Below are 56,562 nucleotides of genomic sequence, written 5' to 3'. Positions count from 1 at the left end.
GATCGCGGCCACCGCGCTCCAGGACTGGCCGCTGGCACGCCGGGCCTGGCAGGCGTACGGGCTGAAGGTGCCGGGCAACGGGCAGCACAGTGCGGCGGCCACCAGCGAGCCGCTCGGCATGGAGCTGGGCAGCGCGGCGGTACGGCTGTCGCCCGAGGGCGAGTCCGAGGTCGTCTGGGGCCGCAGGCTGGACCCGGCACGGATGGAAGTGCTGTCGATTCCGCTGCCCTCCTCCGGGCGGCGCTGGGGCGAGGTCGTCCTGCACGACGGGGTGCCGCACGGCGAGCGGGTCACCGCCGCCGGGCCCTCGTATCCCGTCTTCGACGAGATCGAGCTGTGGGCGCCCTCTCCGGTACCCACCTGGGTCGTGCTCCTGGAGGCCGCCACCGAGGCGGACCGTGACGCGCTGGAGCAGCTGGCGTCCGACGCCGGGTTCGCCGCCGAGGACTGGTCGTCATCCGTACGGCTGCTCTGCCGGGCCTGCTCGGAGAGCCGGATGGAGAGCGACGAGGGCGACGGCGAGCACCTCGATCCGCACGACCACAGTGAGCCGGGTCACCCGGGTCCGCTGGGCCACCGCACGGCCGGTGATCTCTGGGTGCCGGAGCGTGAATGCGGTCTCGCGGCGCCCGCGGGGCTGGTGCGCGGGCTGCTGGACGGCTGGGTCGCGGACAGCCCGGACAGCCGCGAGTGGCGGGATCTCGAAGAAGTCTGCTGACCAGTGCCCGTAGGCTGTACGGGCACCGAATTCCGGTGCCGGTTTTCCCGAAGTTCACGGGTTTCAGGTTTGCAGGAAGGCTTACGGCGGACATGGCGCAGCAGGAGACGGACGAGCAGATCAGCGTCGACGACGAGGGATTCCTCGTCGACACCGAGGACTGCGAGGCGCGTGAGGCGGCGTACCGCGAGCGCGGTACCTCGCGGCCGATCACGGTCGTGGGCAACCCGGTGCTCCACAAGGAGTGCAAGGACGTCACCGCGTTCGACGCCGAGCTGGGCCGGCTGATCGACGACATGTTCGCCAGCCAGCGGACGGCGGAGGGTGTGGGCCTGGCCGCCAACCAGATCGGCGTGGACCTCAAGGTCTTCGTCTACGACTGCATGGACGACGACGGTGCGCGGCACGTCGGCGCCATCTGCAACCCGGTGCTCGAGGAGCTGCCGCCGGAGGAGCGCGTTCTCGACGACTCCAACGAGGGCTGCCTCTCCGTGCCGACGGCGTACGCCGGGCTGGCCCGCCCCGACTACGCGGTGGTGCGCGGGCAGGACGCGAAGGGCAACCCGGTCAGGGTGCGGGGCAACGGCTACTTCGCGCGCTGCCTCCAGCACGAGACGGACCACCTGTACGGCTACCTGTACATCGACCGGCTCTCGAAGCGGGACCGCAAGGACGCGCTTCGACAGATGGCCGAGGGCACGCCGCGCTACGAGGTCGTCCCCAACGACTGATTCCCCGCGCTCCGTGGACGGGGCCCTGTCACCGCTACGGCCGGTGACAGGGCCCCGTTCCCGTTCCGGAGGCGGTCAACCGCTGTTTCTCCAGGCGTAGTTGACGCGCGTCGACTCGTCCGACAGTCTCACCCCCAACACCTCACCGTGGTAGGGAGCTCCCCATGCTCAGACGTACCGCACATGCCTTGCTCAGCCTTGTCATGGCCATGGCTTTCGCGATCGGCGGAGCCGTACTGGCCGCCGGCCCCGCACAGGCCGACGGCTGCTACACCTGGACCAGGACCCTCTCGCCCGGCGCCACCGGCAACGATGTCACCCAGCTCCAGATCCGCGTGGCCGGATACCCCGGATACAACGCCGTTCTCGCCATCGACGGCTCGTACGGCCCGGCCACCACCGCGGCGGTCAAGCGCTTCCAGTCCGCCTACGGCCTCGCCGCGGACGGCGTCGCCGGCGCCGCCACCCAGTCCAAGCTCTACGCGCTCCAGGACGACGACTGCACCCCGATCCACTTCACGTACCCCGAGCTCAACACCTGCAACAGCACCTGGGCGGGGGGAGCGGTCGCCGCGGGCACCGCCAAGGCCAACGCCCTGAGCTCGATGTGGAAGCTGGAGGCGCTCCGGCACGCGCTCGGTGACGTGTCCATCCGCGTCACCAGCGGCTTCCGGTCCGCCTCCTGCAACTCCGCGGTCGGCGGGGCCTCGAACAGTCGCCATCTGTACGGTGACGCCGTCGACCTCGGATCGGGACCGCACGCCCTGTGCACGCTCGCCCAGCAGGCCCGCTACCACGGCTTCAACGGGATTCTCGGCCCGGGCTACGCCGGTCACGGTGACCACGTCCACGTCAACCAGGGGCCCAGTCACTTCTGGTCGGCGTCGAGCTGCGGAATCTGAGCCGCGTATCGACCGATCGCACAGGAGCCCCGCCCGGGAGGAATCCGGGCGGGGCGTCGTGCGTCCGAGGGGTCAGGCCACCTCGGGCATCGCGGCCGGGCCGCGGAAGGCCCGGCGGTAGGCGTGCGGAGTGGTGTCGAGCGAGCGTACGAACTGGTGGCGGAGCGCCGCCGCGGTGCCGAAGCCGGTCCGGCCCGCGATCGTGTCCATGGTCTCGTCGGAGGTCTCCAGCAAGTGCTGGGCCAGCAGCACCCGTTGACGCAGCAGCCAGCGGTACGGAGTGGTCCCCGTCTCCTGCTGGAAGCGGCGGGCGAAGGTACGCGGCGACATATGGGCCAGACCGGCGAGCTGCTCGACGGTCAGCTCCTGGTCGAGATGGCGCTCCATCCAGGCGAGCGTGTCGCCGACCGTGTCGCACGCGGCCCGGGGCAGCGGGCGCTCGATGTACTGCGCCTGCCCGCCGTCGCGGTGCGGCGGCACGACCATGCGGCGGGCGACGGCGTTGGCGACCTCCTGCCCGTGCGCCTGCCGGACCAGGTGGAGCGAGGCGTCGATGCCCGCGGCCGTGCCCGCCGAGCTGATGACGGGGCCGTCGTCCACGTACAGCACATCGGGCTCGACAATGGCCAGGGGGAATTGGCGGGCCAGCTCGGCCGCATGGCGCCAGTGGGTGGTGCAGCGGCGCCCGTCCAGCAGCCCGGCCGCGCCGAGCACGTACGCGCCGGAGCAGACGCTCAGCACCCGGGCGCCGCGGTCCACGCCCCGGCGCAGGGCGTCCAGGGCCTCCTCGGGATACGTCCGGTTCGCGAAGTGGCTGCCCGCGGGGACGGCGATGAGGTCGGCCTCGTCGAGCCGGTCGAGACCGTACGGGGTGCTGATGGTGAATCCGGCGTGGGTCCGCAGGACCGGTCCCTCGGCCGAGACCACCGCGAAGTCGTGGACGGGCAGGCCTTCTTCGCTGCGGTCGAGCCCGAAGACCTCGCACAGCACGCCGAGTTCGAAGGGGTGCACCTCGTCGAGCAGCAGAACGGCGACGTTGTTCAGCTTTGACATGACGACAGTGTGGCAGTAATTCGATGCTGTGTGACAGTCCTGCCACTGCCGGATTCTGTCCGGACGGACGACAGTAGAGGCATGAACACATTCGTGAACTACGCAGGCATAGCCGCTCTTTTCGCCCTCGTCCTGCTGCCCGCGCTGGTCGGCCTCGCCCGTGAACGGCGCATCGACCGCGCACTGCGAGCAGCCGAACGGAGTCAGGGAGCCGAACCCCCGCACGCCGAAGGCGCCGCACGGCCGGTCACGGCCACGCGGCGCCCCTCCATCGGCTCGTGGGCCAGGGTCTAGGGTCTTTCGTTTGGATCAGACCCCGCGAGCCCGGCCTGATCCAAACGAGAGGCCCTAAAAGTCGTCGTCGAACCCGACCGAGCCCTCCACGGCCACCTGGTACGCGGACGGCCGGCGCTCGAAGAAGTTCGTCAGTTCCTGGACGCCCTGGAGCTCCATGAACGAGAACGGGTTCTCGGAGCCGTACAGCGGGGCGAAGCCGAGGCGGGTGAGCCGCTGGTCGGCCACACACTCCAGGTACTGGCGCATCGACTCGGTGTTCATCCCGGGCAGGCCCTCGCCGCACAGGTCGCGGCCGAACTGCAGCTCCGCCTCGACGGCCTCCTTCAGCATGTCGGTGACCTGCTGCTGGAGCTCGTCGTCGAAGAGTTCCGGCTCCTCCTTGCGGACGGTGTCCACGACCTCGAACGCGAAGTTCATGTGCATGGTCTCGTCGCGGAAGACCCAGTTGGTCCCGGTGGCGAGGCCGTGCAGCAGCCCGCGGGAGCGGAACCAGTACACGTACGCGAAGGCGCCGTAGAAGAACAGCCCCTCGATGCACGCCGCGAAGCAGATCAGATTCAGCAGGAAGCGGCGGCGGTCGGCCTTCGTCTCCAGCCGGTCGAGCTTCTCGACCTCGTTGATCCACTTGAAGCAGAACTGCGCCTTCTCCCGGATCGAGGGAATCTCCTCGACCGCGTCGAACGCCGCCGAGCGGTCGTCCGGGTCGGGCAGATAGGTGTCGAGCAGCGTCAGATAGAACTGGACGTGCACGGCCTCCTCGAAGAGCTGCCGGGACAGATACAGCCGCGCCTCGGGCGAGTTGATGTGCTTGTACAGCGTCAGTACGAGGTTGTTGGAGACGATCGAGTCACCCGTCGCGAAGAACGCGACGAGCCGGCCGATCATGTGCTGCTCGCCGGGCGACAGCTTGGCGAGATCGGCCACGTCGGAGTGGAGGTCGACCTCCTCCACCGTCCAGGTGTTCTTGATCGCGTCGCGGTAGCGCTCGTAGAAGTCCGGGTAGCGCATGGGCCGCAGGGTCAGTTCGAAGCCCGGGTCGAGCAGGTTCTTGGTCTCGTTGGAGCTCATTACTGGCAGGCCTCGCAGGACTCGGGGTTTTCGAGGGAGCAGGCGATCGCGTCCGCGTCGGGGGCGGCCGCCTGTACGGGGACCGGGGCGGCGGACGCCGCGCGGGCGATCCGGGTCGCCGGGCGCGAGCGCAGGTAGTACGTCGTCTTCAGCCCCTGCTTCCAGGCGTACGCGTACATCGAGGAGAGCTTGCCGATCGTCGGCGTCTCCAGGAACAGGTTCAGCGACTGGCTCTGGTCGAGGAACGGCGTACGGGCCGCCGCCATGTCGATCAGTCCGCGCTGCGGGATCTCCCACGCCGTGCGGTACAGCGCCCGCACGTCCTCGGGAATCCAGGCGAAGCCCTGCACGGAACCGCTCGCCTCGCGCAGCGCCTCCCGGGTCCGCGCGTCCCACACGCCGAGCTTCTTCAGCTCGTCGACCAGGTAGGCGTTGACCTGGAGGAATTCACCGCTGAGGGTCTCGCGCTTGAAGAGATTGGAGACCTGCGGCTCGATGCACTCGTACACCCCGGCGATCGAGGCGATCGTGGCCGTCGGCGCGATGGCGAGCAGGAGCGAGTTACGCATACCGGTCTTCGCGATCCGGGCGCGCAGGACGTCCCAGCGCTCCGGCCAGTTCAGCTCGGTGGCGTAGTGGTCGGGGTGCAGCACACCGCGGGCGGTGCGCGTCTGCGACCAGGCGGGGAGGGGCCCGGAGCGCTCGGCGAGATCGCAGGACGCCTCGTACGCGGCGAGCATGATCCGCTCGGAGATCTTCGTGGACAGCGCCCGCGCCTCGGGGGAGTCGAACGGCAGCCGCAGCTGGAAGAAGACGTCCTGGAGGCCCATCGCGCCCAGACCGACGGGACGCCACCTGGCGTTGGACCGGCCGGCCTGCTCGGTCGGGTAGAAGTTGATGTCGACGACCCGGTCGAGGAAGGTCACCGCGGTACGGACCGTGGAGTCCAGGCGCTCCCAGTCGATGTCCCCGTCGGCCACGAACGCGCCGAGGTTGACCGAACCGAGGTTGCAGACGGCCGTCTCGCCGTCGTCCGTGACCTCGAGGATCTCGGTGCACAGATTCGACGAGTGGACCACGCGGCCCGGCTCGGCGGTCTGGTTGGCCGTGCGGTTGGAGGCGTCCTTGAACGTCATCCAGCCCTGACCGGTCTGCGCGAGCGTACGCATCATCCGGCCGTACAGGTCCCGGGCCGGCATCGTCTTGCGGGCCAGCCCCGCCGCCTCCGCGGCGCGGTACGCCGCGTCGAAGTCGTCGCCCCACAGGTCCACCAGCTCGGGCACGTCGGCCGGCGAGAACAGCGACCACTGGCCGTCCGCGTCGACCCGGCGCATGAACTCGTCCGGAATCCAGTGCGCCAGGTTGAGGTTGTGCGTACGCCGCTGGTCCTCGCCCGTGTTGTCGCGCAGCTCCAGGAACTCCTCGATGTCGGCGTGCCAGGTCTCCAGGTAGACGGCGGCGGCGCCCTTGCGGCGGCCACCCTGGTTGACCGCGGCGACCGAGGCGTCCAGCGTCTTGAGGAACGGCACGATGCCGTTGGAGTGCCCGTTGGTGCCGCGGATCAGTGAACCGCGGGCGCGGATACGGGAGTACGAGAGGCCGATGCCGCCCGCGTGCTTGGAGAGCCGGGCCACCTGGTGGTAGCGGTCGTAGATCGAGTCGAGCTCGTCGAGCGGCGAGTCCAGCAGATAGCAGGAGGACATCTGCGGGTGCCGCGTGCCCGAGTTGAAGAGCGTGGGGGAGGAGGGGAGATAGTCGAGCCGGCTCATCAGGCCGTACAGCGCGGCGACCTCGTCCAGCGCCTCCACGGAGTCGTCCTCGGCGAGACCGGCCGCGACGCGCAGCATGAAGTGCTGCGGGGTCTCGATCACCTCACGGGTCAGCGGGTGGCGCAGCAGGTAGCGGCTGTAGAGGGTCCGCAGTCCGAAGTAGCCGAACCGGTCGTCGGCGCCGCCCACGAGCGAGGCGCCGACCAGGGCGTCGAGCCGGGAGGCGTGGACGCGGACGAACTGGGCGGTGCGGTCCGCGATCAGACCCTCGCGGTGTCCGACGGCGACCGAGGCGGAGAAGGAGACCGCGCCCTGGCCGGCCGCCTCGTCCGCGATCGTGCGGGTGAGGAGGCGGGCGGCGAGCCGGGAGTAGGCGGGGTCCTCGGAGATCAGGCCCGCGGCGGCCTCGGTGGCCAGCGAGCGCAGCTCGGCCTCGTCCGACCGGGCGTTGCGGCCGCGCAGTGCGGCGGCGGCGACGCGTCCGGGGTCGGTGTCGGGCAGATCCGCCGTGAGGTCGGTGAGGGTCCGCAGAAGTACGGTCCCGGGTGCGTCCGTGGACGTGGCGGTTCCGGTGTTCCCGGCGGACTCTGCTGCTGAAACCGGATCGGCTGGCGCGATGGTCACCGCGTTGCTCTCCCTCGCTCGGCTCGGGGCCGGCGGGGAGCGGGGGCAGCCGGGCAGCGTGGGGCCCGGAGGCGGCAGCACTGCGTGCGGCGTCCACCGGCCCATCCGCGAGGCCCGGACGTCTCTGCGCCCGGTTCGGTCGAGCCGGGCGCGCTGTCGACAGGTCTTCGGACTTCGAATGCGCAAAAGCACACCGATCACACCGTTGCGGGACAGTTCCGGATTCGCACCGGATTCCCCTGCGGCGACAGCGAGCATGAGCATACATGTGGGGGCTGCCCGTCGAGGCAGCCCCCACATCTTGTGTCGTGCTGTCGATGTGGTGTCGGGTGCTGTCACAGTGCCAGCCGGTAGGTCAGCAGCAGTCCGAACCCCGGCACGGGCTCCCAGTCGCGCTCCGGAGTCCGTACGAAGCCGAGGCGCCGGTAGATCCTTTGGGCGCCCAGCATGACGTCCTGCGTCGACAGGACGAGGCCGGTGACGCCGTCCGTGCCGCGCGCCCGCTCGATGCACGCCCGCACCAGGGCCTCGCCCGCTCCGCGCCCGCGAGCCTCGCCCGCGACGGCCAGCATCCGGAATTCCGCCTCGCCCGCCCCGGCGATGTCCGCCCAGGGGTTCCCGGGCGGGGTGTAGGTGACCACCGACTACGGCGCCGTCACCGGTGACCGCGACCAGCACCTAGGGCCTCTCGTTTGGGTCATGCCGGGCTCGCGGCCTGATCCAAGCGAAAGGCCCTATGCCTCCGCGGCCCGCCGGTCCACGTCCTGGAGCTTGGCCAGGTACGGGTCTTCGGTACCGAGGACCAGCAGGCCGTCGCCGAGATACGCCTGGGCCGTGATCGCGCCCAGGGTCGCGTGCTCCTCGGGGCTGATGAGCCTGATGGAAATGTCCATGCGGGGGAGTGTGTACCAGCACCGGCCGGTGAAGGTACCGGATTGCGACGGGCCGCCGCGCCTCCGTTGGCGGAGTCGCGACGGCCCGTACACAGCGTTCGGTCCGGGGGTCAGTGACCGCCCGGCGCACCCACCGTGGCGGCAGGCAGTTCCGTCTTGACGCCCGGGTCGCCCGCGTCCGCCGTGTAGTCGGACGGGGAGGTCTCGTCGATCCCGGCCGGCGCCTTCAGCGCGTTGAGGACGAACGTCAGCACGACCACGACCACCACGTTGAGGATGAACGCGGTGAGACCGATGTAGCCGATCTCGCCGATGCCGGGGATCTCCTTCGAGGAGCCGCCGAAGTGCTTCTGGGTCGGGCTGGCCACGCCGTACGCGGCGACCGTCCCGTACACCATGCCGACCGCCCAGCCCGCGATCAGGGCCCAGCGGTGGAACCACCGGGTGAACAGACCGCCGACCAGCGCGGGCATGGTCTGGAGTATCCAGATCCCGCCGAGCAGCTGGAAGTTGATCGCGACCGTCTTGTCCATGGTGAGGACGAAGGCGAGCGCGCCGACCTTCACCAGGAGCGAGACCAGCTTGGAGACCTTGGTCTCCTGCGCCGGGGTCGCGTCGGGCTTCAGGAAGTCCTTGTAGATGTTGCGTGTGAAGAGATTCGCCGCGGCGATCGACATGATGGCCGCCGGAACCAGCGCGCCGATGCCGATCGCGGCGAAGGCGACGCCGGCGAACCAGTCGGGGAACATGTTCTCGAACAGCTGAGGGATCGCCAGCTGCCCGTTGTCCACCTTGACTCCGGCCGCGATCGCCATGAAGCCGAGCAGCGCCAGCAGGCCCAGCATCAGCGAGTAGAGCGGCAGGATCGTGGTGTTGCGGCGGATCACGTCACGGCTGCGGCTGGAGAGCGTCGCCGTGATCGAGTGCGGATACATGAAGAGCGCGAGCGCCGAACCCAGCGCCAGGGTGGCGTAACCCCACTGGCCCATCTCGCCCGGGACGAGCGCGCCACGAGGTTTGCCGGTGGCCTCGTTGGTCTGCGAGAACGCCTCGCTCGCCTTGGCGAAGATGTCGTCGAAGCCGCCCAGCTTGATCGGGATGTAGATGATCGCCACGGCGATGACCAGGTAGATCAGCCCGTCCTTGACGAACGCGATCAGCGCGGGCGCCCGCAGGCCCGAGGAGTAGGTGTACGCGGCGAGCACCGCGAACGCGATCAGCAGCGGCAGGTCCCTGATGAACCAGTGCGTGGTCTCGCCACCGCCGACGCCCATCACGTCCAGCACCGCCTGGATGCCGACGAGCTGGAGCGCGATGTACGGCATCGTGGCGAGGATGCCGGTGACGGCGACCGCCAGCGAGAGCCCCTTCGAGCCGAAGCGGCCCCGGACGAAGTCCGAGGTGGTGACGTACCCGTGCTTGTGCGACACCGACCACAGACGCGGCAGGAAGGTGAAGATCAGCGGGTAGACGAGGATCGTGTAGGGGACGGCGAAGAAGCCGGCCGCGCCCGCCGCGTAGATCGCCGCGGGTACGGCGACGAACGTGTACGCCGTGTAGAGGTCGCCGCCCAGCAGGAACCAGGTGACCCAGGTGCCGAACGACCGTCCGCCCAGGCCCCATTCGTCCAGGCTGTTCTCGTTCTCGGCCTTCCGCCAGCGGGCGGCCATGAAGCCGACGACCGTGACGGCCACGAAGAAGAAGATGAATACGGCGAGTGCTACGCCGTTCACGCCGTCCTTCATGCTGACGCACCTTCCTTGCGGGCGCGCTGGTCACGCTGCCACAGCGTGTACGCGACCATCGTCAGCGCGGTCGAGATGAAGACCCAGAGCATCTGGTACCAGTAGAAGAACGGGATACCGATAAAGGTCGGATCGACCTTCGCGTACGAGCTCACCCAGAGCATCGCCACGAACGGTGCGACGAGACAGAGGGCGATAACCACCCGCACGGGTGTGATCGTTGGTCGTTTTTTGGCGGTGTCTTCGGGCATGTGGTGCTCCGTCCCCTCACTGGTCACCTGGTGTAACGCGCACGAAATCTAGGCGAGGGGTCCGTCCAGCGTCACCCCCTGTCCGCATTGCGGTAGTGCAACGGTGATGTCTCGGTGACACTCACGGCGGACGGCGGGGTCTGGTTCACGCCAATTTCGAGTCGTGCGGGGTGAGGCGGGGTGAGGCGGGGTGAGGCGGGGTGAGGCGGGGTGAGGCGGGGCGAGGCGAGGCAGCGAACGGCCCCCGTGGGGATGGAGATTCCACGGGGGCCGTTCGTGTGCGGTCCGACAGGTGATGCGGCAGGACTCAGTCGGTCGGCCGCTTCAGGCGGGCCACGAACTTGTAGCGGTCGCCGCGGTACACCGAGCGCACCCACTCCACCGGTTCACCGTCTCCGTCGATCGAGTGCCGGGACAGCATCAGCATCGGCAGGCCGACGTCCGTACCCAGCAGTCCGGCCTCGCGCGGGGTGGCGAGCGAGGTCTCGATCGTCTCCTCGGCCTCGGCCAGCCTCACGTCGTACACCTCGGCCAGCGCGGTGTAGAGCGAGGTGTACTTCACCAGTGAACGGCGCAGCGCGGGAAAGCGTTTGGCCGAAAGGTGGGTGGTCTCGATCGCCATCGGCTCACCGCTGGCGAGGCGCAGCCGCTCGATCCGCAGCACCCGGCCGCCCGTGGTGATGTCGAGCAGGCCGGCGAGCGCGTCGTCGGCCGTGATGTACCCGATGTCCAGCAGCTGGGACGTGGGTTCCAGCCCCTGGGCGCGCATGTCCTCGGTGTACGAGGTCAGCTGGAGCGCCTGGGAGACCTTCGGCTTGGCGACGAAGGTTCCCTTGCCCTGAATGCGCTCCAACCGGCCCTCGACGACCAGCTCCTGGAGCGCCTGACGCACCGTGGTGCGCGAGGTGTCGAACTCGGCGGCCAGGGTCCGTTCGGGCGGCACCGGGGTGCCGGGCGGCAGGGTCTCGGTCATGTCGAGCAGATGGCGCTTGAGCCGGTAGTACTTCGGTACGCGTGCCGTACGCGTACCGACACCGGTCTCGTTCTCCGTACTGCCCCCGTCGGCATCCATGGCCCGCCTTCCCGACTGCTGCGTTGCTGCCGTCACCGGCTCCTCCGTCTATCGCGGCTCACATGGTGGCACGGTCCGGTCACGGGTCGTCGCCCTCTCCTAGGTGTCGGTCCGATAACGGACGCGAGTGCACTTCTTATACACCCTTGACACCCCTAAAGGTCTAGGCCAAGCTCCCGGTACTGGTCTAAACCATTAAAGACCAAGTCCCAGCCCCACAGGCAGTACTCGTCGTACGTTTCCGCGGTGGGCGGGGGGTTGCTGGTATCCCTGAGGAGGGTGTGGCATGAAGCGCAAGCTCATAGCGGCGGTCGGCGTCGCGGCGATGATGTCCGGTATTGCGGCGTGTGGTGGGGACAGCGGCAACGCTTCGAAGGACCCGAAGGACCGCTCCGAGGAACTGACCGTCTGGCTGATGGTCGACGCGCAGAGCACCTGGCCGGAACTGGTCAAGGACGTCAACGCGCAGTTCAAGAAGAAGTACCCGAAGGTCAAGGTCAACGTCCAGTACCAGCAGTGGGCGGACAAGGCCAAGAAGCTCGACACCGCCCTCGGCGGCGACAAGTTCCCGGATGTCGTCGAGCTCGGCAACACCGAGACGATGCAGTACATCCTGAACGGCGCACTCGCCGAGATCGACCCCAAGAAGTACGACAACTCGGATACCTGGATCAAGGGTCTGAAGGACACCTGCACCTTCGAGGGCAAGCAGTTCTGCGTGCCCTACTACGCCGGTGCTCGTGTGGCGATCTACAACAAGGACATGCTCAAGGCCGGCACGGGCAGCGACGCGCTCCCGCAGACCGAGACCGAGATGCTCGCCGCCCTCGACAAGGTCTCGGCCGAGTACACCAAGAAGGACAAGCGCTTCTCTTCCCTCTACCTGCCGGGCCGTTACTGGTACGCGGCCATGTCCTACGTCGCGGCGTACGGCGGCTCCATCGCCGAGTACGACGAGGGTGCGAAGGAGTGGAAGGGCAACCTTTCCTCCGCCGAGTCCCAGAAGGGCATCGAGCACTTCATCAACCTGGTGAAGAAGTACAACAAGGCCGACATCACCAAGGACGAGCAGGACCACGCCAACGTCATGGCCAACGAGAAGGCGGCCCTGATCTACGGCAACGGCTGGGAGTCCGGCTCCGTCATCGACGGCGCCAACAACGGCAACCCGAAGCTCAAGGACAAGATCGCCACGGCCGGCATGCCGGGCCCGGAGGGCAAGGCGTTGCCCTCCTTCATCGGCGGTTCGGACCTCGCGGTCACCGCGAAGTCCAAGGTCACGGACCTCGGCCAGGAGTGGGTCTCGCTCTTCACCAGCGAGAAGTCGCAGGAGGTGCTCGTCTCCAAGAACATCCTCCCGAACAACGAGAAGCAGCTCGAGCCGCTGAAGTCGAACCCGGAGACGGCCGCCATCGCCAACGCGGTGCCGGACGCCTGGTTCACGCCGATCGCGCCGGGCTGGACGTCCATCGAGAAGGACGAGGTCCTGGAGAACATGCTCCTGTCGATCCTCAAGGGCACCTCGGTGGCCGACGCGGCCAAGAAGGCCGACGACGAGATCAACGCGCTGATCAACAAGTAACACCCCGGGGCCTTCGGCTCTCCAGGCGGGGGCCCGGCACGCACCGGGCCCCCGCTTCCTTTCGTAGACGTATGCCGTGATCTCCGGGTGCAGCCCCCGGAATCCCGATGGAAGGTCAGCCACGTGACTGCCGCCGACACCAAGGCCGCCGGGCCGCCTCCGGTACCCGTACCACGTGGTCCGGAAGCGACCGGGCCCTCGTCCCCCGCGAAGGACGTGCCGCGCGTCAAGCGGCAGCGGAAGAAGGGTGAGCTCCTTCCGTACTTCCTGATCCTGCCGGCGATCCTCGCGATTGCCGCGGTCTACGTCTATCCGCTGATCAAGACCGTGATCATGTCCTTCCAGGACATGGGCCGGGCAGCCCTGTGGGGCAACGGCGAGACGCCGTGGGTCGGCTTCGAGCAGTTCACCAACATCCTCGGCGACCCCGAGTTCTGGCAGGTCACCGGCCGCACGGTCGTCTTCATGACGATCTGCGTGGTGCTGACCATGGGCATCGGCCTGCTGATCGCCCTGATGATGCTGCGCCTGTCCACCTGGGTCCGGCTCACCCTCACCGTCGCGCTCATCGCCGCCTGGTCGATGCCGCTGATGGTCGCCGCCTCGGTCTTCCGCTGGCTCGCCGACTCCGACTACGGCCTGATCAACACGCTCCTCGCCGACCTCACGGGCAACGAGGACAAGTGGCTCGGCCACAACTGGTTCCTCGACCCCTGGCAGGGCTTCGGCATCATCACGCTGCTGGTCGTCTGGGGCGCGATCCCGTTCGTCGTGATCACGATGTACGCGGCCCTCACCCAGGTCCCCAAGGAACTGGAAGAGGCGGCCTCCCTCGACGGAGCCACCGCGCTCGGCGTCTACCGCTATGTGACCTGGCCGGTCATCAAGCCGGTCTTCACCATGGTCGCCACCCTGTCGGTCATCTGGGACTTCAACGTCTTCGGGCAGATCTGGCTGCTGCGCGGCAACAAGCCCGAGCCGGAGTACGAGACCCTCGGCCTCTACTCCTTCTCCAAGGCGTTCGAGTCCACCTCCTTCAGCCAGGGCAGTGCGATCGCCTTGATCACCGTCCTGATGCTCTCCGGTGTCGCCGTGTACTACCTGCGCCAGCTGATCAAGACGGGAGAGGTCGAATGAGCACCTCCACAGCCCCGAACAAACCTGCCCAGGTTCTGCGGCCCGACCGAAAGAGGAACCGCCTCGGCTACAACATCCTGGCCCTGGTCACGGCAGCGCTCATGGCCTTCCCGGTCTACTGGCTGATCATCAGTTCGCTGCGCCCCAACCACGAGATCCGGTCCTACGACCAGACGCTGTGGCCCTCCTCGCTCACCTTCGACAACTTCGCGCGCGCGGTGAAGCAGGACAACTTCGGCACCGCGATCCAGTCGAGCCTGATCGTCTCCGTCACCGCGGTGGTCGGCGGCATGATCATCGCGACGCTTGCGGCGCTCGCCATCGGACGCTTCCGCTTCTTCGGGCGGAAGGCGCTGATGATGGTGATGATCCTCGTCCAGATGCTGCCCCCGACCGCGATGCTGATCCCGATCTACCTCCAGCTCAACGCCATGGGCGGCATCGACGAGTACTGGGGACTCATCGTCGTCTACCTGGTGTCCACGCTGCCCTTCGCGACGATCATGATCCGCGGTTTCGTGATCAACATCCCGGTGGAGCTGGAGGAATCCGCGATGGTGGACGGCTGTACCCGCATGGGAGCCTTCCGCCGGGTCATCTTCCCGCTGCTCGCCCCCGGGCTCGCCGCCGCGTCGATCTTCGCGCTGGTCAACGCCTGGAACGAGTACCTCTTCGCGTACATCCTGATCAACGACAACTCCAAGTACACGCTCAACGTGTGGCTGATGACCTTCACCACGGAACGCGGTACGGACTACGGCGCCCTGATGGCCGCCTCCACGCTCATCTCCATTCCGGTCGTCATCTTCTTCATGATCATCCAGGGGAAGATGGCCACGGGTCTCACCTCAGGCGCCGTGAAGGGATAAGGCCCCATGACCACTCTCGTATCCACGACGGACACCCTCACGCGCGACGCGCTCGCCGTGCTCCAGCCCGGATTCACCGGCACGACCGCCCCCGACTGGCTGCTGCGGAGAGTCGGCGAAGGCCTGGCCTCCGTCGGCCTGTTCGGCCGCAACATCGAATCGCCCGCGCAACTGGCGGCGCTCACCGCCCAGCTGCGCGCCGAGCGCGAGGACGTGCTCGTCGCGATCGACGAGGAGGGTGGCGACGTCACCCGGCTGGAGGTCCGCCACGGGTCCTCGTTCCCGGGCAACTTCGCCCTCGGCTCGGTCGACGACGTGACGCTCACCCGGGCCGTTGCCCAGGAGCTCGGCCGCCGGCTCGCCGAGTGCGGCGTCAACCTCAACTGGGCGCCGTCCGCGGACGTCAACTCCAATCCGGCCAACCCGGTCATCGGCGTACGGTCCTTCGGCGCCGACCCCCAGCTCGTGGCCCGGCACACCGCCGCGTACGTCGAGGGGCTCCAGGCCGCGGGTGTCGCCGCCTGCACCAAGCACTTCCCGGGACACGGCGACACGGCGGTCGACTCGCACCACGCCCTGCCGGGCATCGACGTGGCCCTGGACACCTTGCACGCCCGTGAGCTGGTGCCTTTCCGTGCGGCCATCGCCGCGGGTTCCAAATCGGTGATGAGCGCGCATATCCTGCTTCCCGCACTCGACCCGCACCGCCCGGCGACGCTGAGCCCGCAGATCCTGACCGGTCTGCTGCGCGAGGAGCTGGGCTACGACGGCCTCATCGTCACCGACGGCATGGAGATGCAGGCCATCTCCGCGACGTACGGGATCGAGCGCGGCTCCGTCCTGGCGATCGCCGCGGGCGCCGACGCGATCTGCGTCGGTGGCGGGCTGGTCGACGAGGGCATCGTGCTGCGGCTGCGCGACGCCCTCGTGTCGGCGGTACGCAGCGGAGACCTGGCCGAGGAGCGGCTGGCGGACGCCGCCGCCCGGGTACGGGCTCTCGCGTCCTGGACGCAGGGAGCCAGGGGGGCTGTCTCGGAGCCGGGTGCGGCAGTGCAGGAGGGGACCGCGCCCGGCAGCCGGGTCAGTACCGACATCGGCCTCGTCGCGGCCCGTCGCGCGGTACGGGTCACCGGCACCGGCGCACGACTGACCGGGCCGGCGTACGTCGCCGCGTTCACCCCGGTCGCGAACATCGCGGTCGGCGACGAGACCCCGTGGGGCGTCGCCGCCGAGCTGGCCCGGATCCTGCCGGGTACGGGCACCGGGACGTACAGCGGCGAGAGCGCGGCCCCGGCCGCGGACACGCTGCGGGCGGCGGGGGAGCGGCGCATCGTCGCGGTCGTCCGCGACGCGCACCGGCACGAGTGGATGACGGAGGCGCTCGACGCCCTGCTGGCGGCGCGTCCCGACACGATCGTGGTCGAGATGGGCCTCCCGCAGGCGGAACCGAGGGGCGCCCTGCACATCGCCACACACGGGGCGGCCCGGGTATGTGGCGTAGCCGCAGCAGAAGCCCTCACAACCACCTGACCCACCGTCACCCCGACCTCAGCCCCGCCCAGCCACCAGGCCGGCCGGGGCTGAGCCCATCCCAGCCCGTCCAGAGCCAAAATCAAGCCCGTCCGGCGCTTGAGGACATGCGTTGCCCCGGGATGTGGGGCCCATACGGAGGGCCAGATCAAGCCCGTCCGGCGATTGAGGACAAAGACGGTTCGCCGGAAGGGCGAGGCACAAACAAGGGCCGGCACACCCCACGGTGCCCCGGCCCTCGTACGCGCAGAACGACTAAATGCCCTGCCACGCCGGCTTCGCCGCATACGTGGCCCGGAAGTAGTCCCCCAGCTTCAGCTTCGACGCGGCGGCCTCGTCGACCACCACCGTCGCATGCGGATGCAACTGCAGCGCCGACGCCGGCACGATCGAGGCGACCGGTCCCTCCACCGTCTGGGCCACCGCCTCCGCCTTGCCCTCGCCCGTGGCGAGCAGGATCGGGTGCCGCGACTCCAGGATCGTCCCGATGCCCTGCGTGATCACGTGGTGCGGCACCTGATCGATGTCGTCGTCGAAGAACCGCGCGTTGTCGACCCGCGTCTGCTCGGTCAGCGTCTTGATCCGCGTACGGGACGCGAGCGAGGAGCACGGCTCGTTGAACCCGATGTGCCCGTCCGTACCGATGCCGAGCAGCTGGAGGTCCACCCCGCCCGCCTCGGCCAGCGCCCTGTCGTAGGCCTCGCACGCGGCCTGGACGTCCTCGGCGGAACCGTCGGGCCCCATGAAGGACGCCTCGGACAGCCCCAGCGGCTCCACGACCTCGCGCAGCACGACCGAGCGGTACGACTCGGGGTGGCCGGGCCGCAGCCCGACGTACTCGTCGAGCTGGCAGATACGGGCGCGCGAGGCGTTCACGGCCCCGGAGCGCACCTTGGCGGCCAGCGCCTGATAGATGGGCAGCGGGGTCGAGCCGGTGGCAACGCCGAGCAGAGCGTCGGGCTTGCGGCTCAGCAGGGCTCCGATGGCCTCCGCGATGAGCTCGCCGCCTGCCGTGGCGTCCGGGACGATGACAACTTCCACGCTGTGCCTGCCGATCTGAAAGGTGGAGTCATGTGGTATAGACCAATCAAGGCACCAATCTAGCAGAATCGGGCAGCCCGGAGGTGAACTGCTCACACACCGGTCAGCCCGTGCGCCCCGCTGGCGGCTGCCTGCCCGGCCGTGGTCGACTTGTGCGAGCCGACGGGCGCGAGCCCGCACGAACCACCGCACGCACCCGCACGCACCCGCATGCACGCAGCGCATGGGAGGCACCCCACATGTCCGCCACCTCTTCGGCCGTGCAGCAGGACCAGGGCGAGCAGCCGGGCCGGATCATGTCCGGCGAGATGGCCGAGCAGCCGGCCATGCTGCGCCGCATCCTTCAGCGCGGCGCCCCCAGAATCCGCGAGGTGGCCGCCGAGATCGCGGCGAAGAAGCCCCGGTTCGTCCTGCTGACGGCCCGTGGTTCCTCGGACAACGCGGCGCTCTACGCCAAGTACCTGCTGGAGATCCGCCTCGGCCTGCCCTGCGGCCTGGCCTCGATGTCCACCACGACGGCCTACGGTGCCCGGCCGGACCTCACGGACGTCCTGGTGATCACCGTCAGCCAGTCGGGCGGCTCGCCCGACCTGGTCGCCTCCACGAAGGCCGCCCGCGCCGCCGGAGCGATCACCCTCGCGGTGACCAACAACCCGGACTCACCGCTCGCCGCCGTGTCCGAACACAGCATCGACATCCTCGCGGGCCCCGAGAAGGCGCTGCCCGCCACCAAGACGTACACCGCCTCGCTGCTGGCGCTCTATCTCTTCGTGGACGGCCTGACCGCGGGTGACGGCCCGGCCGCCGCCGAGGCCCTGCCCGGCCTGGCCGAACAGATCCTGTCCCGGAAGGACGAGGTCAAGTCCCTCGCCGCGCGCTACCGCTTCGCCGAGCGCATGGTCATCACCTCGCGCGGCTACGGCTACCCCACCGCCAAGGAAGCCGCCCTGAAGCTGATGGAGACCAGCTATATCCCCGCTCTCTCCTACTCGGGTGCCGACCTGCTGCACGGCCCACTCGCCATGGTCGACAACATCTCCCCGGTGATCGCCGTCGTCACCGACGGCCGCGGCGGCGAAGCGCTCCAGCCGGTCCTCGACCGGCTGCGGGGCCGCGGCGCCGACCTCTTCGTGGTCGGCCCGAAGGCCCAGGTGGAGGCCGCTTCGGCGGGCTTCGCGCTGCCGACGGCGGGAGTGCCGGAGGAGTTGCAGCCGATCCTGGAGATCCTGCCGCTCCAGATGCTGGCCTACGAGGTGACGATCGCCCGCGGCCAGGACCCGGACGCGCCCCGCGCCCTGGCCAAGGTCACCGAGACCCACTGACCGCCGGGGACGGAGCGCCCCAGGAAACACCCGCGGGCCGCGGCGCCTGGACGGGACCCTCAGCCCGTCCGGCACCGCAGCCCGGAGTGAGACCGCCCCGCAAATGGGGGGCGGTCTACCAGGCCGGTGGTGTGCGGTTCCTCCGGCCGAGGGAGGCGCCGGCGCAGTCAGGGCAGAGAGCGCCGGGTGCCTCGATCCGTTCTCCTGTGCGGGGAGAACGGAGGTCTTTCCTGTGCATTGTGGACTAGACCAATCGTCCGTGTCCATCCGTGCGCACAGCAATTCCGGCGGAACATCCCGCCTCCCTCTCTCACGGGGCAGCGGGCCGATCGGTTCGGAACCTCCGAGTATCCACAGGTACGCTCGCACACGTGCCCTCCATGAACGACCTCGTCCGCCAGCACACAGCCCTGAGCGATACCGACCTCGAGTGGCTCCATCTGCTGGTCTCGGAGTGGCAACTGCTCTCCGACCTGTCCTTCGCCGACCTCGTCCTGTGGGTCCCGACCCGCGACGGGACCCGGTACGTGTCCGTCGCGCAGATGCGGCCCAACACCGGCCCCACCTCCTACCAGGACGACATGGTCGGCCATCTGGTGCCGCGCGGCCGGCGTCCGTTGCTGGACGCCGCACTGGACGAGGGCCGGATCGTGCGCGAGGGCGACCCGGAGTGGCGCGAGGAGGTGCCGGTACGGGTCGAGTCCATCCCCGTACGCCGCGAGGGCCGCGTCCTCGGGGTGATCGCCCGCAACACCAACCTCCTCACCGTCCGTACGCCCTCCAGACTGGAGCTCACCTACCTCCAGTCCGCTTCCGACCTGGCGCAGATGATCGCCGCCGGGTCCTTCCCGTTCCCCGGCCAGCAGGTCGACATGGACGCGTCGCCGCGCGTCGGTGACGGGCTGATCAGGCTCGATGCCGACGGGATCGTCCAGTACGCCAGCCCCAACGGCCTCTCCGCCTATCACCGCCTGGGCCTCGCGTCCGATCTCGTCGGCCACCACCTCGGCACCACCACGGCCGAGCTCGCCCCCTCCCGGGGCCCGGTGGACGAGGCCCTGGTCAAGATGGCCAGCGGATACGCGCCCCGCGAGTTCGAGGTCGAGTGCGCCAGCGGCGTGATCCAGCTGAGGGCCATCCCGCTCAAGCCCAAGGGCGTCCGCATCGGCTCGCTGGTCCTCCTGCGCGACGTCACCGAACTGCGCCGCCGCGAACGCGAGTTGATCACCAAGGACGCCACCATCCGGGAGATCCACCACCGGGTGAAGAACAACCTCCAGACGGTGGCCGCCCTGTTGCGCCTCCAGTCCCGCCGGATGGATTCCGAGCAGGGCCGCGAGGCGCTCAACGAGGCGGTACGGCGCGTGGGGTCGATCGCGATCGTGCATGAGACGTTGTCTCAGAACCTGGACGAGCGGGTCGAGTTCGACGAGATCGCGGACCGCGTCATCGCGATGGTCGCGGAGATCTCCCCGGGCAAGGTCACCTGCCGCCGCACCGGCCGCTTCGGAATTCTCGACGCGGAAGTGGCCACTCCGCTCTCGATGGTGCTCACCGAGGTGCTGCAGAACGCCCTGGAGCACGCGTTCACCGTGGCCGAGCGCGGCACAGTGGAGGTCTCGGCGGTACGGGGCGGATCACCGTCCGACGCACGGCTGCTGATCACGGTGTCGGACGACGGACGCGGACTGCCAGAGGGCTTCGACCCGAAGCGGGCCGGGAATCTGGGGCTGCAGATTGTGCGGACCCTGGTGGAAGGCGAGTTGGGCGGCACGTTCGGCATGGTCCCGGGGCCGGAGCGCGGCACCCAGGTGATCCTGGACATCCCGGTGGTCTCGGCGAAGTAGACGGACAGTGCGCACAGCAGTGGGCCCGGACCGTGGTAACGGTCCGGGCCCACTGCTTGGTACGTACGTTGCGATGCGCTTCAGGGTACTGCGCGCTGCGACTCGAAGGCGGGGCTGTGCGTACGCTCTGTACGCGCCGCCGGGCTGAGGCTCGTAGCGGGGGGCGTCGGTCAGGCGCTGGCGTTACGCGCCCGGTTGCGAGCGGCACGGCGCTTCATCGCGCGGCGCTCGTCCTCGCTGAGGCCACCCCAGACGCCGGAGTCCTGGCCGGACTCGAGCGCCCACTGCAGGCACTGCTCCATAACGGGGCAGCGACGGCAGACGGCCTTGGCTTCCTCGATCTGCAGCAGCGCAGGACCGGTGTTGCCGATGGGGAAGAACAGCTCCGGGTCTTCCTCACGACAAACGGCGTTGTGACGCCAGTCCATGGCTGCTACCTCTCCTTGGTATTTCAAGCTCGTTGCTTGTGAATGTGAACGCTTTCACGAATCCCCCCGCAGACACAGGGCCGACTCCCAGGTGAACTGGTTGTGGTCTTGTCAGTGAGGAGGGGTTCTGGCTCTCAGTGGAGGCCGGTGTTGCGGGCCGTCCCGATCGCCATGTAGAGATTCGCAAACCTCGGCGACGGATACAACCCCTTCTGGAAAGTTTTTTTTGATTCCTCGGTGTCGGCTAGGTCACAGCCGTACTTCCAGGGGGTGGGGGCCAGTCCAAACGTTCGAGTTAAAGGACTTTGGGCTCTTCCACTCACACAATCACACGCAGTGCACGGCGTACGCCTGTGAACGTCACGCTCGTACGCAGTCCCAGGTGGTCGCCATCCATCTGGAAGGGCAGTGGGGCCTTTGAATGCAAGGTGAAGTCGGTGAGGTCGTGGAGTGAAACGGCGTGCTTGCCGTGCGGGCCCTTCTCCGGGCTCGAAGTGAGCAGCTGGGTCGCGTAACGAGCGACCGCAGGGGTCGAAAGCCGCTTCAGGCCGAGGATGTCCAGGGCCGTGTCGAAGGACGCCTTCGGAGAGGCGTACATCGGACGATTCCCCAGGTAGGTCCAGGGGGCGGTGTTGCAGATTATGGACAGCGCGAGGTCCGTGACGGGGTCCTGGCCGGGCACGTCCAGCGTGATCAGACCGTGCCGCCGATGGGGCTCCTCAACGAACTGCCGGACCACCTGGCGCACGTACAGCGCATGCGTCGAACGCTTGCCGCGTTCGCGTTTCTGTTCGACCCGCCCGATCACACCGGCGTCGAATCCGAGACCGGCACAGAAGGTGAACCAACGTTCCGGAACGGACTCGTCCGCCGTGCCCGGTGTGCCGGCCGCGAGGCCCAGGCCGACCGTGCGCTCGCTGCGCTGGGCGAGGGCGTCAAGGATGGCGCCGGTGGCCTCCACGGCGTCGTTGGGCAGCCCCAGGGCGCGCGCGAAGACATTGGTGGAGCCGCCGGGGACCACGGCCAGCTTCGGCAGATTGTCCACATCGGGCCCCTTGTACAGCAGCCCGTTCACGACCTCGTTGACCGTGCCGTCGCCACCGAGAGCGACCACCAGATCGATGTCGTCGGAGTCCGCGGCCCGTCGGCCCAGGTCCCGGGCGTGCCCGCGGTACTCCGTGCTCACTGCTTCGATCTTCATCTCGCTCGCCAGAGCGTGAATCAGCACGTCACGGGTCCGCGCACTGGTAGTGGTGGCAGCTGGATTGACCACAAGGAGTGCGCGCATGTCCGCCAGACTACCTACCGCGAGGTACCGGCCAGAAGTCCTGCACCCCTGGGTTCACGCTCGGTGACGGACCGTGAACGGCGCAGCCGCCCCGTGGACCCCGGCTTCACTTTCACCGGGGAAGGATGCCAACCTGCATAGCGTGAGCATTCAGGAGAACACTCCCTCTTCCTCGCCGTCGGCCGGACCGGAGAAGCCGGGCAGGATCGCCGCCGTGGCCGGACTCAACGCCCTCGAAGGGGCGGCGCTCGTCGTCGGCGGGATCTACATGGTGGTCATGGGGCTGCTCGGCCGGCCCGACAGCCCCCAGCAGGCGGAGATGGGTGGCCTCACCCTCGTCGCACTTGGCCTGATCCCGCTGTTCGCCGCGCGCGGACTGCTGCTCCGGCGCAGCTGGAGCCGCGGGCCCGCGCTCATCACCCAGCTGATGGCCCTGCCGGTCGCCTGGACGCTGCTGCGGGCGCAGGGCGCGCTCATCCCCGCAGGCATCGTCCTCGCGGCCGTCGTCGTGACGGCGCTGGTGCTGCTGCTCAACCCGGCGACCACGCAGGCGCTGGGCATCCGGGGGCCGCGTACGACCCCCGAAGCCTGAACCTGTCGCCTGAGCCCCGGGACTACTACTCCTCGACGAGAAGGCGCTCGCGCAGCTGTGCGAGCGTGCGGGCCAGCAGTCGCGAGACGTGCATCTGCGAGATGCCGACCTCCTGCGCGATCTGCGACTGGGTCATGTTCCCGAAGAACCGCAGCAGCAGAATGCGCTTCTCGCGCGGCGGCAGGTCCTCCAGCAGCGGCTTCAGCGACTCGCGGTACTCGACGCCCTCCAGCGCCTCGTCCTCCGAGCCCAGCGTGTCCGCGACCGCGGGCGAATCGTCGTCCGTGTCCGGTACGTCCAGCGACAGCGTGCTGTAGGCATTTGCCGATTCCAGGCCCTCCAGGACCTCTTCCTCGGAGATGCCCAGCCGCTCCGCCAGCTCGTGCACGGTCGGGGAACGGCCGTGCTGCTGGGAGAGTTCGGCGGTGGCCGTGGTCAGCGAGAGCCGGAGCTCCTGGAGGCGCCGCGGCACCCGTACGGCCCAGCCCTTGTCACGGAAGTGGCGCTTGATCTCCCCGACCACCGTGGGGGTCGCGTACGTCGAGAACTCCACGCCGCGGTCCGGGTCGAACCGGTCCACCGACTTGATCAGGCCGATCGTGGCGACCTGGGTCAGATCGTCCAGCGGCTCGCCGCGGTTGCGGAAGCGGCGGGCCAGGTGCTCCACGAGCGGCAGGTGCATCCGCACCAGCCGATTGCGCAGCTCCGCCTTCTCGGGTGAGCCGTCGGGCAGCTCCCGCAGCTCGATGAAGAGTGCCCGCGCCGCACTGCGGTCGCGTGGATCGTGATGCCCGTGCTCGCTCATCTGGACCGTCCGCTCTGCCTGCGACTGCTCCACCGCGGCCGTACGGCCTTGCGTCCCGTCCGCCCCGTCCACCGGATGCGGCCTGGCCTGTTGCTCCGGGATGTCTGTCGCGCGCACCACCCCGGGGCGGATCGTCTCGTCCCGCACAGGTCCGTCCCCGTTCCCGTTGCTCACGCCGGCCCGGGTCCCGCGCCGCGCTGTTTGTAGAGGCTGATGGTGACCGTACGGTCATCCGCGACCGTGGAGTCGACCTTTCCGGCCAGTGCCGAAAGCACCGTCCAGGCGAAGGTGTCGCGCTCCGGTGCGCGTCCGTCCGTCGTCGGGGCGGACACCGTCACCTCGAGCGAGTCGTCGATGAGCCGGAACACGCAGCTGAGGACGGAGCCCGGCACGGCCTGCTGAAGCAGGATCGCGCAGGCCTCGTCGACCGCGATGCGAAGATCCTCGATCTCGTCGAGAGTGAAGTCCAAACGCGCTGCGAGACCGGCCGTGGCCGTTCGCAGCACCGACAGGTAGGCACCCGCAGCGGGCAGCCGGACTTCTACGAAGTCCTGATTCCCGGGCTCGCCTGCGATCTGGGACACCCTCACCTCCAAGGTGGCACAAACTCATTCGAGGCTCCGGGAGGGTTGGCCCGGAGCCATGCGGTCCGTCGTCGGTTCTTGGTGCGGCGACGCGGCGACGCTATCGCGATCCATGATGCCGTGTCGCCAAGACCCCACCCGATGGTCGTCACTCATGGTAAGCCCATGAGTACGCACAGTGGCTAGGGGTCTGCGGCGTCCAATTGCGAAGAACCGGCGCCGGTTTGACGTACCCAGACGTCAGACGATCGAACCGTCCGCGAAGCACCAACGCCAGCTCTCGCCCGATTCGAAGCTCCGCATCACCGGATGACCGGTCTCCTCGAAGTGGGCCGTACCGTGCCGCAGGGGCGAGGAATCGCAGCACCCGACGTGCCCGCAGACGAGGCAGAGACGCAGCTGCACGGGGTGGCTGCCGACCGCCCGGCACTCCGTGCAGGTCTCACTGAGCGGGGCGGGCTCGGGGCGCGGCAGTTCCAGAAGATGCGGGCACTCACTCATGATGTGCAGGTTACGACGGATGTGAGGTCAGTGAGATGGACGCATTGCCGCTGGTGGCACTGGTCGCGGCCAGCGCGGCGGTGGCCGGGGCCGCGCGGCGTACCCCGGTGCCCGCCCCGCTCCTGCTGGTCGCCGTGGGACTGCTGGCCTCGTACCTGCCCGGTGTGCCGACGTACACCCTGGACGCGCACATCGTGCTGCCGCTGCTCCTGCCGCCGCTGCTCTACACGGCCGCGGTGGACAGTTCGTACCTCGATCTGCGGGCCAATATCCGGCCGATCGCCCTGCTGTCGGTCGGGTATGTGCTCTTCGCGACCCTCGCGGTCGGGTGGCTGGCCTATCTGCTGGTTCCCGGTCTGCCGCTGACCGCCGCCCTGGTGCTCGGTGCGGTGATCGCCCCGCCGGACGCCGTCACGGCCGCGGCGATCGCGCGCCGGGTGGGGCTGCCGGCCAGGGTGACCACGATCCTCCAGGGCGAGTCGCTGGTGAACGACGCCACCGCGATCACCGCCTTCAAGGTGGCTCTCGCCGCGGCCGTCGGCGCGGGCGTCAGCTGGGGCGCCGGGATCGGTGAGTTCCTGCTGGCCGCGGTCGGCGGCGTGGGCGTCGGTCTGCTGCTGATGGTGCCGCTGCACTGGCTCCGTACGCACCTCAAGGAAGCCCTCCTCCAGAACACCCTGTCCCTGCTGATCCCCTTCGTGGCGTACGCGGCGGCGGAACGGGTGCACGCCTCCGGAGTGCTCGCGGTGGTCGTCGTCGCGCTGTACCTGGGGCACCGCTCCTGGCAGGTCGACTTCGCGACACGTCTCCAGGAGGCGGCGGTCTGGAAGATGGTCGCGTTCGTCCTGGAGTCCGTCGTCTTCGCGCTCATCGGGCTGCAGCTGTCCTTCGTACTGAAGGGCCTCGGAACGTACAGCGTGGGAGAGGCGCTCTGGTACGCGTTCGCCGTGTTCGTCGCGGTCGTCGTGGTGCGGTTCGTCTGGGTCTATCCGGCGACCTATCTGCCGCGCCGGCTGTTCAAACGCATCAGGGAGCGGGAGCCAGGGACCAACTGGACCGCGCCCCTGATCGTCGGCTGGGCGGGGATGCGGGGCGTCGTCTCGCTCGCCATCGCCTTCTCCATCCCGATGGTCATGGACGACGGCGAGGACTTCCCGGCCCGCAACCTGGTGCTGTTCCTGACCTTCACGACCGTCATCGGCACCCTGGTCATCCAGGGCCTGACCCTGCCGCTCCTGGTACGCGTACTGAAGCTCCCGGGGCGGGACCTGCGCGCGGAGACACTGGCCGAGGCCCAGGCCCAGAGCCAGGCGTCCACGGCCGCCGAGGCGCGCCTGGACGAGCTGCTCGCGGACAGGAGCAACTGCCTGCCCGATCCGCTCGCCGACCGGCTGCGTACGGTCCTGGAGCGCCGCCGCAACGCCGTCTGGGAGCGGCTCGGTGCGGCCAACCCGGTCACCGGGGAGTCGGCGGACGACACCTACCGGCGGCTCGCAGGGGAAATGATCGAAGCCGAGCGCGAGGTCTTCGTCCGGCTGCGGGACGAGCGGCGCATCGACGACGAGATGATGCGCACGCTGCTGCGCCGGCTCGACCTGGAGGAGGCGGCGGCCTACCGGGAGACGGACGACGCCTAGAAGGGCGTACCCGTGACGACGGCTGCGAGGCGGGTCCCCGGGGCGAACGCGCCCTCTTCGGTGAGCGTGGTCAGCGCGTACAGGAGCTTGGCCACGTAGAGCCGCTCGACGCGCAGTCCGTGCCGGTCCTCGAAGTCGTCGGCGAAGGCGTGCAGCTCCGGGGGTGTACGGGCGTAGCCGCCGAAGTGGAACCGCTCGTCCAGTGACCACTGCCCTGCGGGGCCGCCGAACGCCTCCTGCTGCAACTCCCGTACCGCATCCCCGAGGAAGCCGCCGCGAAGGACCGGGATGCCCAGGGCTCGCTGCCCCGGCCCGAGACCGGCGGCGAGGCCGGCGAGGGTGCCGCCCGTCCCGCAGGCGACCGCGGCCACGTCGGCCACGCCGTGCAGTTCGCGCCCGAGCGCTGTGCAGCCCTGTGCGGCAGGCGCGTTGCTGCCGCCCTCCGGGATGACGCTGCACTCCCCGAAGAGGCTCAGCAGCCCGCCCAGGACCTCAGGGTCGGTCTTCGAGCGGTACGTGGCGCGGTCCACGAAGTGCAGACGCATGCCGTCGGCCGCGCACTGGGCGAGCGACGGGTTGAGCGGCCGGTGCGCCAGCTCGTCGCCGCGCACGACGCCGACGGTGCGGAAGCCGAGCAGCCGCCCGGCGGCGGCCGTGGCGCGCAGATGGTTGGAGTAGGCGCCCCCGAAGGTCAGTACGGTGCGACCCTCGGCGGAGGCCAGGTTCAGAGAAAGTTTCCGCCATTTGTTGCCCGGCAGATCCGGGTGGATCAGGTCGTCGCGCTTGAGCAGCAGCTGTACGTCCCGGCGCGCGAAGCGCTCGTCCTCGGCCGGCTGGAGCGGCGAGGGGAGGGCCGGTCGCAGCCGGGGTGTTCCGGGTGTCTCATGGTGCACGCATGCATTGTCCCGCAGCGGGTCGCTTCAGGCGTTCGTGGATACGGGCCCGCATGGAGGTCATCGAGAACCGCTTTGTGGTTGCGGTTGTGGGTACGGACGGCGTGCGACTCGATCCGGACAAAATCCACGAGCACTCGGCGGGATCGGCCCGTGCTCAGCCCTGGGCGAGCCACAGGTCGGGGCCGAACACCTCGTAGTGGATGTCCGCCGGGGGGAGGCCCTTGGTCAGCAGCTGGGCGCGGACGGTGCGCATGAAGGGCAGTGGCCCGCAGAGGTAGGCGTGGGTGCCGGAGGGGATCACGAGGCCCGTCAGGTCGACCAGGCCCGTGCGGTCGGCGGGGTGGCCGGGATCGGGCTTCTCGTACCAGAAGTGCGCGGCGGCGTCGGGGAGCCGGCCGGTGAGGAGGGCGTGCTCGGACCGCAGGGCGTGGTGGGCGGGGGACCGGTCGCCGTGCACGACCGTGACGGGTGAACGGTGGCCGGTGGACGCCAGGTGGTCCAGCATCGACAGCATCGGGGTGCAGCCGATGCCGGCCGAGGCGAGGAGCAGCGGGGCGTCGACGGCGTCGAGCACCAGGTCCCCGTACGGGACGGAGACGCGCAGCCGGTCACCGGGGCGCGTGTGGGTGTGAAGGTACTGGGAGACCTCACCGTCGGGAGACGCCCCGCCGCGCACCCTCTTGACGGTGATCGAGCGCAGCGGTGAGCCCGGGGCGCACGACAGGCTGTACTGGCGTATCTGGCGGGCGCCGTCGGGGAGTTCCACCTGTACGGAGACGTACTGGCCGGGCCGGAAGACGGGTGCGGGCGCGCCGTCGGCGGGGCCGATCCGGAAGGTGACGACGTCCTCGGTCTCCTCGGTGCGTTCGGTCACCTCCCACTCACGCCAGACGTCACCGGCCACGACACCCTGCTGGGCGTACAGCCGCTCCTCGATGGCGACCAGGGCGTTGGCCATCAGCCAGTACACCTCGTCCCAGGCGGCCGCGACCTCCGGGGTGACCGCGTCGCCGAGCACCTCGGCAATAGCGGCGAAGAGGTGGGTGTGCACGACCTTGTACTGCGCCGCCGTCACCCCGAGCGAGGCGTGTTTGTGGGCGATGCGGCTCAACATCACGTCCGGGCGGGTGTCCGGGTGCTCGACCAGGTGCGTGGCGAAGGCGGCGATCGAACCGGCGAGTGCCTGACGCTGCGCACCGGAAGCCTGGTTGCCGCGGTTGAAGAGGTCACTCAGCAGCTCCGGGTGGGCGTCGAACAGCTTCCGGTAGAAGAGGTCCGCGATGTCTCCGACGGCCGCTCCGACAGCGGGCAGGGTGGCACGGACGGTGACGGTCGACGTCTCGGAGAGCATCGGTGAACTCCAGGGGTGGTGTGGGTCGGGGTGTGGGGTGTGAAGGGGAGCGCGAAGGGGGGCGTCAGTCCGGGGCGGGGCCGCTGCTGATGCCGATCAGGACCGGGCCGGTGGGCGAGGCGACGAGTTCGGTCACGGTGAGTGGGTCGAGCGAGGCATAGAAAGCCTCCTGCGCCCGGCGAAGGGCGTCGCGCAGTACGCAGGCCGAGCGGAGCGGGCACGGGGTGCTTCCCTCGCACTCGACGACATCGTCAGGGCCCTCCAGCTCCCGTACGAGTGCGCCGATCGACGCCGTACTCCCGGCTTCCGTGAGGGTGAGGCCGCCGCCCCTGCCGCGCCGTGCGTCGACCAGGCCGAGGTGCTGGAGCCTGGCGACCACTTTGGTGGCGTGGGTGTACGGGACCCGCATGGTTTCCGCCACCTCGCGGGTGGTCGGAGGGTCCTCGTTCTCCGCGACGGCCAGACGCATGAGTACGCGCAGTGCCACATCGGTGAATCTCGTCAGCCGCATGGGGCTCACGCTAGGTAATTTGCATTTCAGATGCAAATTAAAGCGCAAGTGCGGCGACGGGATGCAACCTGCCCCGCCGAAGGCGGATTAGTCACACTCTTTTGTGTAATAGCGCGTTGACTCCCCTTGCTGAAAGGCTTTTTCGCACAGGTCAGCCCATATCGAGAGGACCGTCAGATGTCCGTTGGTGAAGAGGTTCGCGACACGCAGGTTCCGCCGCAGCAGAGTCTGGGCACGGCGGCTGCGCGGAACCTCGCGACGACCACCAAGTCCGCGCCGCAGATGCAGGAGATCACCTCCCGGTGGCTGCTGCGCATGCTGCCGTGGGTGCAGGTACAGGGCGGCACGTACAGGGTGAACCGCAGGCTGAGCTACTCGGTCGGCGACGGCCGTGTGACCTTTGTGCAGACCGGTGACCGGGTCAGCGTGATCCCCGCCGAGCTCGGGGAACTGCCCGCGCTGCGCGAGTTCGGCGACGAGGAGGTGCTGGCCGAGCTGGCACGGCGTTGCGAGCAGCGTGACGTCGAGGCGGGGGAGGTGCTCGCAGCGTCCGGGGACGCGGCGGACCGGGTCTTCCTGCTCGCGCACGGCAAGGTGGAGAAGATCGGCTCCGGGCTCTACGGGGACGAGACGGTGCTCGGAGTCCTCGCGGACGGTTCCTATTTCGGTGACCACTCCCTGATCGACGGCGACGCCAACTGGGAGTACACGGCCCGTGCCGTCACCGCCTGCACCCTGCTCACCTTGCGACGTGCCGACGTGCTGAACCTCGCGGCCCGCGCCGACTCGCTCCGCGATCACCTCGCGGGACTCCTCTCCATCCCGCACCAGCGCACCAACAACTACGGCGAGGCGGCGATCGATCTTTCCGCCGGCCATGTCGGGGAGTCCGTCGTCCCGCACACGTTCGTCGACTACGAGTCGGCGCCGCGTGAGTACGAGTTGAGCGTCGCTCAGACCGTGCTGAAGGTCCACAGCCGGGTCGCCGACCTCTACAACCAGCCGATGAACCAGACCGAGCAGCAGTTGCGGCTCACGGTCGAGGCGCTGCGCGAGCGCCAGGAGCACGAGCTCATCAACAACCGGGAGTTCGGACTGCTCAACAACTGCGACTACGGCCAGCGCATCCAGCCGCACGACGGGGCCCCCAGCCCCGACGACATGGACGAGCTGCTCTCCCGCCGGCGCGGCTCGAAGCTCTTCCTCGCCCATCCGCGTGCCATCGCCGCCTTCGGCCGCGAGTGCAACAAGCGCGGCCTGGTGCCGGAGAGCGTCGAGGTCGGCGGACACCATGTGCCCGCCTGGCGCGGGGTGCCGATCTTCCCGTCCAACAAGATCCCCGTCACCGACGCCCGCACCACATCGATCATCTGCATGAGGACCGGTGAGGCCGAGCAGGGCGTCGTCGGACTCCAGCAGAGCGGCATCCCGGACGAGATCGAGCCGAGCCTGTCGGTCCGCTTCATGGGCATCGACGAGCAGGCGATCATCTCGTACCTGGTGACGGCCTACTACTCCGCGGCCATTCTCGTGCCGGACGCCCTCGGTGTACTGGAGAACGTCGAGGTCAGCCGCTGGCGGTGACCCTTCGGAGGGCCCGGACGGGGGCGTCCGGGCCCTCCCCCCCCGTCACACCGCACACCCCACCGAGGTGCCGGGCCGCGGCGGCGGCCGGGCGCCCCGGTGGAGCCCGATGGGCGACTCAAGAGGAGAGACCGTGACCATGACGAGTACGGACGCCACGACGGAAGGCCATGAGGCCGCAGTTCTCCTGGAGCGCACCCGGAGCGCCGTCGATCCGCATCTGCGCTCAGCAGTGGAGTCGTTGCCCGGGGGCATACGACGGGTCGCGATGTACCACTTCGGCTGGGAGAACGCGGACGGCAGCCCCGCCTCGGGGCAGGCGGGCAAGGCCATCAGGCCCGCGCTCGTCCTCGCCGCCGTCCGCGCGATGGGAGGGGACCCGGACCGTGCGGTGAGAGCCGCTGTCGCCGTGGAGCTGGCACACAACTTCACCCTGCTCCACGACGACGTGATCGACGGGGACGCCACCCGCAGACACCGTCCTACCGCCTGGGCGGTCTTCGGCGTCCCGGACGCCGTCATCACCGGTGACGCCATGCTCGCCCTCGCCCAGCGGCTGCTCGCCGACGACCCGCACCCTGCCGCCGCGAGGGCCTCGGCGCGGCTCTCCACCTGCGTCATCGAGCTCTGTGCCGGCCAGCAGGCCGACTGTGCCTTCGAGGAGCGCGGACCCGAGGACGTCTCGCTGGACGAGTGCCTCACCATGGCGACGGCCAAGACCGGGGCCTTGCTCGGCTGCGCCTGTGCCCTCGGCGCCCTCTACGCGGGGGCGGACGAGCGGGCGGTCGGTGCCATGGACGGCTTCGGCCGCGAGGCGGGTCTCGCCTTCCAGCTCATCGACGATCTGATCGGCATCTGGGGCGACACGGCCCGTACGGGGAAGCCGGTCGGCGCGGACCTGGCCGCCCGCAAGAAGTCCCTGCCGGTGGTGGCCGCGCTCACCTCGGGCAACCCGGCCGCCGCCGAACTGGCCGCGCTCTACAGAGGGCCCATGACGACCGCGGACGAGGTGAGCCGGGCCGGCGACGCGGTGGACCGGGCCGGGGGACGGGACTGGGCGCAGATCTGCGCGGGGGACCGGATGGCGCGTGCCGTCCACCATCTCTCCCGGGCGGTGCCCGATCTGGCGTCGGCCGGGGACCTGCTGGCCCTCGCCGAGTTCGTCACCCGCCGGACCCACTGACCTCCCGCAACCGGCCTGCCGGTCCAACTCTAGGATTCCGTACGACGATTGAGGTCGGACGGGAACTGGGCGGGAGTCGGGCATGGGTGTACGCATACGGCAGGCGGACGAGCGGGACCGGGATCAGGTCGTGAGGATTCTGGACGAGGCCTTCCACAACGACCCGGTGAGCAGCTGGGTCTTCCCGGACGAGGAGCGCCGCCGTGCGGTGCATGGCACGTTCCTCGGCGTCTTCGTCGACGTCACGCTCGCCGAGGGCCGTATCGACCTGCTGGAGGACGGCACCGCCGCCGCCCTGTGGCTTCCGGTGCCCGCGGGGGCGCCCGAGGAGGAGGACCCCACTCCCGCGCTGATGAGGGAGACCGCCGACCCGGACAACGAACGGGCCGAACTGATAGGGAGGCTGACGGGCGCCGTCCATCCGCACGACCGCGCCCACGAGTACCTGCTCATGATCGGGGTGTCTCCCGAGCGCCAGGGGGAGGGCCTCGGGGCCGCCCTGATCGACGAGGTCCTTCAGCGGTGCGACCGCGAGGGGGTTCCGGCCTATCTGGAGGCGAGCAGTGAGCGGAGCCGCGGGCTCTACGAGCGGCTGGGGTTCACCTTCATGGGCCGAACGGTCGATCTGCCCGACGGGCCTTCGATGTGGCCCATGTGGCGTGAACCCCGGTCCGCCTGACGGCAGTCCGGCCGGACCGGCCGGATCGCAGGTCGGCACCGCCGGGAAGTAAGCGGAGGGTGCCACTGAGGCGGCCACGGGTACGGGCTACAGTCCCTGCTCATGACAGAAGAGTCGTGGGCAGGCTGGTACCGGGACGGTCACGGTTCCGATGCCGTCATTCTCACCACGGACGGACAACAACTCCGTATCCGGACCAGAGGTGTCGACTTCGAGGGCGAGAGCTTCGACGGTCTCGGCCCCGTGGCCGGTGTCCCGCCGGAAGGTGCGGAGTTCACCCTGGCGGACGGCGTGCTCGACGACTGCGTACTGGAGTGGGACCTCCCGCTCCCGGTCCTCGTGGCGGGCACGGTCCGCCAGGCCACGCTCAGCTGCCTGCTGTCGCTGCGCCGCTCCGACCCGGACCTGGCGCTCGCACTGCATCTGGACGGTGCCGTGTACGAATCGGCCCGTGCCGCAGGTGACTTCGCGGCGGCGCTGGCCACCATTCAGCGCATCCTGCCGGCGGGAATTCGCCTGCAGACCTGCATCGCCTGTGCATTTTCCGACTACTTCCCGGTTCCGGTCCGCGGGCTCTCCGGCGCTCTCGCCTGCTTCCGCGGGGCCAAGGACGCATACCGGGCCGCCGCTGACGGCGGCGACGTCGCCGAACTGTGGGACCGACGCACCGGGTTCGTCCAGGAGATCTGGAGCTGCCAGGAGTTCGAGGCACGGCCGGCGGAAGGCGCGGGCACCGGACACCGGGGCGCGTTCCCTCTGGAACACGCCTGATTCCACCCCCGGCGCCACTGGCTGACCCGCTCTTCCTCCGCCCCCGGCCCCCGCTGCCCCGTACCGGCCTGGAGGTACGGGGCAGCGCAGTGTCCGCGCCGCGTTCGCCTCCGGTCCCGAACTGCGCCGGGGGCACAGCGCAGCCGTCACCGCAGGCACTTCACCCGGGTCATCCGGCGAGGCGCCCCCTAAGGCGCATTCTTGCGCAGGCCGTCCCACCCCCACCGCGGCGTCGGCCCGGGATCGCCCAAGTCCTCACCGGCCGGTGAGGCCGATACCTGGCGGGCGATCGTCGTCCCCCAGTCGAAGTACTCCAGGACCCTGGCGCGCAGTTCCTCGTCGTCGGGCAGCTCCTTGCCGACGGCGACGGCCATCAGCTCCATCCAGCGCAGCCGCTGCGGCTCCGTGATGTTCCGCCCGAGGTGGACGCGCAACAATGCCTGGTGGCCGCCGAGTTCCGCGGTGAAGTCCGCGGGGCCGTCGAAGATCTCGGCCAGCCAGACGGCGACGTGCTCGATATGGGTCCGCGTGAAGTCCGCGAAGACCGGTGCCAGCAGAGGATCGGCCAGCACCTCCTGGTAAAACGTATTGCTGAGCCTGCGCAGCGCTTCCGTGCCGCCGATCGCTTCGTACAGGCTCTCCTGGCGCTCACTCATCCGACGCGAACCTCCGTGGCCGACCGGCCTCCAGAGGGCCGTCGCCCCCAGCATCCATGGGTAATCGCCCGCCCGCAAGGGACCATTCCGGATGGGGAACGGCCCCTTGCGGCATGGGGGAAGAGGCCGGCCCCGGCGCGGGGCCGGCCGGATGGTGCGGTGGTACTGGTGTCAGGAGGTGGCGTCGGCCAGAGCGGCCGCGAAGCCGTTCTGCCAGAGGGAGTTCACCCGCGAGCGCTCCGCCGCGTCCGGATAGGCGTTGGTGCAGGACGTGCCGGGACCGCCGCCGGACATCAGCTCGCTGCACGGCCCCGTGTAGTGGTCCGGGAGACCGAGCACGTGCCCGGTCTCATGAGCTGTGACGCGCGTCGAGTTGTACTGCTGGTTCTGCCGGTAGTCCAGGAAGATATAGCCGCTGCCGTGTCCGTCGGTGCTCGCGTACGAACCGCGGGAGTCATTGCCCTCGTAGTACGTGAAGTCGGCGTTCGAGCCCTCCTGGAGCCGGACGTTGGAGACCGAGCCGTTCCAGATGCTGGTGCTGCTGGCTATCTGGTTGCGGAAGGTCGGCGCGTTGGCGGCGTTGTAGACGACCGTGACCGAAGCGGCGCCCGGGTCGGCCGCCCGCTTCTCGGCGACGGACTTCATGACGGCCTCGTAGAACGCCCGGTTCGCGGCGGCGTTCTCACTCGATCCGGCGTACGCGGCATAGCCCTGCGACGCCGTCGACGAGGTGGTGGGGGATGCGGCGGATGCCGGGTCGGCGGCGATCGCGGGCGTCGTGCCCAGGGCGGCGACGAGGCCGAGGCCGAGACCGACGGCGGCCGACACGAAGGAGGTGCGGAGGTGTCTCATGGGGGGTCTCCTAGCGGTCCGATGAACCCGTCCGCTGATCGTCCGACGCACCTTCAGGCCGGCCAGGAGGGCGAACCTGTCCGGTGTGCGGACTCGGTACGGGTGCGGTACGGAGTGAGTGTGGGGGCGCGCGGGGCCGTCGCGGATGATGTCAACGGGCGATAGCGCCGCCCTATCGCCGGCACACCGGCCACACACGACCACCACATGGCGGGCGCCCCAACAGCCGCTGAATTGCTGCTCTTTGGTGCGGTTGGGGCGTCTGGTGCGACCGGGCGCGGCCGACCTACCCTCGCAGCATGGAGCTTGAGGTGAGGCACCTCAGGGCGCTCTGCGCCATCGCCGACACGGGAAGCCTGCACCGCGCGGCCCGGCAGCTCGGCGTCAGCCAGCCCTCCCTGACGACTCAGCTGCGGCGGATCGAGAACACCCTCGGCGCCGAGCTGTTCCGCCGCGAACGCACCGGCTGCCGGCCGACCCTGCTGGGCCGGTCCGTCCTGAGCCGGGCCCGCCCCCTCGTCGACGGCATGAGCGCACTCGTCAGCGAGGCCCTGGCGGAGGCCGGCGCGGCCGGGGAAGGCGGCCCGCTCCTGCGCATCGGCGCCACCGCGAGCCGGGTCATCGGCGGCTGGCTGCGCAGACTCCGGGTCGGACTGCCCGGCACCGACATCTCGCTGCGCGTCGACGTCTCGGCCCACGCCCTGCTCCGCAGCGTCGAGGCGGGCCGCCTCGACGTCGCTTTCGTACACGAGGTGGAGGGCTGCCCGCTCGCCATCCCGGACGGTCTGCGCCAGCACGTACTCCTGGACCGGGAGCCGCAGTTCATCTCGCTGGCCCGGGATCATCCGGCCGCCGCCTGCCCCGTGGTGGACCTAGGGGATCTGGCCACCGACCGGTGGATGGTCGACCCCACCGTGGACGGCGAGTGGGACGGCGTACGGAGAGTCCTCGGTGCCGCCGGGCTCGACCCGCCCGTCCTGCACGGCGACTACCTCACCGCGGCCTCCCTCGTCGTCCTCGGCGAAGTGGTCGCCCCCTGCCAGCCCACCTCGGGGCCGCGCGAGGACATGGCGATCCGGCCGCTGCGCGACGACCCCCTCGCCGTACGCCTGCTGCTGGTCTCCCGCCCGGGGACCGACACGGCCGTGGTGTACGGGGAACTGGAGGCGGCGTACCGCGAAGCGGCCAGGGGGGCGGCCTCCTACCACCAGTGGCTGGTGCGCCACCGCAGCCCACTCGCCCGCACGCCCTGACCCGACGCCGTCGACCTGCGCGTTCCCCGGTTTTGTACAGCACACACCGTCGTACGAGACGCGGATTCTGCCCGTAGCGAGGCGCCGTTCCCAACCGGCCGCCCGCCATGCAGAGTCGCCGTATGAAGCTCTTGATGCTGGGCGGTACGGAATTCGTCGGACGTGCCGTCACCGAAGCGGCGCAGGCCCGGGGCTGGCAGGTCACCGTGTTCCACCGGGGGCACCACGCGCCGCCGCCCGGTGTCGCCGCCCTGACCGGCGACCGAACCACCGAGGGCGGCCTCGCGTCCCTGGCCGACGGGAGCTGGGACCTGGTCGTCGACACCTGGAGCGGCGCGCCCTCGGCCGTCCGGGACGCGGCACGGCTGCTGTCCGGACGGGTGGGGCACTACACATACGTGTCCAGCCGTTCGGTGTACGAGTACCCCGCCCCGGCCGGTCTGGCCGAGGACGGCCCCCTGGTGGACGGTGCCTCGCCCGACGCCGGCGGGGACGTCTCGTACGCCCTGGCCAAGCGCGGTGGCGAACTGGCCGCACTCGACGCCTTCGGTGACCGCGTCCTGCTGGCCCGGGCCGGGCTCATCATCGGCCCGGGGGAGAACATCGGCCGCCTGCCCTGGTGGCTGGGACGGATCGCCCGCGGCGGACCGGTGATCGCACCGGGCCCACGGGACGCCGGCCTCCAGTACATCGACGCCCGCGACCTGGCGAGATGGCTCCTGGACGCCGGGGTAAACGGCCTCAACGGGGCGTACAACATCGTCAGCCATCCCGGCCACACCACCATGGGCGAGCTGCTCGACGCCTGTGTGCGGGTCACGGGCTCCGACGCCGACCTGCGCTGGACCGACCCCGACACGCTGCTCGCGGCGGGTGTCGAGCCGTGGAGCGACCTGCCGGTCTGGCTGCCCGCGGGGGAGCTGTACGACACCCTGCACCAGGGCGACGTCGCCAAGGCGCACGCCGCCGGGCTGCGCTGCCGGCCGGTGGGCGAGACGGTCGCCGACACCTGGACGTGGCTGGTCGGGCAGGGCGGCGCGGCGCCGCAGCGGCCGGACCGCCCCCAAGTCGGTCTGGACCCGCAGCTGGAGGCGAAGCTACTGGCCGGCTGAGCGAGCGGGCCGGCCGGGGGCCGACGGAGCGGCATTCGCCGCGGCGCGCAGGGCACGTCGCGGCCCGGGCGGGGGCGGGCCGTTAGCGTGGCCCGATGGCCTCACCGTCCAAGCACCTGCTGCACCTCACCGAAGCCCCCCTCTGGGAGGCGGCCCGCGACACCGGGACGTACGAGATGTCCACCCGCGGCCGGACCCTCCACGAGGAGGGCTTCATCCACTGCTCGCTGCCCCGCCAGCTCCCCGGCGTGGCCAAGATGCTGTACGGGGACGACGACGAGGGCCTGGTGGTGCTGGTCATCGACACCGACCGGCTCACGGCGCCCGTGCGGTACGAGGTGATGACGCCCGGCGGCGAGGAGTTCCCGCACATCTACGGGCCGCTCCCGGTGGACGCGGTCGTGGACGTGCTCCCGTGGCAACGAAAGGACAACGACCTCCAGTGAACGGCCCCCTCATCGCGGTGACCGGTGCGAGCGGCGCGGTCGGCGGACGGGTCGCCCGGCGGCTCGCCCGGACCGGCGTTCCCGTACGGCTCCTCGGCCGCGACCCGTCCAAGCTGCCCGAACTGCCCGGCGCCACCGTGGCCCCACCCGCCTCGTACGGTGACGGCGAGGCGATGCGCCGCGCCCTCGACGGCGCGCACACGCTCTTCCTCGTCTCCGCGCACGAGAGCCCGGACCGGGTGCGCGAGCACACCACGGCCGTGGACGCGGCGGTGGCCGTGGGCGTCGAACGGATCGTGTACGTGTCGTTCCTCGGCGCGGCGCCCGACGCGACGTTCACCTTCGCGCGCGACCACTGGCACACCGAGGCGCACATCCGGGTTGCCGATGTGCGTCACACCTTTCTGCGCGACAGCTGGTACCTCGCCGCGCTCCCGGCGATGACGAGCGCGGACGGCGTCCTGCGGGGGCCGGGCGGCGACGGCCGGGTGGCGGCGGTCGCGCACGAGGACATCGCCGACGCCGCCGCGGCCGTACTGCTCGACGAGGGCACCACCCACGACGACGCCACGTACGACCTCACGGGACCCGAGGCGTTCACGCTCGCCGAGGCCGCGGAGGAACTCGCCCGCCGCACCGGCCGCCCTGTCCGCTACGTCCCCGAGACCAGGGAGGAGGCGTACGCCTCCCGTGCCTCGTACGGCGCCGAGGACTGGGAGGTGGCCGGCTGGGTGACCTCGTACGAGGCGATCGCGGCCGGCGAGATGGCCACGGTCTCGGACGCGGTGCCGGCCCTCACCGGCCACCCCGCCAAGAGCTTCGCCACGTATCTGGACGAGAACCCGGACAGCTACCGGCACTTGCTCGTCAGCGGCTGACGGGCCGCCTTGGGGCCGTGGCGGTGCGTCACGTCCCAGGGGCGTCCTGCAGCGTGCGCGCCAGACGCCGGTGGGCGCGCGAGAGGACGGTGGCGGTCACGACGAGGATCACGTCGAGGATGGCGAGGGAGGCCAGCGGCGGCAGCCACACGGCGCCGGTCCCGGCCACGACGCAGGCGGCGAGCGCGATGACGCGCTCGGACCAGGCGCCGTGGGCCGTGGTGAGGAAGAACCACGCCGTGGCGGCGAGATAGAGCGCGGGGCCGCCGAAGAGCAGCAGGGCGAGCGTGAAGGAGCCGTGTCCGAGGGGGTGCGCGATGACGAGTTCGCTGCCGACCGCGAGGGCGACCAGGGCGGCCAGGACGACGTAGGCACTGTTCACGCCCAGCCGGACCGACCGCACGGGGTCGAAATTGGTGGCCAGGGCGGTGAAGACGTGCTCGCCGCCACCGAAGTACGCCGCCCACAGGCACACCACGGCGGTGAAGACACCGGCGGTCGCGAGCACGCTGGGGACATCGACGGGGGCGTCGGCCATCGCCCGGCCGGTGGTGAGGACGGTCTCGCCGAGCAGGATGATGAAGAACAGCCGGAGACGTTCGACCATATGGGCTGCGTCGAACACGAGCTCCTGACCACGGAGGGCGCGGCCGGGCAGGGGGTGGGCGAGCCAGGTCCCGGTGAGGTCGACGAGGGCGGCGGCGGCCCACCACCACAGGCGGGGCCCGGAACCGACGGTGGCCCCGACGATCCACAGCGGGGCGGAGGCCGCCATCCACATCAGGGTGCGGCGGAAGTGCTCGCGCAGTGCGTCGGTGCGGGCGGCCAGCGCTGTCACGGCGCCCGCGAAGAAGAGGATCAGCAGCAGCGGTACGACGAAGGCCCAGGCCCGGTCGTCGAAGGCGTGCGAGATCGCGGAGTTCATGAACAGCCCGAGACCCATGACGATGACGACCATCCACCGGGTGACCTGGCGCTGGATGTCGAGGAAGGTCGCTTCGTAACTGGTGTAGGCCCAGGTGCCGAAAACGGCGACCAGCAGGACCCCGGTCTCCGCGGCGCCCCGCCAGGTGAGGTGTTCGAGGAGGTGATGGGAGAGCTGCGAGACCGCGAAGACGAAGACGAGGTCGAAGAACAGCTCCAGCGGGGACACCTCCCGCCGGAACCGCAGCGACTCGGGCACGCTCATGTCGGGCACTCCTGCATCTCGGCGACGGGCCGGCCGGCTTCTCGTCAGGACGCCGCCCCACGAACGGATCGCCGGAGCGGTGGCCGGACTCAGTGGTGGCCGGACTCATGTGTGCCCGGCCCCCACCCCGGCGTAACAGGGACGCTCAGACGCAGCCGACGCCCTCTCGCTCGGCGGAGTAGGTGCCGCCGGAAAAGCTGCCTGGCCGTCATGACAGGGCGTCCACGCACTTGGTCACGTCGTTGCCCAACCGCAACGGTGACGCCAGTCCCGGAGTCGACGCGATGAAGGAGGACCTGCCCTCCATGATGTGCCGACACCACTCCCGGTCGAGATCAGTGATCTCGTCGTCAACCCATAGGGGCGCTGGGGTCCTCGGCCGGCCGAAGCTGCCGGTGACGGCGACAACCGCCTGCTCCGCCAGTTCCGTACCGCCTCCAGGGCAAGGGCCTGGCTGCGTCCCAGCGTGTGGAGTCCTGAACCGGGTCTCCCGAACGCCTCCCACAAGAGCGCGGAAGCACGGAAGGGCCCAACCGCTTGAAGCGGTCGGGCCCTTCTGATGTCCCGTCCGACCTGCGGCGGAGCCGCCGGGTTCAGGGAAAGGCGATCAAGCCTTCTTGGTCTCCTAGTAATGGGCCAGGTCGGTGACCTGCGTGGATCCTTCCAGCGGGGCGCTGACCTGGCCTTTTGGCGATTGGTGGCGATGGGGTGCGACGGTCTTGAGCGGGTGCCTTGCGGACTGTGTGCGGACTGCTGCGCCGTCCATGTGATCACCGACTAGGAATCGCCATCGTCGGCGCGTACCGCCATGAGCACCCGCTGCAGCGTGGTGACACGTAGATCCCCGTCGAGTCCGGCCTTCTGGGCAAGGTCCAGCAACGCTTCGAGCTCGTCCTGCGCAGCTCGCGGCTGCCCGGCTTCCCACAGCAACTGGGCTCGTCGGTAGCGTAGATCCCAAACTGAGTCGTGGTCTGCTCCGCGTACACGTGCCCAGCCCTCTGCCACTTCCTTGAAATGCTCGGCGCTTTCTGCCGGCTGCTGCGTACGGCTTAGGCCCTCACCTAAGTTCTTCCGCGCTATTAGTGTCTCTGGATGATCGGATCCCAGCGTTCGTGCTCGACGCTCTACTACATCACGGAATCGGGTGACGGCCTCGCGAATTTCCCCCTGATTGCCCAGCGCCATCGCTAGATTGTGGTTCATCGTGAGGGTATCTGGGTGGTCATCTCCCAGAGTCTTGAGACAACCCTTCAGCGCATTGCGATATTCCGCCTCTGCTTCGGCGAAGCGCTCTTGATCGGCAAGGAGGAAGGCTAGATTTCCCCAGATGGACAACGTCTGTGGGTGGTCGGCTCCAATGGCGTGAGTGCATGATGACAACAGGTCGCGGTATGCGGCCTCGGCCTCTGTGGCAGCTCCTCTGTCGTCCAGAACGCGGGCTAGTGAGAGCCGAGTCGCGAACATCTGGGGATGTTCGGGCCCGAGCTTGCGCTCCTGGATCGCCAGGATCGCGGATTGTTCTTTCTCGGCCTCATCGAGATTCCCCTGGATGCGCAGCACGACGGCGAGGTTGTGGCGTACTGTCAGTATTAGAGGCTCATCGTCCGAATGCTTGGTTGCTGCGTCCTTGAGCGCCTCGCGGTAGACCTTTTCCGCTTCTTCGAGTTTTCCGAAGTCCTTCAAGGCGACACCGAGGCTATTGCGGGCAGTTACCGTGTCTGTATGGGCGGGGCCAGAGCGGAGAAGCTCCTCCTCCACGATTTCCCTCAGATGATGTATCGCCTCCCGAACTCTTCCGCGTGCGTGCAACACAGCCACGAGATCGTGCTGGATATCAAGTCGCTCGCCGTCGCTCGCCGACACAATGCTCAGTGCGTTCTGTAGCTGTTTCTCAGCTTCGGAAAGACTTCCCTGCTGCAACAGGAGGGCGCCGAGTGATGCACGGATGCTGGCGATGTTCCGGTGTGACTCGCCGAGCACACGCTGCTGAAGGTCGAGGACCTCGTGCATCTCAGTCACTGCATCGTGCGTCCGCCCGATGCGTCCCAAGGCCCTAGCCCACTCGAAGCGCGCATTGAGTGTGACCGGATGCTGCGTGCCGTGGCGTGCAGTCGCTGCTTCCAGAATCGACCTGTACTCCGATTCTGACTGGCTCAGCTCGCCCATGGCTCGCAGTGCTGCGGCATGGCTGTTCCGGCCGATCAGCACATTGGGATGGTCATCGATGAGTTGCCTTCTCTGTGCATCGGTGAGTTCAGCGAAGACTGCCACAGCGCTCTTTGCGTCGAGTTCTCCGTGCCGCATTTGGAGTACGGCCAAGGTGTGGCGTGCATCAAGTGTTTCGGGATGGTCCGGCCCCAAGATGCGGGTGCGCGCCTCCAGCACTGTCCGAATCTCGGGTTCTGCCTCGGTGAACTTCTGGCGTAGGACGAGAGCGGATGCCAAGTTCGCACGGGTGATCAACGTGGATGGATGCTCGCCCCCGAGAGCCTCTTCTTCCAGCTGGAGCACTTGACGGAAGACTCCCTCGGCACGCTCGTTGTCTCCTTGGTCGCGCAGCGAGATAGCGAACTCGTGCTGGGCATCGAGGACATCAGGGTGTTTCTCTCCCAGCTGTGCACGCAGTCCCTCGAGTACCACTCTTCCCTCGGCGGCTGCATCGTCGAGGCGCCCCATACTCCGGATGCAAATTGCACGGGCATGCCGCGAGCGCAGTGTCTGAGCAGCTTCCGCACCGAACAGCTGAGTTTCCTGACGGATCACTTCGTCGTACTCGCGCTCAGCCTCGGCTAGCTTCCCTCTCTGCGATGCCACTCGCGCTTGTTGGTAGCGCACGGACAGCGTGGTGGAGTTGGCTGCGCCGAACTGCTTGGTGCATTCCTCAACGATGTAAGCGAGCTCGGATTCAGCCGTTTTCAGATCGCCCATCATCTCGATTGCGACGGCTCGATGCCTGCGGATGTTGAGCCCGATCCATGGGGCGGCCTCCGCGGAGTCGGCACGCTCCAAGGCTTCGTCTGCCAGGGCGCAGGCCGTGGTGTAGTCGCTCCGGAAGTGCAGGTATGACACGGTGACCCCGGCGCCGATCAACACGCCATTGAGACGGTCATCGGCAGGAGTGCCCCATTGCGGCAGGCGGCGCATCATGACCGTCCAGTGCGGGATGAGGCCCTGCCAGGCCGGCCACGAACTCGGATCCCGCGGATTCTTAAGGTACGGGGTTGCCGCCACGAGCAGATCGGCTGATGAGTCCCATACGGCTCGGTACTCCGATGGCTCAGCGAGGAGTGGGGCGACCGACACCTCGGCCACAAGTCGATGGATCTGGTAAACGGGATCTTCCGACAGCGTGTCGACCCCGATGAGCCCGAACCTACGCAGGCCACCCAGGGCCGTTCTGACTGCGCGCGGCGCCAGGCCCTTTGGCCACATCCGGAGTTCAGCAATCGTGGACGGGCTGAGCAGGGAAGTGGGTAGAGACGCAGCTGGGGCGAAACAAGACAGCAACTGAAGCAGACCACGAGCATGCACAGTGCCTTGTCGTTCCAGGAGGGCGAGGGATAGCTCCCACGTACCCGCGATGGTCTGGCGGGCTCGCTCTTCTCTGCTGCGTAGATCCCCGTGCACGCCCTCTGTCGCGCTGTCGAGGAACAGTGGGGAGTCGCCGAGAACGGCGACGTACCCAGCGAAGGTCTGGGCATCGGCCAATGGATCACCCTGGGCCATGGCTAGATAGGTGCCAGCCAGGTGAAGGGCGAGTGGCAAGGAGCCCAGCCGGTCGGCCAAGGAGAGGGCGGAAGCTATATCCCCCGCTTCGGGCGCCAGCTCCTGGAGGACCTGGGCTGCGAACTCGGGCTCCAGAACACCGAGTTGGTGGAAGTGCGCGATCCTGTCACCCCAAGACTGCTTGCTGCCGTCGCGCGTGCTAACCAGAACGCCCTGTGACTTGCCAACTGGGGGTCTGACCCAGCCTGTACCGTCGGCCAAAGCGGCGCCGGGGCAGGACAGTACATCGAGATCATCGGCGTCATCGAACACGAGCAGCCATGGGCGGTCCATGTTCATCAGATGGCGCCAGACCAGATCGGCCGCTGGTCGTCCGCCCTTTTCCCAAGCGTGGGCCACGTGCTCGGCCGGGGCTCCTGCGAGGAGAGCTGCGTGCCGCATTCCGTCGGCCACGGCCGCTGCGGATCCAGCCTGGATCCAGAAGACCTCAACCTCGGTCTTCCTGGCCCGCTCCGCTGAGCTCAGGGCAACGGTGGTCTTCCCTACTCCGCCCATCCCGGACAGGACTTGGATACGCGGGTCGTCCACGGTTTGCGTGAGGACCGTGAGGATTCCGTCACGACCCAACACGGCTTCCGGGAGCCTGCCGTAGGGAGCCTCCACTGAGCCGAGGGCGAGCAGTTCCTGGAGGGTGGGGGTAGGGGCGGTGAGACCCGTTACTACGTTGATGTTGACCGCGTCGTAGAAAGCCGCCCCCGGAGCGTTGAGGCCCGTGGAGCCCGTGACACTGTTCGCCGTCGTTTCCCGAGCGGACTCGTCGGACTCGGACGGGTTCGTCGTCATCGTGGCTGCTCGGACTCACCGAAGGACATGCGCACGCCGCCGTTGAACGTTGCCCCAGGCGCATTCAGACCGTGGGAGTCCCGCACGGTGTTGATGGTGGTGCCCGTGGGCTGGGCTAGGAGTGACAGCCATTCCTCAATCTCGCGTCGGAACTCCGGGTCGGCTGCAGCCTCGCGACGCAGTGCGTCACCGAGTAGGACGACGGAAGCCTGATCGTCGCTGTTTCGCGTATCCAGGACGGCAACGGCTTGCTCGTCGCTGGAGAAGCGACTGCGGAGTCGATGCCAGAGATCCGTCACTACGGCTTCGCTCAGGCTTCCGCTGGCACCGCCCAGTGCCGCAAGTGCCAGCTCGGCAAACGCTAAGTCCATCTGAACTCCTGGGAGTTGATCATCTCATCATGTGAAACGTCACTTTAGTGGCGTGCAGCTTCCTGGGTCATGCCTTCTCGTGGGCGTGTCGTTCAATATGCGTTAGTGGCTGGTACGCGTGATCTCAATGGCGAGGGCGCCGAGGGATTCCCGCTCGGCCCGCTCGGCCTGCTCGGAGAGTAGGACACCCAACCCCGCACGGTGTTTCCTGCCGCTGGCCGCTGACAGGCTAGAAAGTGAAAGCCTCCTGCAGTACTAGCGGGCGCGGCGCCGGGTTCTTTTGCCGCGCCTGGTCTGTGTTGCGGCCGCCCACGCCGTCAGCTGGTGGATGGTCACGACCGGTACGTCCGATGTCAGGACGCGGGACGAAATGAGGTCGCGGCTGGTGACCACGACAGGGGTGACGGTCCAGCCTCGGGTGTCGGCGCTGTTGGTGAAGTGGTTCAGTGTCGGGGCCAGGTGGGTGCGGATCCATTGGGCTCGTCTTGCGATTTTGAAGACGGCGCTCTTGCCTCCTCGCAAAAGTGCATCAGCTTCGTTGGCCAGCTCAGAGGGGTTTCGGGCCATCTCGAAGTCCTTGGCTTCCACGATGAAGATGATCCTCTGATCGAGGTTGATTCCCAGGGCGTCGATGTCGCCGAGGTCGTCTCCCTGGGGTGACCTGAGGCGTCGCCCTGCGATCTTGCCCACGCTGTGGGCCGTGATGGAACAGCCTGCGGCAGCCAGGGCTCTTTCGGACTCTTTCTCAAACTCCTTGTTGTGGTCCTGTCGGATGGACCCCATGAGCTTCTTCATCGTCGCCGAGGTGGCTCTGAGCCTGCCCGAATACACGAGGTCGACCCAGTAGGGGCCTGTGCTCCATGCGTGTCGGGGCGCCCAGGTCAGCACATCGCCGTTCGTGCCGGTCAAGCGGACCAGCGGACGTCGTGTGTAGGACCACTCACGGTTATACCGCCAGGGCCATGCGTCGGCGCCCACGGACAGGAACTTGGTGCGTGGGCGCAGACTGAGACGATCGAGGAAGGCGTGTGCTTTGTCGTCGGCCCATCCGAGGGCAGAGCCAAGGTGCTGTTGGACGCGGGCGACAGGTAGGGCGAACGGTTCGTTATCGCACGCTTCGTCGCCCAAAGCGATGATCTCGCCGATGCCGTGAGCGAGTTCGGTCAGGGTAAACCCGAATTCGGCGAGCATGGCTTCTTCGACCTTCACAGAAGGGGCAGTGGCCGTGCGGGGCGCCGAAGTGGCGGAGACCTGATCCACTGCCGCCATGGCTGCGCGGGCTCGGTCCAATGCCAAGGCATCGGTTCCCGTTTCGTATCGATCACCGCGAGAGACGCCGAGTCGACCCGACTCCAGCAGGGACAACTGCGCGGTGGAGAAGTCGTGCCGGATGGCATCGGACAGCGTGGCTCGAGAGATCAGTTCAGCGGCGATCGCCAAGAGTGTGTCGTAGGTGTCCAGGGTCAGGGGCCGGTCGCCTGAAGGCGGGGTAGCGGCCGCGTACTCGATGAGGAAACGGCTTGCCTGCGCGGCGGCCACTCGTTTTTTGCCGTCCTTGGCGAGTTGTGTGGCGGGCCGGCTGGATGTTCCGAAACATGCGAGTCTGGACCGCAGGAGCTGGTCATCGTGAGCCTCTGCGCGGATGAGTGCCTCGTGCCGTGCCATGAGCTGGTTCATCACGCCCTCGGGGGCCAAGCTGGCGATTAGGTCTTGAATGCGCTGGAAGTAGTGCTGGACTGTCTTGTTGAGCACTTCAAGGCGTTTGTCCTCCGAGACGCTCCCCTGCGTGATTCCCTCAGCGGCGAGCCATTCGCCCAGTTCGTCCAACACGACTGCGGAGACAGCCGGCTGCACAGGTCGGGCGGCGGGCAGCCGCCCGGGGCGCAACAGCATCGGTCGGGCCTGCGCGTGCAGCATCTTCTTGCGACCAACAGGAGCGAGACGTTCGACAAGGTCGCCGACCACAAGGTTGCTGTCGTTGCCAACCATGCCTTCAGCTAGGGCCTGGACGATCACGCGGTCGGCACTGTTGTCCTCCACAAGCAGGGAAGCTACGCCTGCGGCCAGCAACTCAAGGTGAATGAGCCCTGTGCTACGTGCTTGCCATGCAATCCATGGGACCTCGTTCCCGGGCTGGGTGACATGTCCTGCTAGAGCCTTCAACCAGGCGTCCGCGTTGTCGAAGGACACCGTGATCCGCACACGTCCCAGGTCGTCGGCCATTGCGAGTAGTTCCTCGGGCGCCGTGAGCGAGAACTGCCAGGCCCAGTAGGCGACAGCTTCAATGACCATCTCTTGGAGGGATTCCAGGGCATCTGCCGTGTCCTGGCTAGGTCCGATCCAGACCTGAAGCCCGGCGGTTTCCACAAGCAGTTCGTCTTCCGGGACAGTGGGATGTGTCCGGTAGATCGGTGCGGTGTCCACGCCATAGAGGGCGAGAACCGGAACGAGGGCAGGGCGGTGAGGGCTGGCAACCACGTGGTGGTCGTACCGTTGGTGGGCCTCGGCTCGTAGCGCCTGGCTGAAGTCGGAGGCGACCATAACGGCGTTCGGCCTGCGCTCATCCGACAGGTAGTAGCTGCACTCGTGGTCGCGGTACATGCCGTAGTTGTCGAGCGTGCCGAAGGAGTGCACCACGGCGTCGGTGTGCAGCGTCTCGTCCGCTTGGGCGAAGCGCCACAGGAAAAGTGCCTCCGTACCGTCAAGTTCCGCCATAACGCGGAGGTCGTCGACGGTGGTGGCGAGACGAGGACCGACTCGTGACGACTTGCGAAGGCCGAAGAACGAAGAGCGGCCCAAGCCTTGGTTGATGATGAGCCGCAGGCACTGCGCGTCATCCTGTACGGCATGGACGGGTGTTTCGTGCAGTTCGTGCAGCCGTTGCATGACCCCAGCAGCCTGCCAGTGCCCGTAGGGGGTCTGGGCATCGTAGTCAGACAGGTCATCGGTCACGACTGCCAAATCGAGGCGCTTGTCATCAGCGAAGGTGAACTGGCGGCGACTGACCTGCGGATCTTTATCGACTTGTGCCGCCGGGGGCAGCGGCGTTGCCCCGCAGCCGATCAGTATTTCGGTGGCTTCGTTCAGGACGCATGCACGCACAAGCTGGGCGAGCTGGGGGCCGCAGCCATGCTCTGTGGCGAGGACAAGGAGGCGATGGCGCAGGGTTGCGGGCAGTTCCCCTGGATTTGCAATGACCACGGTTGGGCCGACGGCCAGCAGCGGGGTGAGAATTATTCCGTCGTCTGGGCCGAGCTCCGCTGTGAGAGTGTGCGTGCCCGGTCGGACACTCAGGCTGTCCAATACCTGCAACGCCTGTGGCGGCGCGATCCGGGACAAGGCGGCCTCGTCGAAGGTGACGGCTTCGCATAGTGCGTTCAGCGCAAGCTCTCCTGGTACGAATACCTCCTCCCTGGTGGCTGTGGGTGGGGTAACGCCACGGGCGAGCCCTGCTCGGAGAAGTGCCGTGTGGCTCAGGCGCAGTACCACCCGGACCAGCTGGCATGCCTCGCGCCGATAGGCGGCGGGAAGCGTGTTGCCTTCCGGCCCGAAGACGCTGCGTAGGATCAGGCCGAGTGTGTACGCCGACCTTTCCGTCAGCCCCTGGGTGACCAGGTAGGGACCACCGTGGAACGGCACTTCTGCCGTGTACAGGTCGTTGTAGGGGTCTTCCTGAGCTCGGACCGCCGCACTGCTGATCACCGGATCCTTCAGTAGTGAGCGGATCCTGCTCGGTGAAAGGCGTGGAGCCTCAGGACGACTTGGCAGGCAGGCGCCCACGGCAGCGAGCCGCTGCAGCCGGACCAGGCAGGGAATGTTCTCGGGAATCAGCTGCAGAGCGGCGGCCGATCGCACCAGAGACGGGCCGTCCACTCCATTCCACGGCTTGTTGTCGGCAACGAACTTTGCCACAGCCCCTCCTTGCTCTGGTGTGCCCGGCAGCCCTTCTGGGCGCTGGGCATCTCTACCGCCAGCTGTCTAGGGAGATCTCGGCGTCCCCCGCGAGGTACCGGTGGAGGGCGCTTGACGTGGTGCCCACAAAGTTCTCGGGGATAGCGTCGACGTCGACCCAGCGGACCTGGGAGTGCTTGCGGGGTTCGCGGTTTTCGGGTTCGCCGATCCATTCGTGGGCGGCGAAGACAACCGTGAGGAAGCCATTGGGGGACTCAACGCCCCAGGCGCCGTGGATGATGTGCGCGACCTTGAGGGATTCGGGCTTCACCTTGAGGCCGGTCTCCTCGTAGAGCTCGCGGACTGCCGTCCCAGTGATGGGCTCGCGCGGTTCGCTCTTGCCGACGGGCAGGTCCCACATTCCCTGGGCGAACTTCGCGTTCTCGCTGCGCTGGAGGAGCACGACGCGGTTGGTGGTTTTGTCGTGGACGATGACGGCCGCGACCAGCAGGGTCATCGAGTCGAGCGCCGGCTTGAGGGCTGGGGGGCGGTTGTCGGTCTGCTGGGCCACGGGGTTCCCTTCGTCGGGGCGGTTGTTGGGCATGTTAGGCGAGGGCCTCGCGGGCTCGGCGGGCGAGATCGGCGGCGCCGGGGACGCGGCGGCGCTGGTAGATGGCGAGCGTCGAGCGGATCGAGGTGATCGCCTTGCGGGTGCGGTCGGAGGTCATGCCCTCCATGAGGACGAGGGCCTGGGTCCAGGCGGCGACCGCTTCGTCGGCTCGGGCCTGGGCGGCGAGGCTGTCGCCGAGGTCGGCGTGGGTGAGGGCGTGGACGCGCTTGTACTTCTCCGGGTCCCAGCGGGTGAGCGCGTCGCGGTGCTGCTGTTCCGTGCCGATGTGGTCGGCGAGGTCGGTCAGCGTGCGGGCGGTGTGGCTGGCCACGGTGCCGGCGGCGGGGCCGCTGACGCGGGAGAAGCTGGGCTGGGGACCGTCATCGCGCAGGAGTGCGTCTTCGGCGGCGAGGAGAGCACGAGCGGCCAATGGGTTCTCGCCAACGGCTGCGTAGGCACGGGCGTGCGTGATGTGGAGGAGCGCCTCCGTCTGGCCGTCCACGTGGCCGAGGCCGCGAGTGAGGGCTCCTTTGACGAGGTCCACGCAGTGGTGGGGTTGCTTGAGGCTGAGGGACTGGTGGGCGAGGGCGCGCATCATCCATGCGGCGTGGCCGTGGGGGTCGGCTTCGCAGGCGAGCTGGTAGCCGACCTGGTAGTAGCGCTGGGCAGCGCCTTCTTGTCCAAGGTCGTGGTGCTTCCACCCTGCGAGGTAGGCGAGTTCGGCGACGGCGCCGAAGGCTGCCTGGCGTAAGGCTTCTGTGGGGAAGCGGCCGCGCAGTATTGGGGCTGCCGTGTCGGCGAGGTACGCGGTGACTGTGGTCAGGCCGTGCCCGCCGCCGAGCCGTTCGTCGGCGGCGCTGAAGGCTGCCGTGATCTGTCGTACGACGTCGATGTCGTCGCTGCCGACGAGGGAGCGGGCGGTGCGGGCGCGGAGCATCCGCGAGGTGGCTTCGTGGTCGTGCAGGAGCGGCATGGCCACGCCGGCCGTGGTGAACGCGGCGATGGCGAGGAAGCGGCGGCGCTCGACGTCCGCGCGGCCGAGGTCGGTGACCGCGGTGACGGGGTCGGTGTCCGGTGGCGACTCCGTGTCGGGTGAGTGGAGGCCGAGCTCGGTTCGGGTAACGACGCGTCCCAGCCGCCGGGAGAGGGCTTCGGCGAGGTAGTGGCCTGCCTGGCCGGATGGCGTGCGGGCACCGCCCACCCAGTGGGAGACGGCCGACTTGTTGGTCTGGAGTAGTTCGCCGTTCTCGGCGGCGATGCGGCGTACGTCCTTGGCGAGTGCCTCGTACGTGCACCCGGCGGCGTTGATCGTGTCGCGCAGGCGGGAGTTGGCGCTGGTCGGTGCCGGCACGATCGCCTCCGCTCCGGATCCGTAAACCGTGTATACCGCTTGACCTCGCTCACACCGTACCCACTCTGCGTAGCGGACGGTTCACTTATCGACAGCCGCCCCACTCACGGCATCGCGGGCCGGGCGGCCCCCAAGTTCCGTACGCCCTAACGGGCTCGGGCATTCCTGTGCCCCGGGCCCGGACGATCAGAGACGGAGACACGGTGACCACCATCGACACCGCGACCATCACGGTCGAGCTGCCCGACGCCTTCGACCCGCGCTGGAACCGCCTGCCCGGCATCCAGGTGGACGGCCGGCGCATCATCATCGACCCGGCCGAGTACTTCTTCCGCTTCGAGTCCAGTACCTGGCTCGTCGCCGACTGGGAGTTGGTGAAGGCCCAGCTCCTCGACGTGGACGAGACTGCCGGGAGCGCGGTCGAGCAGCTCGCGCTCGACTTCATCAAGAACCACGGCGAGTCCACCTCCGACGCGGCCCGCGTGCTGGCGACGGCGTACGGGGTGTACTCGTACCTCTTCCGCGAGGAGCACCTGGCCGGCCTCGGCCTCCCGCAGATCACCGCCGGCCACCTGCGCATGCTGCGCGAGGCGGCCACGCTGATGGCGCTCAACAAGGTGGAGCTGGACGGGCACATCTCCAACGTCGGCCCGTGCTGGTTCTTTCCTGCCGCCACATCCGTCGTCTTCGACCTGGACGACGCGACGGGCGGAATGCTGGACGAGGTCTACCACGGCGGCTGGTTCAACGAGCACCGCCGGATCGAGTCCATCAAGGCCCACGCCGCGCTCGGCGGCCGGCTCGTGCACGGCTGCCAGTCCGTGCCAGACCAGTCCGGCGGCGTCGTCGCGCCCTACGGTGCCTCGATGGCCAACTTCCGTGACGACCTGGCCGAGTTCAAGGCGGGCTGGATCGAGCAGGTCTACGCCCACCGCGTGACCGCAGCCGAGTAGCCCGCCCCCAGTACGGCTCCGGGGCGGGCCAGCTCGCGCGCGCCCGCCCCGGAGCCCACAGCCCTCGGAGACCTCCATGGATCAGAACCTGTCCGCCACCCTGCTGGACGACCTGTGCACCCTCGTCGGCAAACCCCTCCCCGAACGTGCCGAGATTCGCGTCTGGGGTATGTCCGGCGTCGAACGAGTCACCTTCCCCGACGGCACCACAGCCGTTTTCAAGTACGCCAAGGAGCCCTTCGATCGCGAGGCCCAGGCCCTGCGGATGGCCCACCAGCGAGGGCTCCCGGTCCCCGCGCTCCACGCCACCGCCATGCAAGACAAGTGGCTCGGGATGCTCATGGACGACCTCGGCACCCCCGTACGGGACGCAGACGACCTCGACGGTGTCGCCGCCGCCGTCATGCTCCACGCCGCCCGCCCGGCAGGCGGTCTGCCCCTCCTCGACGGGGCTGGCCTCGCAGCCCTGCCCGGCCGAGCCCTCGATCACCTCCAGCGGCTACGGAAAGCCGACCGATGGACGGACTGCGACGACATCGAGACCGCACTCGGGGAGTTCTCCGCCGCGGCCGAGGCCCGTGTCCAGGGTGCAACGCTCGACCCGTTCGGCTGGGTCCACTCAGAGTTCCACCCCACGAGCGTCCACATCGGGGAGACCGGGTGGCATTTCCTCGACTTCGCACGCGCCTTCACCGGGCCCGGCCTGATCGACCTCGCCTCGTACCACGGCACCACCGACGTGCCGAGCCCCTTCCGACTGCGGGTGTTCCTGGAGCAGTACGTCAGCTCAGGTGGTCATGAAGACGCCCTCGCCGCCCGGGGCGGCCTGGCCGCCGAGGCATGGGCCCTGGGCTGGCATCGCATGTGGGCCGTGGAGTGGTTCATGGAGCAGGCCATCCGCTGGATCGACGACCCGGCCAAGGACCCCGCGTACATCCCCGTCGTCCGCCGCCACCTCAACGACGTGGTCCAACTCCTGGAGGTCTAGGTGCTCGCCCAGGTCTCCCCCTGGTACGTCCACGCCGCCCAGCGCACAGCCGCTGCCCCCGCGCACGCCCTCACCGCGCCTGCCCGGATGGAGTGGAGCACCCACGCGGGCATCGGTCCCGGCGCCGAGGTCCTGGGCCGGGACCTGTGCGGCAAGCGTGTCCTGGAGCTGGGCTGCGGCCCCGGCCACAACGTGGCCCACCTCGCGAATTACCACCAGGCCCGTGTCACCGGCGTGGACCTGGTCGGTCTCCAGGTGCGCCGGGCCCGCTCCCACTACGGCCACATCGACGGCGCCACATTCGCCGCCGGCCACGCACTGCACCACCTGCAGGCCACCGGCCGGACCTTCGACGCGATCTACTCCGTCTTCGGCGCCGTCGGCCTCGTCGCCCCCGAGCTCCTCCTCGCCGCCATTTCCCGACGCCTGGAACCAGGCGGTGTCCTGGCCTTTTCCGTCCCTCACCCGGCACGGGCCGGAAGACATCCATCCACGGACGACCGTCCGCGCGAGGACTACGTCACCATGCCCGACCGCACCCGACTGCCCCTCGCCCGATGGGAGTTCGATGCCCGCCGCTGGGGCGCTCACCTCTCCCGGACCGGCCTGCGCGTCACCTCGACGGTGGAGCTGCGGCACCCGCGCCGCGACCCGTGGCCCACCACCCTCCTGATCACTGCCCGCAAACGCTGACCGCCGGAGGCACCGATGACCCCGCCCTACCTGCTCCTGGACATCGACGGCGTCCTCATACCGTTCCCGGCCGCCGACGGCAGCACCCCGCCCACCCACGTCCGCCACACCGTCCTGCCCACCGGTCGGCACCCCGACGACCCTGTCCCCATCTGGCTCGACCCGAGTCAGGGCGGCATTGTCACCGACCTCGTGACCAGCGGGCTAGTCACTCCCGTGTGGTGCACGAGCTGGCGCAAGGACGCCGCCACGATCATCGGCCCTCTCCTGGGGCTGCCCGACTTCCCTTACCTCGACCTGCCTCGACCCCAGATCACCACCAGTCACCCCGACGGCTACCTCTGGAAACGAGACCACGTCGACGTCTGGCTGGCAGACGCCCCCGCCGTCTGGATCGACGACGACTTCACCGGCCTCGACCACGCATGGGCGGCGGAGCGCACCGCCCACGGAATGGCGACCCTCCTCGTGCAGCCCGACCCACACGACGGGCTGCAGCCCGAGCATCTGACCGAGGTGAAGACGTGGGTCGCGCAGTTACCCACAGCCCGAGCCGCCTGACGACTGATGTCCTCGCTGCCACGGGCAGCGAGGGCATCAGGGTGCGCTGCGGGGTCTGACTACCTGGGGTGCCTTTGGAGTCGGGACCCAACTCAGGCGGTGCCGACTGCCCTGCCGGACCTACGGATCGGCTTGCCGAGAAGCTTTTCTACCTCCGCGGATGCGGCGTCGAGGAATTCCTGACCGAACAGACAGAGGGACTTTTCCCAGGGGTGCCCAAAACTGCCCATACGGAAGTCTTCCGAGAGGTAGATGTAGTAATCCCCATCGGGGTACGGGCTCAAAGGCCAGGCCAGCTGCCCAGGGCCACCGACGCCCTGCGGTGCGAAGCGATACGACGTGTGCTGCCAGTCGAGCGCGAGCAGCGTTCCGCCCGGGCCAATGCAGGAGGTCAGCCCCTGCTCGACCGCCTCGACCAAGCGGTTCAAACGCTCGTATTCAGGGTCGTCGTCAAGCGCGGCAAGGCTCCAGGTAACCGATGCGACGGGCTCCTTGATGGCTGGCCACTTGAAAGAACTCGTACTCGGCCGGAACCTGAACTCGTCGTAGAAGCGGCCCCAAAAGCGTCGATACTCGGCCTCAAGCAGCTCGACCACGGGACTCTCCATCATGGCCCGATCCTATCGAGTTGCCCGTGTGAGGATCGGAGATGAGTCCTTCACGGAACTTCGGCCCCTCCACTCGGACCATCAAGGAATTCCGCGAGAGGTGGGGGACGGCCTGATAGCCTGCGATCTTCGCCGGTAACCCGGACGGAGTCCCCCGGCAGGTCTTCATGTCTTGCTCTGAGCAGCTCATGACAGCTCTCGATGCCCTGGACCACGCCTTCGCCTCAGAAGGTCCCTTCCTCGTCACAGGGTGCACGTACTGCTACAGCGAGCAAGACTTCGCCGAACTCTCCGGCCCGCTCCACCTCATAGCCGACGACCTGGTTTCCTCGGTTGCCGCAAAGACGCCTGATCATTGGGAAGACTTCCCTCGTCTCTATCGTCACCTCGTCCCGCGCATCATTCGCCTACTCGTCACCGGCCGGCTCCACATCGACGAGGAGCTCATCGCCTCCCGCCTGATCCACGCGGGCTGGGCTACCTGGGACTTGCCCTTGACCGAGGCCCTACGGGACGTCTGGTCCGCTTGGTGGCAGAGCACTCTGCATACCCACCCCAGCCCCGTGCCCGTCAGGGATTCCCTCAGCGTCATCACCGTGGCCACCAACAGCCTGCGTCCATGGCTGAACACATGGACCGCGACCAATACCCCAGCCGCCGACGCGCACTTGGCAGACCTCGTTGACGACGTGATGTTCGAGTTCGAGATCACCGACTTGCGCATGGGCTTCTACGATGAGTACGACGCCACTGCCGAGCTGCTGGGCTGGCTTCTCACCGACGTGCGCGATCGTGTCATCGACACACGTCTCGACGCCCCCTTCCTCCATGAGCACCTTCAGGCAACCGCTCAACGCCCCCGCTGATCTACTTCGCCATCCGGAATCTGAACGGAAAGCCCTCGTCTCCTCACGGGCAGGCGCTCCCCGAGGGAACACTTCCGGTGTTCCCTCGGGGAACGTGTCACACCGGGGGTGTCGGCCTTCACTTGCCGGTCCCTTCGTCGGGATTCTGGCTGGGAGAGACCGGGGTCAGCGGTGTCGACTGCGCTCCTCGGGCCTCATGGCCACCGGTGCGGCCGGAGGGTGTGGCGTGGCGGACATGGAGGACGTACCACTGACGGTGCTTCGCCTACGAGCCGCTTGAGCCCGCCGATTCGGCTGAGCGGTGATGCGCCAGTTGAGGACCTCGGCGGGGCTCTCCGCGCTGTCGAGGTCCCGCCGGGTGCCCACCTCGGCCAGGAGACGTCGGGGGTTGTGGCCGGCAGTCTCAGCCTGGGCGAGAGTTGTGGTCAGGGCGGTCCAAGAGGGATCGGCGAGGATGCGGTCGGCGTGGTCGGGGAGGGCCGCGCGGAGCTCCAGCTCGAAGCGGCGGGCTGTCTCGGCTCGCGGGGCGCGGCGGGCCAGGTCCGCCAGGACGGGGGCAGCGGCCTGCTGGTAGCCGGCCTGGAGGTGGCGGAAGGCTCCATCGGCCGCTGCGGCCTGCTGCTCGTGGCCTCGCTGCTCGTGCCACTTCGCGGCGGCGCGGGCCAGGTGCACGGTGGCGAAGAGCAGGGCGATGGCGAGTCCGCCCGGTCCGTTGGAGGCGTAGGTGAGTTCCTTGGCGGCTTGGCGTAGGGCGTGGGCTGCTTGGTGGTCCGCGCGGGTGGCGGATCGGCGGGCGCGGTTGAACGCTGTGGCGGCTGCGCGTAGCTCTGCGCGGTGTGGGCCGGGTGTGGCACTGGCGATGTTGTAGAGGGCGTCGCCGAAGGCGGCGAGGTGGGCCTGGGCGGCGGCATCGTCGTCGGAGTCGAGGGCGTTGTGCGCCGTCTGTATCGCGGCGATGGTGTGCTGCCAAGGATCGGCGGAATCTACCGCGAACCGCGGGCGGTCGGCCACCTCCTGGTCTGGGAGACGTTCGCGGAGACGGTTGATCGAGAGGTCGGGTGCGAGCTTCGAGCCGCCGTACCAGACCGGTTCGCCGGCACTGTTCGTGTCGCCGGGGGCGGCGAGGCTGTAGCCGATCACGTCGCCGGTCTCGGGGCCGATGCGGGTTTTGACCTTGATGCCGAGGGACTGCAGCACGGTGAAGTAGTCGGCTTCGGTCCGTACGGCTGCGGCGACCGCGTATGCCTGCTCGCGGAGCCAGCGCCGTGCCGTGACCGTCTGGCCCTGGCGCTCGGCCTTGGCGCGTTCGGCACCGGTGGGGGTACGGGGAGCCGTGAGGTCACCGGACTTCAGGCGGCGCAGGCCGAACTCGGCTTCGATCCTGCGGCACTCCGCTTGTGCCCGACGGCCGTCCTGGTGGGTGCGCGGGCGGCGTCCGTCGGCGCGGACGGTGG

At 68.8% G+C, this 56,562-nt stretch carries 50 protein-coding genes, 1 pseudogene and 1 riboswitch (2 of these 52 only partly in view); of the genes and pseudogenes, 25 read left to right on the top strand and 26 right to left on the bottom strand.

What is annotated here, in order from left to right; genetic code table 11:
• The 3 genes from ACFT7S_RS06160 to ACFT7S_RS06150 all read left to right on the top strand — a co-directional run.
• Positions 1–718, top strand: the 3' portion of a protein-coding gene (locus ACFT7S_RS06160) for a tetratricopeptide repeat protein (RefSeq protein WP_382727628.1). The gene continues 275 nt to the left of window position 1, outside the view; the window shows 718 of its 993 coding nt (coding positions 276–993); the start codon falls outside the window, past its left edge; its stop codon occupies positions 716–718.
• 92 nt (positions 719–810) lie between these two features.
• Entirely contained in the window at positions 811–1,449 is a 639-nt protein-coding gene (gene def, locus ACFT7S_RS06155; protein ID WP_382727626.1) for a peptide deformylase, read from the top strand.
• 164 nt (positions 1,450–1,613) lie between these two features.
• Positions 1,614–2,351, top strand: coding sequence for a D-Ala-D-Ala carboxypeptidase family metallohydrolase (locus tag ACFT7S_RS06150; protein ID WP_382727623.1), 738 nt, complete (start codon positions 1,614–1,616; stop codon positions 2,349–2,351).
• Between the two features lie 72 nt (positions 2,352–2,423).
• Here ACFT7S_RS06150 and ACFT7S_RS06145 read toward each other — a convergent pair whose 3' ends face one another.
• Positions 2,424–3,404, bottom strand: coding sequence for a GlxA family transcriptional regulator (locus ACFT7S_RS06145; RefSeq protein WP_382727620.1), 981 nt, complete (start codon positions 3,402–3,404; stop codon positions 2,424–2,426).
• Positions 3,405–3,485: 81 nt separating this feature from the next.
• On the opposite strand from ACFT7S_RS06145, the gene ACFT7S_RS06140 reads away from it, so the two are divergent.
• Complete coding sequence (locus ACFT7S_RS06140) at positions 3,486–3,698, top strand: hypothetical protein (protein WP_382727618.1); 213 nt, start codon at positions 3,486–3,488, stop codon at positions 3,696–3,698.
• Between the two features lie 54 nt (positions 3,699–3,752).
• On the opposite strand, the gene ACFT7S_RS06135 is transcribed toward ACFT7S_RS06140, so the two are convergent.
• The 6 genes and pseudogenes from ACFT7S_RS06135 to ACFT7S_RS06110 all read right to left on the bottom strand — a co-directional run bounded on the left by ACFT7S_RS06135 (position 3,753) and on the right by ACFT7S_RS06110 (position 11,123).
• Positions 3,753–4,769 (bottom strand): ribonucleotide-diphosphate reductase subunit beta, encoded by a 1,017-nt coding sequence (locus ACFT7S_RS06135; RefSeq protein WP_382727615.1) that lies wholly within the window; start codon positions 4,767–4,769, stop codon positions 3,753–3,755.
• Entirely contained in the window at positions 4,769–7,162 is a 2,394-nt protein-coding gene (locus tag ACFT7S_RS06130) for a ribonucleoside-diphosphate reductase subunit alpha (RefSeq protein WP_382727612.1), read from the bottom strand. The genes ACFT7S_RS06135 and ACFT7S_RS06130 overlap by 1 nt, the downstream gene beginning before the upstream one ends.
• Positions 7,163–7,324: 162 nt before the next feature.
• Positions 7,325–7,401: riboswitch (cobalamin riboswitch) on the bottom strand.
• Between the two features lie 96 nt (positions 7,402–7,497).
• Positions 7,498–8,055: pseudogene (locus ACFT7S_RS06125) on the bottom strand (GNAT family N-acetyltransferase).
• Between the two features lie 110 nt (positions 8,056–8,165).
• Positions 8,166–9,800, bottom strand: coding sequence for a monocarboxylate uptake permease MctP (mctP, locus tag ACFT7S_RS06120; RefSeq protein WP_382727609.1), 1,635 nt, complete (start codon positions 9,798–9,800; stop codon positions 8,166–8,168).
• The gene (locus ACFT7S_RS06115; protein WP_382727607.1) at positions 9,797–10,051 is read right to left on the bottom strand and encodes a DUF3311 domain-containing protein; all 255 of its coding nucleotides are present in this window, start codon (positions 10,049–10,051) and stop codon (positions 9,797–9,799) included. The genes mctP and ACFT7S_RS06115 overlap by 4 nt, the downstream gene beginning before the upstream one ends.
• A gap of 307 nt (positions 10,052–10,358) precedes the next feature.
• On the bottom strand, positions 10,359–11,123 hold the full coding sequence (locus ACFT7S_RS06110) for a GntR family transcriptional regulator (RefSeq protein WP_382727699.1): 765 nt from the start codon (positions 11,121–11,123) through the stop codon (positions 10,359–10,361).
• A gap of 286 nt (positions 11,124–11,409) precedes the next feature.
• On the opposite strand from ACFT7S_RS06110, the gene ACFT7S_RS06105 reads away from it, so the two are divergent.
• The 4 genes from ACFT7S_RS06105 (at position 11,410) to ACFT7S_RS06090 (ending at position 16,241) form a co-directional block, all read left to right on the top strand.
• The gene (locus tag ACFT7S_RS06105) at positions 11,410–12,705 is read left to right on the top strand and encodes a sugar ABC transporter substrate-binding protein (protein ID WP_382727604.1); all 1,296 of its coding nucleotides are present in this window, start codon (positions 11,410–11,412) and stop codon (positions 12,703–12,705) included.
• Positions 12,706–12,828: 123 nt separating this feature from the next.
• Entirely contained in the window at positions 12,829–13,842 is a 1,014-nt protein-coding gene (locus tag ACFT7S_RS06100) for a carbohydrate ABC transporter permease (protein WP_382727601.1), read from the top strand.
• The gene (locus tag ACFT7S_RS06095; RefSeq protein WP_382727598.1) at positions 13,839–14,711 is read left to right on the top strand and encodes a carbohydrate ABC transporter permease; all 873 of its coding nucleotides are present in this window, start codon (positions 13,839–13,841) and stop codon (positions 14,709–14,711) included. Before ACFT7S_RS06100 ends, ACFT7S_RS06095 begins: the two co-directional genes overlap by 4 nt.
• 6 nt (positions 14,712–14,717) lie before the next feature.
• Positions 14,718–16,241, top strand: a complete 1,524-nt coding sequence (locus ACFT7S_RS06090) for a glycoside hydrolase family 3 protein (protein WP_382727595.1) — start codon at positions 14,718–14,720, stop codon at positions 16,239–16,241.
• A gap of 255 nt (positions 16,242–16,496) precedes the next feature.
• On the opposite strand, the gene nagB is transcribed toward ACFT7S_RS06090, so the two are convergent.
• Positions 16,497–17,282: a glucosamine-6-phosphate deaminase gene (gene nagB, locus ACFT7S_RS06085; protein WP_382727592.1), complete on the bottom strand. Its 786-nt coding sequence runs from the start codon at positions 17,280–17,282 to the stop codon at positions 16,497–16,499.
• 239 nt (positions 17,283–17,521) lie between these two features.
• Here nagB and ACFT7S_RS06080 point away from each other — a divergent pair, with 239 nt between their 5' ends.
• Both ACFT7S_RS06080 and ACFT7S_RS06075 read left to right on the top strand, forming a co-directional pair.
• The gene (locus ACFT7S_RS06080) at positions 17,522–18,604 is read left to right on the top strand and encodes an SIS domain-containing protein (RefSeq protein WP_382727590.1); all 1,083 of its coding nucleotides are present in this window, start codon (positions 17,522–17,524) and stop codon (positions 18,602–18,604) included.
• A 380-nt stretch (positions 18,605–18,984) separates the two neighbouring features.
• Entirely contained in the window at positions 18,985–20,451 is a 1,467-nt protein-coding gene (locus ACFT7S_RS06075; RefSeq protein ID WP_382727697.1) for a sensor histidine kinase, read from the top strand.
• A 170-nt stretch (positions 20,452–20,621) separates the two neighbouring features.
• Here ACFT7S_RS06075 and ACFT7S_RS06070 read toward each other — a convergent pair whose 3' ends face one another.
• Complete coding sequence (locus tag ACFT7S_RS06070; protein WP_003953983.1) at positions 20,622–20,879, bottom strand: WhiB family transcriptional regulator; 258 nt, start codon at positions 20,877–20,879, stop codon at positions 20,622–20,624.
• A gap of 319 nt (positions 20,880–21,198) precedes the next feature.
• Complete coding sequence (locus ACFT7S_RS06065) at positions 21,199–22,167, bottom strand: diacylglycerol/lipid kinase family protein (RefSeq protein WP_382727587.1); 969 nt, start codon at positions 22,165–22,167, stop codon at positions 21,199–21,201.
• Between the two features lie 214 nt (positions 22,168–22,381).
• Here ACFT7S_RS06065 and ACFT7S_RS06060 point away from each other — a divergent pair, with 214 nt between their 5' ends.
• A complete protein-coding gene (locus ACFT7S_RS06060; RefSeq protein WP_382727694.1) occupies positions 22,382–22,759 on the top strand; it encodes a hypothetical protein in 378 nt (125 codons plus the stop codon).
• Positions 22,760–22,784: 25 nt separating this feature from the next.
• Here ACFT7S_RS06060 and ACFT7S_RS06055 read toward each other — a convergent pair whose 3' ends face one another.
• The 3 genes from ACFT7S_RS06055 to ACFT7S_RS06045 all read right to left on the bottom strand — a co-directional run bounded on the left by ACFT7S_RS06055 (position 22,785) and on the right by ACFT7S_RS06045 (position 24,649).
• Entirely contained in the window at positions 22,785–23,738 is a 954-nt protein-coding gene (locus tag ACFT7S_RS06055; RefSeq protein WP_382727585.1) for an RNA polymerase sigma factor SigF, read from the bottom strand.
• On the bottom strand, positions 23,735–24,148 hold the full coding sequence (locus ACFT7S_RS06050) for an anti-sigma regulatory factor (protein ID WP_173315837.1): 414 nt from the start codon (positions 24,146–24,148) through the stop codon (positions 23,735–23,737). The genes ACFT7S_RS06055 and ACFT7S_RS06050 overlap by 4 nt, the downstream gene beginning before the upstream one ends.
• A 240-nt stretch (positions 24,149–24,388) precedes the next feature.
• Positions 24,389–24,649, bottom strand: a complete 261-nt coding sequence (locus tag ACFT7S_RS06045; RefSeq protein WP_382727582.1) for a UBP-type zinc finger domain-containing protein — start codon at positions 24,647–24,649, stop codon at positions 24,389–24,391.
• Positions 24,650–24,684: 35 nt separating this feature from the next.
• Between ACFT7S_RS06045 and ACFT7S_RS06040 the strand changes: the two genes are divergently transcribed.
• Positions 24,685–26,286: a Na+/H+ antiporter gene (locus ACFT7S_RS06040; protein WP_382727579.1), complete on the top strand. Its 1,602-nt coding sequence runs from the start codon at positions 24,685–24,687 to the stop codon at positions 26,284–26,286.
• On the opposite strand, the gene ACFT7S_RS06035 is transcribed toward ACFT7S_RS06040, so the two are convergent.
• From ACFT7S_RS06035 to ACFT7S_RS06025, 3 genes are all read right to left on the bottom strand, one after another.
• Positions 26,283–27,179, bottom strand: coding sequence for a 1-aminocyclopropane-1-carboxylate deaminase/D-cysteine desulfhydrase (locus ACFT7S_RS06035; protein WP_382727576.1), 897 nt, complete (start codon positions 27,177–27,179; stop codon positions 26,283–26,285). The genes ACFT7S_RS06040 and ACFT7S_RS06035 overlap by 4 nt on opposite strands.
• A gap of 157 nt (positions 27,180–27,336) precedes the next feature.
• A complete protein-coding gene (locus ACFT7S_RS06030) occupies positions 27,337–28,533 on the bottom strand; it encodes a globin domain-containing protein (RefSeq protein WP_382727573.1) in 1,197 nt (398 codons plus the stop codon).
• Positions 28,534–28,597: 64 nt separating this feature from the next.
• A complete protein-coding gene (locus tag ACFT7S_RS06025; RefSeq protein WP_382727571.1) occupies positions 28,598–29,044 on the bottom strand; it encodes an RrF2 family transcriptional regulator in 447 nt (148 codons plus the stop codon).
• 177 nt (positions 29,045–29,221) lie between these two features.
• On the opposite strand from ACFT7S_RS06025, the gene ACFT7S_RS06020 reads away from it, so the two are divergent.
• From ACFT7S_RS06020 to ACFT7S_RS06005, 4 genes are all read left to right on the top strand, one after another.
• Positions 29,222–30,628 carry a family 2B encapsulin nanocompartment shell protein gene (locus ACFT7S_RS06020; protein ID WP_382727568.1) on the top strand — a complete coding sequence of 469 codons (1,407 nt, stop codon included), beginning with the start codon at positions 29,222–29,224 and terminating at the stop codon, positions 30,626–30,628.
• Positions 30,629–30,767: 139 nt separating this feature from the next.
• Positions 30,768–31,811: a family 2 encapsulin nanocompartment cargo protein polyprenyl transferase gene (locus ACFT7S_RS06015; RefSeq protein WP_382727566.1), complete on the top strand. Its 1,044-nt coding sequence runs from the start codon at positions 30,768–30,770 to the stop codon at positions 31,809–31,811.
• Between the two features lie 82 nt (positions 31,812–31,893).
• Positions 31,894–32,490, top strand: coding sequence for a GNAT family N-acetyltransferase (locus tag ACFT7S_RS06010; RefSeq protein ID WP_382727563.1), 597 nt, complete (start codon positions 31,894–31,896; stop codon positions 32,488–32,490).
• A 102-nt stretch (positions 32,491–32,592) separates the two neighbouring features.
• Complete coding sequence (locus tag ACFT7S_RS06005) at positions 32,593–33,261, top strand: DUF6304 family protein (RefSeq protein ID WP_382727561.1); 669 nt, start codon at positions 32,593–32,595, stop codon at positions 33,259–33,261.
• Between the two features lie 188 nt (positions 33,262–33,449).
• Here the strand turns inward: ACFT7S_RS06005 and ACFT7S_RS06000 are convergent, their stop codons facing one another.
• Both ACFT7S_RS06000 and snpA read right to left on the bottom strand, forming a co-directional pair.
• Positions 33,450–33,917 (bottom strand): group II truncated hemoglobin, encoded by a 468-nt coding sequence (locus ACFT7S_RS06000; RefSeq protein ID WP_382727559.1) that lies wholly within the window; start codon positions 33,915–33,917, stop codon positions 33,450–33,452.
• A gap of 171 nt (positions 33,918–34,088) precedes the next feature.
• Entirely contained in the window at positions 34,089–34,769 is a 681-nt protein-coding gene (gene snpA / locus ACFT7S_RS05995; protein WP_382727556.1) for a snapalysin, read from the bottom strand.
• A gap of 299 nt (positions 34,770–35,068) precedes the next feature.
• Between snpA and ACFT7S_RS05990 the strand changes: the two genes are divergently transcribed.
• The 4 genes from ACFT7S_RS05990 (at position 35,069) to ACFT7S_RS05975 (ending at position 38,458) form a co-directional block, all read left to right on the top strand.
• Entirely contained in the window at positions 35,069–36,022 is a 954-nt protein-coding gene (locus ACFT7S_RS05990) for a LysR family transcriptional regulator (RefSeq protein WP_382727554.1), read from the top strand.
• A 134-nt stretch (positions 36,023–36,156) separates the two neighbouring features.
• Positions 36,157–37,134, top strand: a complete 978-nt coding sequence (locus ACFT7S_RS05985) for an NAD-dependent epimerase/dehydratase family protein (protein WP_382727692.1) — start codon at positions 36,157–36,159, stop codon at positions 37,132–37,134.
• Between the two features lie 95 nt (positions 37,135–37,229).
• A complete protein-coding gene (locus ACFT7S_RS05980) occupies positions 37,230–37,580 on the top strand; it encodes a DUF952 domain-containing protein (RefSeq protein ID WP_382727552.1) in 351 nt (116 codons plus the stop codon).
• Positions 37,577–38,458, top strand: a complete 882-nt coding sequence (locus tag ACFT7S_RS05975) for an NAD(P)H-binding protein (RefSeq protein WP_382727549.1) — start codon at positions 37,577–37,579, stop codon at positions 38,456–38,458. The genes ACFT7S_RS05980 and ACFT7S_RS05975 overlap by 4 nt, the downstream gene beginning before the upstream one ends.
• A gap of 28 nt (positions 38,459–38,486) precedes the next feature.
• Here the strand turns inward: ACFT7S_RS05975 and ACFT7S_RS05970 are convergent, their stop codons facing one another.
• The 6 genes from ACFT7S_RS05970 to ACFT7S_RS05945 form a co-directional block, all read right to left on the bottom strand.
• Entirely contained in the window at positions 38,487–39,647 is a 1,161-nt protein-coding gene (locus tag ACFT7S_RS05970) for a low temperature requirement protein A (RefSeq protein ID WP_382727546.1), read from the bottom strand.
• Between the two features lie 777 nt (positions 39,648–40,424).
• Positions 40,425–44,216, bottom strand: a complete 3,792-nt coding sequence (locus ACFT7S_RS05965; RefSeq protein ID WP_382727544.1) for a tetratricopeptide repeat protein — start codon at positions 44,214–44,216, stop codon at positions 40,425–40,427.
• A complete protein-coding gene (locus ACFT7S_RS05960) occupies positions 44,213–44,587 on the bottom strand; it encodes a hypothetical protein (RefSeq protein ID WP_382727541.1) in 375 nt (124 codons plus the stop codon). Before ACFT7S_RS05960 ends, ACFT7S_RS05965 begins: the two co-directional genes overlap by 4 nt.
• Positions 44,588–44,842: 255 nt before the next feature.
• Entirely contained in the window at positions 44,843–48,499 is a 3,657-nt protein-coding gene (locus ACFT7S_RS05955; protein WP_382727538.1) for a hypothetical protein, read from the bottom strand.
• Positions 48,500–48,551: 52 nt separating this feature from the next.
• Positions 48,552–49,082, bottom strand: coding sequence for an NUDIX domain-containing protein (locus ACFT7S_RS05950; protein WP_382727535.1), 531 nt, complete (start codon positions 49,080–49,082; stop codon positions 48,552–48,554).
• A gap of 1 nt (position 49,083) precedes the next feature.
• On the bottom strand, positions 49,084–50,439 hold the full coding sequence (locus ACFT7S_RS05945; RefSeq protein WP_382727532.1) for a tetratricopeptide repeat protein: 1,356 nt from the start codon (positions 50,437–50,439) through the stop codon (positions 49,084–49,086).
• 203 nt (positions 50,440–50,642) lie between these two features.
• Between ACFT7S_RS05945 and ACFT7S_RS05940 the strand changes: the two genes are divergently transcribed.
• From ACFT7S_RS05940 to ACFT7S_RS05925, 4 genes are all read left to right on the top strand, one after another.
• Positions 50,643–51,392, top strand: a complete 750-nt coding sequence (locus ACFT7S_RS05940; protein WP_382727530.1) for a hypothetical protein — start codon at positions 50,643–50,645, stop codon at positions 51,390–51,392.
• A gap of 76 nt (positions 51,393–51,468) precedes the next feature.
• Complete coding sequence (locus tag ACFT7S_RS05935) at positions 51,469–52,380, top strand: aminoglycoside phosphotransferase family protein (RefSeq protein ID WP_382727527.1); 912 nt, start codon at positions 51,469–51,471, stop codon at positions 52,378–52,380.
• Positions 52,381–53,073, top strand: coding sequence for a class I SAM-dependent methyltransferase (locus tag ACFT7S_RS05930; protein ID WP_382727524.1), 693 nt, complete (start codon positions 52,381–52,383; stop codon positions 53,071–53,073).
• 15 nt (positions 53,074–53,088) lie between these two features.
• Positions 53,089–53,634 carry an HAD domain-containing protein gene (locus ACFT7S_RS05925; protein WP_382727522.1) on the top strand — a complete coding sequence of 182 codons (546 nt, stop codon included), beginning with the start codon at positions 53,089–53,091 and terminating at the stop codon, positions 53,632–53,634.
• A 92-nt stretch (positions 53,635–53,726) separates the two neighbouring features.
• Here ACFT7S_RS05925 and ACFT7S_RS05920 read toward each other — a convergent pair whose 3' ends face one another.
• A complete protein-coding gene (locus ACFT7S_RS05920) occupies positions 53,727–54,230 on the bottom strand; it encodes a DUF2716 domain-containing protein (RefSeq protein ID WP_382727520.1) in 504 nt (167 codons plus the stop codon).
• Positions 54,231–54,409: 179 nt separating this feature from the next.
• Between ACFT7S_RS05920 and ACFT7S_RS05915 the strand changes: the two genes are divergently transcribed.
• Entirely contained in the window at positions 54,410–55,108 is a 699-nt protein-coding gene (locus tag ACFT7S_RS05915; protein ID WP_382727517.1) for a hypothetical protein, read from the top strand.
• Between the two features lie 165 nt (positions 55,109–55,273).
• Here ACFT7S_RS05915 and ACFT7S_RS05910 read toward each other — a convergent pair whose 3' ends face one another.
• Positions 55,274–56,562 carry the 3' portion of a relaxase/mobilization nuclease domain-containing protein gene (locus tag ACFT7S_RS05910; RefSeq protein ID WP_382727514.1) on the bottom strand. It continues 409 nt past the right edge of the window, so 1,289 of the gene's 1,698 nt are visible here — the last part of the coding sequence; the start codon falls outside the window, past its right edge; the stop codon is at positions 55,274–55,276.

The sequence above is a fragment of the Streptomyces sp. NPDC057136 genome, assembly GCF_042670885.1.
GTDB lineage: Bacteria > Actinomycetota > Actinomycetes > Streptomycetales > Streptomycetaceae > Streptomyces.
Note: the sequence above shows the minus strand (reverse complement) of the source record. Positions and strands in the feature narration are given on the sequence as shown.

Bases quoted from the DNA above. Each gene is read 5' to 3' on its own strand.
- ACFT7S_RS06080 (WP_382727590.1), top strand. From the start codon at position 17,522: ATGTCCGCCACCTCTTCGGCCGTGCAGCAGGACCAGGGCGAGCAGCCG.
- ACFT7S_RS05935 (WP_382727527.1), top strand. From the start codon at position 51,469: ATGGATCAGAACCTGTCCGCCACCCTGCTGGACGACCTGTGCACCCTC.
- snpA (WP_382727556.1), bottom strand. From the start codon at position 34,769: ATGAGACACCTCCGCACCTCCTTCGTGTCGGCCGCCGTCGGTCTCGGC.
- ACFT7S_RS06135 (WP_382727615.1), bottom strand. From the start codon at position 4,769: ATGAGCTCCAACGAGACCAAGAACCTGCTCGACCCGGGCTTCGAACTG.
- ACFT7S_RS06145 (WP_382727620.1), bottom strand. From the start codon at position 3,404: ATGTCAAAGCTGAACAACGTCGCCGTTCTGCTGCTCGACGAGGTGCAC.
- ACFT7S_RS06150 (WP_382727623.1), top strand. From the start codon at position 1,614: ATGCTCAGACGTACCGCACATGCCTTGCTCAGCCTTGTCATGGCCATG.
- ACFT7S_RS05960 (WP_382727541.1), bottom strand. From the start codon at position 44,587: ATGGACTTAGCGTTTGCCGAGCTGGCACTTGCGGCACTGGGCGGTGCC.
- ACFT7S_RS05990 (WP_382727554.1), top strand. From the start codon at position 35,069: ATGGAGCTTGAGGTGAGGCACCTCAGGGCGCTCTGCGCCATCGCCGAC.
- ACFT7S_RS06020 (WP_382727568.1), top strand. From the start codon at position 29,222: ATGTCCGTTGGTGAAGAGGTTCGCGACACGCAGGTTCCGCCGCAGCAG.
- ACFT7S_RS06115 (WP_382727607.1), bottom strand. From the start codon at position 10,051: ATGCCCGAAGACACCGCCAAAAAACGACCAACGATCACACCCGTGCGG.
- ACFT7S_RS05980 (WP_382727552.1), top strand. From the start codon at position 37,230: ATGGCCTCACCGTCCAAGCACCTGCTGCACCTCACCGAAGCCCCCCTC.
- ACFT7S_RS05925 (WP_382727522.1), top strand. From the start codon at position 53,089: ATGACCCCGCCCTACCTGCTCCTGGACATCGACGGCGTCCTCATACCG.
- ACFT7S_RS06030 (WP_382727573.1), bottom strand. From the start codon at position 28,533: ATGCTCTCCGAGACGTCGACCGTCACCGTCCGTGCCACCCTGCCCGCT.
- ACFT7S_RS06095 (WP_382727598.1), top strand. From the start codon at position 13,839: ATGAGCACCTCCACAGCCCCGAACAAACCTGCCCAGGTTCTGCGGCCC.
- ACFT7S_RS06005 (WP_382727561.1), top strand. From the start codon at position 32,593: ATGACAGAAGAGTCGTGGGCAGGCTGGTACCGGGACGGTCACGGTTCC.
- ACFT7S_RS06000 (WP_382727559.1), bottom strand. From the start codon at position 33,917: ATGAGTGAGCGCCAGGAGAGCCTGTACGAAGCGATCGGCGGCACGGAA.
- ACFT7S_RS06110 (WP_382727699.1), bottom strand. From the start codon at position 11,123: ATGGATGCCGACGGGGGCAGTACGGAGAACGAGACCGGTGTCGGTACG.
- ACFT7S_RS05965 (WP_382727544.1), bottom strand. From the start codon at position 44,216: ATGACGACGAACCCGTCCGAGTCCGACGAGTCCGCTCGGGAAACGACG.
- ACFT7S_RS06090 (WP_382727595.1), top strand. From the start codon at position 14,718: ATGACCACTCTCGTATCCACGACGGACACCCTCACGCGCGACGCGCTC.
- mctP (WP_382727609.1), bottom strand. From the start codon at position 9,800: ATGAAGGACGGCGTGAACGGCGTAGCACTCGCCGTATTCATCTTCTTC.
- ACFT7S_RS05970 (WP_382727546.1), bottom strand. From the start codon at position 39,647: ATGAGCGTGCCCGAGTCGCTGCGGTTCCGGCGGGAGGTGTCCCCGCTG.
- ACFT7S_RS06025 (WP_382727571.1), bottom strand. From the start codon at position 29,044: ATGCGGCTGACGAGATTCACCGATGTGGCACTGCGCGTACTCATGCGT.
- ACFT7S_RS05915 (WP_382727517.1), top strand. From the start codon at position 54,410: ATGTCTTGCTCTGAGCAGCTCATGACAGCTCTCGATGCCCTGGACCAC.
- ACFT7S_RS06045 (WP_382727582.1), bottom strand. From the start codon at position 24,649: ATGAGTGAGTGCCCGCATCTTCTGGAACTGCCGCGCCCCGAGCCCGCC.
- ACFT7S_RS06010 (WP_382727563.1), top strand. From the start codon at position 31,894: ATGGGTGTACGCATACGGCAGGCGGACGAGCGGGACCGGGATCAGGTC.
- ACFT7S_RS05985 (WP_382727692.1), top strand. From the start codon at position 36,157: ATGCTGGGCGGTACGGAATTCGTCGGACGTGCCGTCACCGAAGCGGCG.
- ACFT7S_RS06065 (WP_382727587.1), bottom strand. From the start codon at position 22,167: ATGCGCGCACTCCTTGTGGTCAATCCAGCTGCCACCACTACCAGTGCG.
- ACFT7S_RS05950 (WP_382727535.1), bottom strand. From the start codon at position 49,082: ATGCCCAACAACCGCCCCGACGAAGGGAACCCCGTGGCCCAGCAGACC.
- ACFT7S_RS06105 (WP_382727604.1), top strand. From the start codon at position 11,410: ATGAAGCGCAAGCTCATAGCGGCGGTCGGCGTCGCGGCGATGATGTCC.
- ACFT7S_RS06015 (WP_382727566.1), top strand. From the start codon at position 30,768: ATGACGAGTACGGACGCCACGACGGAAGGCCATGAGGCCGCAGTTCTC.
- ACFT7S_RS06040 (WP_382727579.1), top strand. From the start codon at position 24,685: ATGGACGCATTGCCGCTGGTGGCACTGGTCGCGGCCAGCGCGGCGGTG.
- ACFT7S_RS06070 (WP_003953983.1), bottom strand. From the start codon at position 20,879: ATGGACTGGCGTCACAACGCCGTTTGTCGTGAGGAAGACCCGGAGCTG.
- ACFT7S_RS06075 (WP_382727697.1), top strand. From the start codon at position 18,985: ATGAACGACCTCGTCCGCCAGCACACAGCCCTGAGCGATACCGACCTC.
- def (WP_382727626.1), top strand. From the start codon at position 811: ATGGCGCAGCAGGAGACGGACGAGCAGATCAGCGTCGACGACGAGGGA.
- ACFT7S_RS06140 (WP_382727618.1), top strand. From the start codon at position 3,486: ATGAACACATTCGTGAACTACGCAGGCATAGCCGCTCTTTTCGCCCTC.